This window comes from Caballeronia sp. LP006 (assembly GCF_031450995.1).
Classification (GTDB): domain Bacteria; phylum Pseudomonadota; class Gammaproteobacteria; order Burkholderiales; family Burkholderiaceae; genus Caballeronia.
On record NZ_JARTVW010000005.1, the window covers coordinates 2,515,701 to 2,571,138 of the forward strand.

56 protein-coding genes and 2 tRNA genes (1 of these 58 running past the window's edge) are annotated in these 55,438 nt (G+C 62.4%); 28 read left to right on the forward strand and 30 right to left on the reverse strand.

Features of this window, described 5'->3' with window-relative positions; all coding sequences use genetic code 11:
• Window positions 1–44 precede the first annotated feature (44 nt).
• Genes P9250_RS28330 through P9250_RS28340 form a run of 3 tightly spaced genes read right to left on the reverse strand, consistent with a single transcriptional unit; the run spans window position 45 to window position 2,108 of the window.
• A complete protein-coding gene (locus tag P9250_RS28330) occupies window positions 45–437 on the reverse strand; it encodes a Rieske 2Fe-2S domain-containing protein (protein WP_244825828.1) in 393 nt (130 codons plus the stop codon).
• On the reverse strand, window positions 434–1,093 hold the full coding sequence (locus P9250_RS28335; RefSeq protein ID WP_250465272.1) for an HAD-IA family hydrolase: 660 nt from the start codon (window positions 1,091–1,093) through the stop codon (window positions 434–436). Before P9250_RS28335 ends, P9250_RS28330 begins: the two co-directional genes overlap by 4 nt.
• Before the next feature lie 10 nt (window positions 1,094–1,103).
• Entirely contained in the window at window positions 1,104–2,108 is a 1,005-nt protein-coding gene (locus P9250_RS28340) for an RluA family pseudouridine synthase (RefSeq protein WP_310396388.1), read from the reverse strand.
• Window positions 2,109–3,012: 904 nt separating this feature from the next.
• Here P9250_RS28340 and P9250_RS28345 point away from each other — a divergent pair.
• The 6 genes from P9250_RS28345 (at window position 3,013) to P9250_RS28370 (ending at window position 10,543) form a co-directional block, all read left to right on the forward strand.
• Window positions 3,013–6,417, forward strand: a complete 3,405-nt coding sequence (locus P9250_RS28345) for an Rne/Rng family ribonuclease (protein WP_310396391.1) — start codon at window positions 3,013–3,015, stop codon at window positions 6,415–6,417.
• A 205-nt stretch (window positions 6,418–6,622) separates the two neighbouring features.
• Entirely contained in the window at window positions 6,623–7,729 is a 1,107-nt protein-coding gene (moaA, locus tag P9250_RS28350; RefSeq protein WP_250465275.1) for a GTP 3',8-cyclase MoaA, read from the forward strand.
• Window positions 7,729–8,346: a molybdenum cofactor guanylyltransferase MobA gene (gene mobA, locus P9250_RS28355; protein ID WP_310396394.1), complete on the forward strand. Its 618-nt coding sequence runs from the start codon at window positions 7,729–7,731 to the stop codon at window positions 8,344–8,346. Before moaA ends, mobA begins: the two co-directional genes overlap by 1 nt.
• A gap of 76 nt (window positions 8,347–8,422) precedes the next feature.
• On the forward strand, window positions 8,423–9,727 hold the full coding sequence (gene glp / locus P9250_RS28360) for a gephyrin-like molybdotransferase Glp (protein WP_310396396.1): 1,305 nt from the start codon (window positions 8,423–8,425) through the stop codon (window positions 9,725–9,727).
• A 64-nt stretch (window positions 9,728–9,791) separates the two neighbouring features.
• Complete coding sequence (locus P9250_RS28365) at window positions 9,792–10,067, forward strand: hypothetical protein (protein WP_049655276.1); 276 nt, start codon at window positions 9,792–9,794, stop codon at window positions 10,065–10,067.
• The gene (locus P9250_RS28370) at window positions 10,064–10,543 is read left to right on the forward strand and encodes a GNAT family N-acetyltransferase (RefSeq protein ID WP_305038162.1); all 480 of its coding nucleotides are present in this window, start codon (window positions 10,064–10,066) and stop codon (window positions 10,541–10,543) included. The genes P9250_RS28365 and P9250_RS28370 overlap by 4 nt, the downstream gene beginning before the upstream one ends.
• A gap of 47 nt (window positions 10,544–10,590) precedes the next feature.
• Here P9250_RS28370 and P9250_RS28375 read toward each other — a convergent pair whose 3' ends face one another.
• The 5 genes from P9250_RS28375 to pncB form a co-directional block, all read right to left on the reverse strand.
• A complete protein-coding gene (locus P9250_RS28375) occupies window positions 10,591–12,048 on the reverse strand; it encodes a DNA recombination protein RmuC (protein WP_310396401.1) in 1,458 nt (485 codons plus the stop codon).
• Window positions 12,049–12,050: 2 nt separating this feature from the next.
• Entirely contained in the window at window positions 12,051–13,025 is a 975-nt protein-coding gene (locus tag P9250_RS28380; RefSeq protein WP_310396404.1) for a D-glycerate dehydrogenase, read from the reverse strand.
• A gap of 10 nt (window positions 13,026–13,035) precedes the next feature.
• Window positions 13,036–14,406 (reverse strand): sodium:proton antiporter, encoded by a 1,371-nt coding sequence (locus P9250_RS28385; protein ID WP_310396913.1) that lies wholly within the window; start codon window positions 14,404–14,406, stop codon window positions 13,036–13,038.
• Window positions 14,407–14,435: 29 nt separating this feature from the next.
• Window positions 14,436–15,107 (reverse strand): lactate utilization protein C, encoded by a 672-nt coding sequence (locus tag P9250_RS28390; protein ID WP_250509315.1) that lies wholly within the window; start codon window positions 15,105–15,107, stop codon window positions 14,436–14,438.
• 149 nt (window positions 15,108–15,256) lie between these two features.
• Window positions 15,257–16,450, reverse strand: a complete 1,194-nt coding sequence (gene pncB / locus P9250_RS28395; RefSeq protein WP_250509316.1) for a nicotinate phosphoribosyltransferase — start codon at window positions 16,448–16,450, stop codon at window positions 15,257–15,259.
• Window positions 16,451–16,771: 321 nt separating this feature from the next.
• Here pncB and fdxA point away from each other — a divergent pair, with 321 nt between their 5' ends.
• The 3 genes from fdxA (at window position 16,772) to P9250_RS28410 (ending at window position 17,490) form a co-directional block, all read left to right on the forward strand.
• Entirely contained in the window at window positions 16,772–17,095 is a 324-nt protein-coding gene (gene fdxA, locus P9250_RS28400; protein ID WP_062633607.1) for a ferredoxin FdxA, read from the forward strand.
• Between the two features lie 140 nt (window positions 17,096–17,235).
• Window positions 17,236–17,311 (forward strand) — tRNA-Asn (locus P9250_RS28405).
• A gap of 103 nt (window positions 17,312–17,414) precedes the next feature.
• A tRNA-Asn gene (locus tag P9250_RS28410) sits at window positions 17,415–17,490 on the forward strand.
• 80 nt (window positions 17,491–17,570) lie between these two features.
• Here the strand turns inward: P9250_RS28410 and P9250_RS28415 are convergent.
• Genes P9250_RS28415 through P9250_RS28425 form a run of 3 tightly spaced genes read right to left on the reverse strand, consistent with a single transcriptional unit; the run spans window position 17,571 to window position 20,295 of the window.
• The gene (locus P9250_RS28415) at window positions 17,571–18,155 is read right to left on the reverse strand and encodes an LUD domain-containing protein (protein ID WP_309962730.1); all 585 of its coding nucleotides are present in this window, start codon (window positions 18,153–18,155) and stop codon (window positions 17,571–17,573) included.
• Window positions 18,152–19,555 carry a lactate utilization protein B gene (locus P9250_RS28420; protein ID WP_310396408.1) on the reverse strand — a complete coding sequence of 468 codons (1,404 nt, stop codon included), beginning with the start codon at window positions 19,553–19,555 and terminating at the stop codon, window positions 18,152–18,154. The genes P9250_RS28415 and P9250_RS28420 overlap by 4 nt, the downstream gene beginning before the upstream one ends.
• On the reverse strand, window positions 19,552–20,295 hold the full coding sequence (locus tag P9250_RS28425; protein ID WP_310396409.1) for a (Fe-S)-binding protein: 744 nt from the start codon (window positions 20,293–20,295) through the stop codon (window positions 19,552–19,554). The genes P9250_RS28420 and P9250_RS28425 overlap by 4 nt, the downstream gene beginning before the upstream one ends.
• Window positions 20,296–20,423: 128 nt before the next feature.
• Here P9250_RS28425 and P9250_RS28430 point away from each other — a divergent pair, with 128 nt between their 5' ends.
• From P9250_RS28430 to P9250_RS28450, 5 genes are all read left to right on the forward strand, one after another.
• Window positions 20,424–21,170, forward strand: a complete 747-nt coding sequence (locus tag P9250_RS28430; protein WP_244825847.1) for a FadR/GntR family transcriptional regulator — start codon at window positions 20,424–20,426, stop codon at window positions 21,168–21,170.
• Window positions 21,171–21,459: 289 nt separating this feature from the next.
• Window positions 21,460–21,939 carry a CreA family protein gene (locus tag P9250_RS28435; protein WP_250526078.1) on the forward strand — a complete coding sequence of 160 codons (480 nt, stop codon included), beginning with the start codon at window positions 21,460–21,462 and terminating at the stop codon, window positions 21,937–21,939.
• Between the two features lie 266 nt (window positions 21,940–22,205).
• Window positions 22,206–22,892, forward strand: a complete 687-nt coding sequence (locus P9250_RS28440) for an AzlC family ABC transporter permease (RefSeq protein WP_310396915.1) — start codon at window positions 22,206–22,208, stop codon at window positions 22,890–22,892.
• Window positions 22,889–23,221: an AzlD domain-containing protein gene (locus tag P9250_RS28445; protein ID WP_250465282.1), complete on the forward strand. Its 333-nt coding sequence runs from the start codon at window positions 22,889–22,891 to the stop codon at window positions 23,219–23,221. The genes P9250_RS28440 and P9250_RS28445 overlap by 4 nt, the downstream gene beginning before the upstream one ends.
• Window positions 23,222–23,367: 146 nt before the next feature.
• Window positions 23,368–24,132 (forward strand): DUF4088 family protein, encoded by a 765-nt coding sequence (locus P9250_RS28450; RefSeq protein WP_244825852.1) that lies wholly within the window; start codon window positions 23,368–23,370, stop codon window positions 24,130–24,132.
• Window positions 24,133–24,156: 24 nt separating this feature from the next.
• Here the strand turns inward: P9250_RS28450 and P9250_RS28455 are convergent, their stop codons facing one another.
• The 3 genes from P9250_RS28455 to P9250_RS28465 all read right to left on the reverse strand — a co-directional run bounded on the left by P9250_RS28455 (window position 24,157) and on the right by P9250_RS28465 (window position 27,139).
• Entirely contained in the window at window positions 24,157–26,322 is a 2,166-nt protein-coding gene (locus P9250_RS28455) for an ATP-dependent helicase (protein ID WP_409014954.1), read from the reverse strand.
• A gap of 108 nt (window positions 26,323–26,430) precedes the next feature.
• Window positions 26,431–26,691: a hypothetical protein gene (locus tag P9250_RS28460; RefSeq protein WP_244825855.1), complete on the reverse strand. Its 261-nt coding sequence runs from the start codon at window positions 26,689–26,691 to the stop codon at window positions 26,431–26,433.
• Window positions 26,692–26,764: 73 nt separating this feature from the next.
• Complete coding sequence (locus P9250_RS28465) at window positions 26,765–27,139, reverse strand: hypothetical protein (protein WP_244825857.1); 375 nt, start codon at window positions 27,137–27,139, stop codon at window positions 26,765–26,767.
• Window positions 27,140–27,482: 343 nt separating this feature from the next.
• Here P9250_RS28465 and P9250_RS28470 point away from each other — a divergent pair, with 343 nt between their 5' ends.
• The 4 genes from P9250_RS28470 to fumC all read left to right on the forward strand — a co-directional run bounded on the left by P9250_RS28470 (window position 27,483) and on the right by fumC (window position 32,661).
• Window positions 27,483–27,704, forward strand: coding sequence for an RNA-binding S4 domain-containing protein (locus P9250_RS28470; protein ID WP_244825859.1), 222 nt, complete (start codon window positions 27,483–27,485; stop codon window positions 27,702–27,704).
• Window positions 27,705–27,732: 28 nt separating this feature from the next.
• Entirely contained in the window at window positions 27,733–29,163 is a 1,431-nt protein-coding gene (locus tag P9250_RS28475) for an MATE family efflux transporter (protein ID WP_250509320.1), read from the forward strand.
• A gap of 361 nt (window positions 29,164–29,524) precedes the next feature.
• Entirely contained in the window at window positions 29,525–31,201 is a 1,677-nt protein-coding gene (locus tag P9250_RS28480) for a phospholipase D family protein (RefSeq protein ID WP_310396416.1), read from the forward strand.
• Window positions 31,202–31,254: 53 nt separating this feature from the next.
• A complete protein-coding gene (gene fumC / locus P9250_RS28485) occupies window positions 31,255–32,661 on the forward strand; it encodes a class II fumarate hydratase (protein ID WP_310396418.1) in 1,407 nt (468 codons plus the stop codon).
• Between the two features lie 59 nt (window positions 32,662–32,720).
• On the opposite strand, the gene P9250_RS28490 is transcribed toward fumC, so the two are convergent.
• Entirely contained in the window at window positions 32,721–33,254 is a 534-nt protein-coding gene (locus tag P9250_RS28490) for an acyl-CoA thioesterase (RefSeq protein ID WP_250465286.1), read from the reverse strand.
• Window positions 33,255–33,331: 77 nt separating this feature from the next.
• Window positions 33,332–33,478 (reverse strand): hypothetical protein, encoded by a 147-nt coding sequence (locus P9250_RS28495; RefSeq protein ID WP_244825866.1) that lies wholly within the window; start codon window positions 33,476–33,478, stop codon window positions 33,332–33,334.
• Window positions 33,479–33,617: 139 nt separating this feature from the next.
• Here P9250_RS28495 and P9250_RS28500 point away from each other — a divergent pair, with 139 nt between their 5' ends.
• Window positions 33,618–34,340 carry a helix-turn-helix transcriptional regulator gene (locus P9250_RS28500; protein ID WP_244825867.1) on the forward strand — a complete coding sequence of 241 codons (723 nt, stop codon included), beginning with the start codon at window positions 33,618–33,620 and terminating at the stop codon, window positions 34,338–34,340.
• Between the two features lie 62 nt (window positions 34,341–34,402).
• Here the strand turns inward: P9250_RS28500 and P9250_RS28505 are convergent, their stop codons facing one another.
• Window positions 34,403–35,374 (reverse strand): thymidylate synthase, encoded by a 972-nt coding sequence (locus P9250_RS28505; protein ID WP_244825868.1) that lies wholly within the window; start codon window positions 35,372–35,374, stop codon window positions 34,403–34,405.
• A gap of 146 nt (window positions 35,375–35,520) precedes the next feature.
• Complete coding sequence (locus P9250_RS28510) at window positions 35,521–36,900, reverse strand: sigma-54 dependent transcriptional regulator (protein WP_244825869.1); 1,380 nt, start codon at window positions 36,898–36,900, stop codon at window positions 35,521–35,523.
• Between the two features lie 710 nt (window positions 36,901–37,610).
• Here P9250_RS28510 and P9250_RS28515 point away from each other — a divergent pair.
• Window positions 37,611–37,754 carry a hypothetical protein gene (locus P9250_RS28515; RefSeq protein WP_250509324.1) on the forward strand — a complete coding sequence of 48 codons (144 nt, stop codon included), beginning with the start codon at window positions 37,611–37,613 and terminating at the stop codon, window positions 37,752–37,754.
• Between the two features lie 89 nt (window positions 37,755–37,843).
• Window positions 37,844–38,347, forward strand: a complete 504-nt coding sequence (locus P9250_RS28520) for a dihydrofolate reductase (protein WP_244825870.1) — start codon at window positions 37,844–37,846, stop codon at window positions 38,345–38,347.
• 59 nt (window positions 38,348–38,406) lie between these two features.
• Here P9250_RS28520 and pmbA read toward each other — a convergent pair whose 3' ends face one another.
• The gene (gene pmbA, locus P9250_RS28525; RefSeq protein WP_250465288.1) at window positions 38,407–39,777 is read right to left on the reverse strand and encodes a metalloprotease PmbA; all 1,371 of its coding nucleotides are present in this window, start codon (window positions 39,775–39,777) and stop codon (window positions 38,407–38,409) included.
• 222 nt (window positions 39,778–39,999) lie between these two features.
• Here pmbA and yjgA point away from each other — a divergent pair, with 222 nt between their 5' ends.
• Complete coding sequence (gene yjgA / locus P9250_RS28530) at window positions 40,000–40,599, forward strand: ribosome biogenesis factor YjgA (RefSeq protein ID WP_250509327.1); 600 nt, start codon at window positions 40,000–40,002, stop codon at window positions 40,597–40,599.
• Window positions 40,580–41,218 carry a molybdopterin adenylyltransferase gene (mog, locus tag P9250_RS28535; RefSeq protein ID WP_250526084.1) on the forward strand — a complete coding sequence of 213 codons (639 nt, stop codon included), beginning with the start codon at window positions 40,580–40,582 and terminating at the stop codon, window positions 41,216–41,218. Before yjgA ends, mog begins: the two co-directional genes overlap by 20 nt.
• Here mog and orn read toward each other — a convergent pair.
• Complete coding sequence (gene orn, locus P9250_RS28540) at window positions 41,209–41,814, reverse strand: oligoribonuclease (RefSeq protein ID WP_250465290.1); 606 nt, start codon at window positions 41,812–41,814, stop codon at window positions 41,209–41,211. The two genes, mog and orn, sit on opposite strands and share 10 nt — an antisense overlap.
• A gap of 157 nt (window positions 41,815–41,971) precedes the next feature.
• Here orn and P9250_RS28545 point away from each other — a divergent pair, with 157 nt between their 5' ends.
• Genes P9250_RS28545 through P9250_RS28555 form a run of 3 tightly spaced genes read left to right on the forward strand, consistent with a single transcriptional unit; the run spans window position 41,972 to window position 44,513 of the window.
• Window positions 41,972–43,240: a M48 family metallopeptidase gene (locus P9250_RS28545; protein WP_250526085.1), complete on the forward strand. Its 1,269-nt coding sequence runs from the start codon at window positions 41,972–41,974 to the stop codon at window positions 43,238–43,240.
• A complete protein-coding gene (rsgA, locus tag P9250_RS28550) occupies window positions 43,237–44,193 on the forward strand; it encodes a ribosome small subunit-dependent GTPase A (RefSeq protein WP_250465292.1) in 957 nt (318 codons plus the stop codon). Before P9250_RS28545 ends, rsgA begins: the two co-directional genes overlap by 4 nt.
• The gene (locus tag P9250_RS28555; protein WP_244825881.1) at window positions 44,190–44,513 is read left to right on the forward strand and encodes a DUF2007 domain-containing protein; all 324 of its coding nucleotides are present in this window, start codon (window positions 44,190–44,192) and stop codon (window positions 44,511–44,513) included. The genes rsgA and P9250_RS28555 overlap by 4 nt, the downstream gene beginning before the upstream one ends.
• A gap of 7 nt (window positions 44,514–44,520) precedes the next feature.
• Here the strand turns inward: P9250_RS28555 and P9250_RS28560 are convergent, their stop codons facing one another.
• From P9250_RS28560 to rpsP, 6 genes are all read right to left on the reverse strand, one after another.
• Window positions 44,521–45,459, reverse strand: coding sequence for a CobD/CbiB family protein (locus P9250_RS28560; RefSeq protein ID WP_244825882.1), 939 nt, complete (start codon window positions 45,457–45,459; stop codon window positions 44,521–44,523).
• Between the two features lie 115 nt (window positions 45,460–45,574).
• Window positions 45,575–46,228, reverse strand: a complete 654-nt coding sequence (locus P9250_RS28565) for a CoA pyrophosphatase (protein WP_244825884.1) — start codon at window positions 46,226–46,228, stop codon at window positions 45,575–45,577.
• Between the two features lie 147 nt (window positions 46,229–46,375).
• A complete protein-coding gene (rplS, locus tag P9250_RS28570; RefSeq protein ID WP_250465293.1) occupies window positions 46,376–46,768 on the reverse strand; it encodes a 50S ribosomal protein L19 in 393 nt (130 codons plus the stop codon).
• 149 nt (window positions 46,769–46,917) lie between these two features.
• Window positions 46,918–47,688, reverse strand: coding sequence for a tRNA (guanosine(37)-N1)-methyltransferase TrmD (trmD, locus tag P9250_RS28575; RefSeq protein ID WP_310396426.1), 771 nt, complete (start codon window positions 47,686–47,688; stop codon window positions 46,918–46,920).
• A 36-nt stretch (window positions 47,689–47,724) separates the two neighbouring features.
• Window positions 47,725–48,456, reverse strand: a complete 732-nt coding sequence (gene rimM / locus P9250_RS28580) for a ribosome maturation factor RimM (protein ID WP_310396428.1) — start codon at window positions 48,454–48,456, stop codon at window positions 47,725–47,727.
• A gap of 61 nt (window positions 48,457–48,517) precedes the next feature.
• Window positions 48,518–48,772, reverse strand: coding sequence for a 30S ribosomal protein S16 (gene rpsP / locus P9250_RS28585; RefSeq protein WP_008342343.1), 255 nt, complete (start codon window positions 48,770–48,772; stop codon window positions 48,518–48,520).
• Between the two features lie 295 nt (window positions 48,773–49,067).
• Between rpsP and P9250_RS28590 the strand changes: the two genes are divergently transcribed.
• The gene (locus P9250_RS28590; protein ID WP_310396431.1) at window positions 49,068–49,571 is read left to right on the forward strand and encodes an NINE protein; all 504 of its coding nucleotides are present in this window, start codon (window positions 49,068–49,070) and stop codon (window positions 49,569–49,571) included.
• Window positions 49,572–49,594: 23 nt separating this feature from the next.
• Here P9250_RS28590 and P9250_RS28595 read toward each other — a convergent pair whose 3' ends face one another.
• Together P9250_RS28595 and P9250_RS28600 are read right to left on the reverse strand one after the other, a co-directional pair.
• Window positions 49,595–50,722, reverse strand: a complete 1,128-nt coding sequence (locus P9250_RS28595) for a PA0069 family radical SAM protein (RefSeq protein ID WP_310396433.1) — start codon at window positions 50,720–50,722, stop codon at window positions 49,595–49,597.
• A gap of 68 nt (window positions 50,723–50,790) precedes the next feature.
• On the reverse strand, window positions 50,791–51,279 hold the full coding sequence (locus P9250_RS28600; protein ID WP_244825891.1) for an Lrp/AsnC ligand binding domain-containing protein: 489 nt from the start codon (window positions 51,277–51,279) through the stop codon (window positions 50,791–50,793).
• Window positions 51,280–51,430: 151 nt separating this feature from the next.
• Between P9250_RS28600 and P9250_RS28605 the strand changes: the two genes are divergently transcribed.
• Window positions 51,431–52,717, forward strand: a complete 1,287-nt coding sequence (locus P9250_RS28605; protein ID WP_310396435.1) for a D-amino acid dehydrogenase — start codon at window positions 51,431–51,433, stop codon at window positions 52,715–52,717.
• A 99-nt stretch (window positions 52,718–52,816) separates the two neighbouring features.
• Here P9250_RS28605 and P9250_RS28610 read toward each other — a convergent pair whose 3' ends face one another.
• Window positions 52,817–54,607 carry an acyl-CoA dehydrogenase gene (locus P9250_RS28610; protein WP_310396437.1) on the reverse strand — a complete coding sequence of 597 codons (1,791 nt, stop codon included), beginning with the start codon at window positions 54,605–54,607 and terminating at the stop codon, window positions 52,817–52,819.
• Window positions 54,608–54,693: 86 nt separating this feature from the next.
• Window positions 54,694–55,438, reverse strand: partial view of an FAD-binding protein gene (locus tag P9250_RS28615; protein WP_310396439.1) — the 3' portion only. The gene runs 191 nt beyond the window's last position; the window shows 745 of its 936 coding nt (coding positions 192–936); its start codon lies off the right edge, out of view; its stop codon occupies window positions 54,694–54,696.

A 55,438-nucleotide genomic window follows, 5' to 3' on the forward strand; every position in this document is an offset into this window, starting at 1 on the left:
GTTTGCCTTCTGGTCGTCAAACCAGCTCAAGGAAAAATGGGGATTCAGGCCGGGCGCAGCGTGTCGTCGGGCAGCCAGAAGACCGCGCGGCCTTCGGGCGTGTCGCGTTCCTCGACGGCGAGTGCGCGCAGACGCGCGCCGCGGCACGGACCGCCGACGCACTTGCCCGTGTCGGGCTCGTAGATCGCGCCGTGCGTCGCGCACATCAAGTATAGGCCCGAGCTTTCGAAGAACTGGCCTTCGACCCAGTCGAGTTCCATCGGGACATGCGCGCAGCGGTTGAGGTAGCCGAAAGGTTTGCCGTCGTAGCGCACGAAGAACACCACCGCTTCGCCGCTCGCGTCCGCCGCGTTCAGGCGCCGGCCCGCGCCGCCGTCGACGAGTTCATCGGCGGCGCACACGCGCACGGCGTTCGCGGCTTGCGTCGGCTCGCTCATGCGTGCTCCCGCAGCCAGCCCGCCAGAGACGCGATGCTATCCGCGCAGAACTTCGGTTCCAGCTTCGTCAGCGAATCTGCCGGATGCGCGCCGTAGCCCACGCCGATGCCCGCCGCGCCCGCGTTGATCGCCATCTGCAGGTCGTGCGTGGTGTCGCCGATCATCACCGTGCGCGACAAATCCTGGCCGAGTTCGCGCGTGAGTTCGTGGAGCATGGCCGGATGCGGCTTCGAGAAGGTTTCGTCGGCGCAGCGCGTGGCGTCGAAATGGCTCGTGAGGCGCGACTCGTCGAGCGCGCGGTTCAGTCCGACACGGCTCTTGCCCGTCGCCACCGCGAGAAAATAGCCCTCTTCGCGCAGTTCCCGAAGCAACTCGCGCACGCCAGTGAAAAGTTCGGTGGTCTGGCCGGTCGTCAAAAAGTGATAGCGATAACGCTCGGCCAGACGCGGATAGTCGGAAGGATCGAGCGTGGGCGCGCAAATCTGCAGCGCGTCCCTGAGGCCGAGGCCGATCACGTAGCTCGCGGATTCATCGGCCGGAACTGGCAGCCCCAGATCGCGGCATGCCGCCTGAATGCTGCGCGTAATGTGCGCGGTCGAATCCATCAAGGTGCCGTCCCAGTCGAAGACGATCAAATCGAATTGCTGCCGCGCCATGTAACGTGTCTCACTGTTGATCTTGGTTTAAGAGCTTGAGCTGGTCGATGCAGCGCCGGCATTCCGCCGGCAGCGGCGCTTCGAGCTGCAGCGGCTCGCCGGTCGCCGGATGCGTGATTTTCAGTCGATAAGCGTGCAAAAACATGCGTTTGAGCGACGGTTTCGCGTTCGGACGCGCGAGCTCCTTGTTGAGCGCGAAATCGCCGTATTTGGCATCGCCCGCAATAGGCAGGCCGAGACTCGCCAAATGCACGCGAATTTGGTGCGTGCGGCCGGTTTTAAGTTCGGCCTCGACCCAGGCGTAGTCGTCCCAGCGCTCGATCAGATTGAAAACCGTATGCGACGGCAGACCGTTCTCCTGAATCCGCACGCGCCGCTCGCCGTCCGCCGCCACGTACTTGTGCAGCGGCTCCTTGACGATACGCCGCCGTCCCCAGTCGCTTGGCCAGTCGCCATGTCCGAGCGCGTAGTAACGTTTGTCGACGCGATTCTCACGAATTTGCTCGTGCAGATTGACGAGCGCCGCGCGCTTTTTGGCAAGCATGAGCACGCCGGACGTCTCGCGATCCAGCCGATGCACGAGTTCGAGAAATTTCGCGTGCGGGCGCGCGTTGCGCAATTGTTCGATGACGCCGAACGCCACGCCGCTGCCGCCGTGTACCGCGACGCCCGACGGTTTGTCGATGACGATCAAATGGTCGTCCTCGAAAATGATGGGGAATTCTGCGGCCGGCGCGTTCGACGACAGCGGTTTTTCATCCGGCTGCGCGACACGAATGGGCGGCACGCGCACGAGATCGCCGATTTCGAGCCGGTACGCGGAATCGATTCGGCCTTTGTTCACGCGCACTTCGCCGCTGCGCAGAATTCGGTAAATATGGCTTTTGGGCACGCCCTTGCAGACGCGCAACAGAAAATTGTCGATGCGCTGACCGGCAGCGGTTTCGTCGATTTCGATCATCGACACCTGCTCGCTTGCGACCTGTTTATGGGATGTTTTGCCTAACTCATTCATTCTGAATATAATTTGCGAGCAGTCTGAAAAACAGCGTGACACGAAAACCGTGGCTGCGAACTATCAGACTGTACAGGTGCAAGCAATAAACCATCATTTTACTTGCGCCCAGGGCCGGTTGCTCGCCCGGAAAATCGAGCAACAAGTTGCACGCACGGCGATATCACCGGCAGGGACGGGGCCCACAGGCGCGTTCGGTCGAGTGATCGTCGATCGGTAACGGATTTTTGGTCAAAAAGAATTTTTATCGGCGAGAAGCGATGGCGCCCGGTCGTTGAAGTCGGTCGCCCGCCCAGATTTTCCCCTGCCATCGAGCAACGGGACGAACGGCAAATCGAAGCTCGCCGATTGCGAACAACTCGCGACGACATCGCGGCTGCGCTGATTCCGGCGAAGCGCGATAGCAGTTAAAAAACGTCGCAGTGAGGCGAGACATGCGGCACGCCAGCGGAGCTTTCGGGTCTGCGGCCGTGCCAGCGCGGTCAGGCAAGGGTCGAGGTCGGCGAAGAAGCATCGCGCGAAATTACGCGAGGCCGCCCTCCTGCATTGCCGCCGTCGGAGGAGAAGGCTCTGTTCGAAGAGCGCAGCGGGTTTGGCGCGTCTAATTTGAGACGCGAAACCCCCGGCGCCGCCGTTTTTCCTCGACGCGTTTTACCGCGCAGCGCACCGTATCGGCGCGCCTCCCAGTTGTCGCAAGGTGCCCCACGGCCCGGCCCGCTCATGCGCCCGTGCCCGCTTTCGGCAATTCTCCCGCCAGAAGTCCCGCTCCAGCGTGCTTTGTGACAACACACAAAAAGCGCGGCACGCTCGCCCTCCCGCTTCGCCCGCCGATGTTCGACCACGGGTTCGAACTCCGCGCCGATTCGCAAGATGAGGGACGGCAGAGCCGCTCTGGAGCCGTTCAATGAAACGCATGCTGTTTAATGCGACGCAGCAGGAAGAACTCCGCGTCGCCATCGTCGATGGGCAGAAGCTCATCGATATCGACATCGAAACCGCCGGGCGCGAACAGCGCAAAGGCAACATCTACAAGGGAGTCGTCACCCGCATCGAGCCGTCGCTCGAAGCCTGTTTCGTCAACTACGGCGAGGACCGCCACGGTTTTCTCCCGTTCAAGGAAGTCGCCCGCCAATATTTTCGCGACGGCATCGAGATGCGCTCCGCGCGCATTCAGGACGCGCTGCGCGAAGGCCAGGAACTGATCGTTCAGGTCGAAAAGGAAGAACGCGGCAACAAGGGCGCGGCGCTGACCACGTTCATTTCGCTCGCCGGACGCTATCTCGTCCTGATGCCGAACAACCCGCGCGGCGGCGGCGTGTCGCGCCGGATCGAAGGCGACGAGCGGCAGGAACTGCGCGAAACCATGGCGCAGCTCGAACTGCCGGAAGGCATGAGCATCATCGCGCGCACGGCGGGAATCGGACGCTCGGCCGAAGAACTCCAGTGGGACCTGAATTACCTGATGCAACTGTGGCGCGCGATCGAAGCCGCGTCGCAGAGCGGCGTCGCCGGCCAGCCCATGCTGATTTATCTCGAATCGAGCCTCGTCATTCGCGCGATTCGCGACTATTTCCAGCCGGATATCGGCGAAATTCTCATCGACACGACCGAAATCCATGATCAGGCGCGCGCCTTCATGGACATCGTGATGCCCGACAACCTGCAAAAGGTGAAGCGCTATCACGACGACGTGCCGCTGTTCTCGCGTTTCCAGATCGAGCATCAGATTGAAACCGCGTACTCGCGCACGGTGCCGCTGCCTTCGGGCGGCGCGATCGTGATCGATCACACCGAGGCGCTCGTCGCCATCGACGTGAACTCGGCGCGCGCGACCAAGGGCGCCGACATCGAGGAAACCGCCACGCGCACCAATCTGGAAGCCGCCGACGAAGTCGCGCGCCAGTTGCGTCTGCGCGATCTGGGCGGGCTGATCGTGATCGACTTCATCGACATGGAGTCGGCAAAGAGCCAGCGCGAGGTCGAACAGCGCCTGAAAGACGCGCTCAAGCACGACCGTGCGCGCGTACAAATGGGCAAGATTTCTCGCTTCGGGTTGATGGAACTGTCGCGTCAGCGGCTGCGTCCGGCACTCTCCGAAGGCAGCCACGTCACCTGCCCGCGTTGTAACGGCACGGGCCATATCCGCGATACCGAGTCGTCCGCGCTGCAAGTGCTGCGGATCATTCAGGAAGAAGCGATGAAGGAAAACACCGCAGCGATTCATTGCCAGGTGCCGGTCGAAGTGACCGCCTTCCTATTGAACGAAAAGCGCTCGGAAATCAACAAGATCGAGTCGCGCTTCAAGGTCAACGTCGTTCTGATTCCGAACAAGCATCTGGAGACGCCGCATTACAAGCTGGAGCGTCTGCGTCACGACGATGCCCGTCTCGACGAACCGCGCGCCTCGTGGAAGATGGCAGTGGAAGCGGCAACCGAGATGGAATCGGAAACCGGCTACAGCAAACGCACCGAGGAAGTAAAGCCGAAGCAGGAAGCGGCGGTCAAGGGCATCACGCCCGAGAAGCCCGCGCCGAGCGCGCCGGTCAAACCGGCGCCGGTCGAGGCCGCGCCCGTTGCAGCGACGCCGGAGCCGGCGAGCGGCGGGTTCATCGCGTGGATCAAGAACCTGTTCGGCATTCAGCCTGAAGTCAAACCGGCGCCCGCGCCGGTCGAAGCGCAACCCGCCACGCGCGCGCCACGCGAGCGCCCGGAGCGCGGCGAACGCACGGGCGGCGGCGATCGCAACCGTAATCGCCGTGGCGGTGCGAATCGCGATGGCGCGGCCGTGGGTGCCGCTGCCGGCGCAAACGGCGTGAATGGCGCGGTTGGCGGCGGCAATGGCACGGGCCGTCAAGGCGCGCGCCGTGAAGACCGCGAGGCGCGTCCGGGTCGCGAAGGCCGTGAATTGCGCGAAGTTCGTGAGCCGCGTGAAGCACGCGAAGGACGTGAAGGACGCGAACCCCGCGAGGCGCGCGAGCCGCGTGAGGCACGTGAGCCGCGCGAACGCAATCAGGACCGAAACGCCGAACGCGCACCGCGCGCCGAGGCTGCGGAGCGTCCGGAACGACGCGAGCGTGCGGATCGCGGCGAGCGTGGTGAACGTGGCGATCGTGCGGAACGCACCGAGCGTCCGGAACGTGGCGAGCGTCGCAAGCCGCAGGCCGAAACCGCCGTCGAAGCACTGACGCCAAGCGAAGCGGTGCCGTCGGAGATCGTCGAAACGGCGCAAACCGACGACGACTTCGCGCAGCAAAACGGTCTCGACGCGATGTCGGCGGAACAAGCCGCGCGTGATGGCGAAGAGCGTCGTCGCCGCCGTCGCGGTCGTCGTGGCGGTCGTCGCGAACGTGAAGATGACGGCACGACGGTGAATCACGCCGCCGATGTCGCCGAAGCGGAAGGCGCAGCCGAAAGCATGTCGGCGCAAGCTGGCGTGTTCGATGCCGAAGCCGCGCAAGAAGCCGCCGCGCGTCGCGAACCGCGTCCGGCCGTTGCCGCGCCGCAGCCTGTCGCCGAACGCAGCGTGGAGAAGGCGCCCGAGCAAGCCGTCGCTGCACCGGTGCAAGCGCCTGTGCGCGTCGAGCAGCCGTCGCAGACCGAGGCTATCGAAGCGAACGCGCAGTTGAAGGCGACGACGCCCGAACCGGCGCCGGAGTTTTTCGCGAAGCCGGATGCGTCGCTCGCGGTCGATAACCCGTTCGGCCCGACGCCGAAACTCGCGGAAACGAAGCCCGCCGATCCTTTCGCGCCTGCCACGTCTGCTGCTCCCGCAGCCGTGGAAGAAGCGAAGCCTGTCGTAGTGGCCGCGCCTGTCGAAACCGCGAAGCCAGTGGAAACGGCCAAGCCGTTCGAAGCTCCGGCTGAGGCAATCGCGGAAACGCCGTCCGCCGAAGCCGCGCCGGTACGGGCCGAACCCGCCGAACCCGTCAAGGTCGCCGCGGTTGCAGCGACGCCTGAGGCGACTTCGGTTCCGCCCGTGCAGGTCCAGGCCGTGGAAACGGTGACGACTGAAAGCGTGATCGAAACGGCAGTGGCTTCGCAGCCCGTCGCAGTGGAAGCGGAGCCGGTGAAAGCCGCCGCGCCCGCGGCTGCACCGGCCGCGACGCCGGTATCGACGGAAGCGTTGCAGCCGATGCTCGAATCCGCCGGCCTCGTCTGGGTCAACACGGACGCCAGCAAGCTGCGCGACGCCAACGCCGCAGCCGAGCGCGAAGCCGCGCCGGCACGCGTGCCGCGCGAGCGCAAGCCGCTGCCGCCTGTGAGCGCCGCGCCGATGCAGCAAGTGGAAACCGGCAAAGACGCGCAGTAAGCGTAGTGCCGCCGCCAGGCGTTCCATGGAACGCCCGGTTGCGCAGGAAAAACGCCATCGGCTAACGTCGATGGCGTTTTTTTTTGACGCCTAGGTATGGAAAGCCTGTACCAAAGGGTAAGACGACTGGTTCGCCGCGTTCCGCTAAAATGACTACGTGCTTCTACTATTCGAACAAGCTTCCGAGCCGAGCAAGACCGCCGCCATGTCCCGACGCATCATCCCCTTAGCCGATGTCAGCGCCATTCCGGATTTTTCCGGCGCGGTGGCATTGCCATCCGGGTTGCTGACGGACACGCTCGCGCGTCCGCTGCGCGATCTGCGCATCTCGGTCACGGATCGCTGCAACTTCCGCTGCGTCTACTGCATGCCGCGCGACGTGTTCGACAAGGACTACCCGTTTCTGCCGCATTCCGCCCTGCTCTCGTTCGAGGAAATCGAGCGGCTCGCGCGCGTCTTCGTGGCCCACGGCGTCGAAAAAATCCGTTTGACGGGCGGTGAGCCGCTACTGCGCAAGAACATCGAATTTCTGATCGAACGACTCGCGCTTCTGCGCACGCCCGAAGGCCGTCCGCTCGATCTCACGCTGACCACCAACGGATCGCTGCTCGCGCGCAAGGCACGTTCGCTCAAGGATGCGGGGCTGTCGCGCGTCACGGTCAGTCTGGATGCGCTCGACGACACGCTTTTTCGCCGCATGAACGACGCCGATTTCGCCGTGGCCGACGTGCTCGACGGCATCGAAGCCGCGCAGTCGGCGGGCCTTTTGCCGATCAAGGTCAACATGGTCGTCAAGCGCGGCACGAACGATCAGGAAGTCGTGCCGATGGCGCGTCACTTCAAGGGCAGCGGCGTGGTGCTGCGCTTCATCGAATACATGGATGTCGGTGCGTCGAACGGCTGGAACATGAGCGAGGTGTTGCCGTCCGCGCAAGTCGTCGAGCGGATCGCCGAACACTTCGCGCTCGCGCCGCTCGAAGCGCATACGGCCGCCGAAACCGCGCAACGCTGGGGCTATCTCGACGGCAGCGGAGAGATCGGCGTGATTTCGAGCGTCACGCGTGCGTTCTGCGGCACTTGCACGCGCGCGCGGCTCTCGACCGAAGGCAAGCTGTACCTCTGCCTTTTCGCCACGTCCGGCCACGATCTGCGCGCGCTCATTCGCGGCGGCGCGAGCGATGCCGACGTCGCCAACGCCGTTGCGCACATCTGGCACGCGCGCGGCGATCGCTACTCGCAATTGCGCGGCAGCGCGGCGGGAAACGCGCGCCGTGAAGCGCCGCGCGTCGAGATGTCGTACATCGGCGGTTGATGCTTGTGGCCCCGGAAAATCAGACTACCGGACTCGTGCTCGCGGGCGGACGCGGCTCGCGCATGGGCGGCGTCGACAAGGGACTACAGCTCCTGCGCGACGAACCGCTCGCGTTGCATGTGCTGCGCCGCCTCGCGCCGCAGACGGACGCCATGCTCATCAGCGCGAATCGTTCGGGCGACGACTACGCTCGGCTCGCTACGCGTTTCGATGCACGCGTCATCGCCGATTCGCTCGCCGATTATCCCGGCCCGCTTGCCGGCATCGCCACTGCATTGCGCGCGGCGCACACCGAGTTCGTGCTGACCGCGCCTTGCGACGCGCCTTTCGTCGATCCGCAACTCGGCACCACGTTGCGACGCGCGCTCGACGAACATGGCGCGGACATCGCTTATGCGGCGACCGTCGATACGGACGAAACGCGCATCGCACATCCGGTTTTCGCGCTGATTCGAACCTCGCTCGCCGACGATCTCGACGCCTGGCTCGCCGCTGGCGAACGCAAGGTCCGTGCGTGGTACGCGCGCCACAAGGCGGTGCAAGTGCCATTTCACGATGATCGCGCGTTTTACAATATCAATGATTTGCATCAGCTAGCTGAACTGGCGCGTCGTTAGCCACGCGCATTCGTTCAGGTTCAGCCGGTTCCAGCATCGCTGTCCTTCCCGACTTCGGTCGCGACCATTCCGATTCATGACCACGTCCAGGCCCTTCTCCGCTTGCGTCACTTACTACGATCCGAACGCGCTGCCGGTTGCGGCCGCGCAGGAAATCGTTCGTCAGTGGGCCATGCCGCGTGGAAATGCCGGGCGTGTCGAACGCGTAAGTCTTTATGAAGCGCTCGGCCGCGTGCTCGCCGAAGACGTGATCTCGCCCATCGATGTCCCGGCATTCGACAACTCCGCAATGGACGGCTACGCGTTCAAGAGCGCCGCGCTCAATGCCGCGCGCGATGCCGTCGAGCTGAACGTCGCGGGTATCGCGCTCGCCGGACGTCCTTTCAGCGCCGAACCCAACTCGGCTCAATGCGTGCGCATCATGACGGGCGCGCTGATTCCGCCGGGCTGCGACACCGTCGTGCCGCAAGAACTCGTCACGCGCGCTGACGACGTCATTCGCTTCCCATCAACCGTCGTAAGCGAAGGCCAGAACCGGCGGCTCGCCGGCGAAGACTTGGCTCGCGGCAAGGCCGCTTTGCAAGCAGGCCGTATCGTGCGGGCGTCCGACCTCGGCTTGCTTGCGTCGCTCGGAATCGCCGAAGTCGCGGTGCGGAAGCGTCTCGTCGTCGCGTTCTTTTCCACGGGCGACGAGTTGCGCTCCGTCGGCGAACCGCTTGCGCCCGGCAGCCTTTACGACAGCAACCGCTACACCCTTTTCGCGATGCTGCGCCGCCTCGATGTCGAGACGGTCGATCTGGGCATCGTGCGCGACGACCGGGCATCGTTGGAGAAGGCGTTGCGCGAAGCGGCGCAAGCAGCGGATGTCGTCATCAGCTCGGGGGGCGTCTCCGTTGGCGACGCCGATTTCACGCGCGAACTGATGAACTCGCTCGGCGACGTCGCGTTCTGGAAGATCGCCATGCGTCCCGGCCGCCCGCTCGCATTCGGCCGCTTGTGGTCGGGACCGCGCGCGGGCACGGGCGAATCGGCGCTCTTCTTCGGCTTGCCGGGGAACCCCGTTGCCGTGATGGCCACGTTCTACTTCATCGTCCGTGAAGCCTTGCTGGCCATGTCGGGCGCCGCACGCCAGCCGCTCATCGAGATTCGCGCGACCTGCGCCGAGCCGATCAAAAAGCGCGCGGGCCGCACGGAATTTCAGCGCGGCATTGCAAGCCGCCGCGCCGACGGTCAATGGAGCGTCGTGACCACCGGGCCGCAAGGTTCAGGCGTGCTGAGTTCCATGAGCCGGGCCAATTGCTTCATCGTGCTCGAACACGATCGCGGCAATCTCGAAACGGGCGATTCCGTGGATATCGTGCCGTTCGACGGCCTCGTTTGAGCGCGCCAAAAAGTACGGCGACGCGATCACCACCATTTTTTATCGATAGACGGGTTTTCAGTCCATGAAAAAGCAGATCTCATCCATTGCACCCGGACAGACGGCCAAGGCCCTGATCCTCGTGTATCTGACTTTCAGCGTGCCGATCGTGCTGCTCGGCGTGGTGGTCGCGTTCGTGCGATACGGCTCGGTGGAAGTGAGCACGGTCACGAGCGCGCTGCTGCTCAACGCAATCCTTGGCTTCGTGCTGTTGTGGATTGCGTGCCACGCTTATAACTGGGTGGCGTCGCGTTTCGGCGGCATAGAAATCGTGTTGTCCGACGCACCGGAGGAAGCGTGAGCGGCGCGTCGATTCGCCCCGCCACGCCCGCCGATATCGGCGCGATCTACGCGCTGATGTACGAACTCGCGGAATTCGAGAAGCTCACGCATCTGTTTATCGCGACCGAAGACGGCGTGCGTGATGCGCTCTTCGGCGCGCGTCCGTCAGCCGAAGCGCTGGTCGCGGAACAGGCGGGCGAAGTGGTCGGCTATGCGCTCTTCTTCCATAACTTCTCCACGTTTCTCGGCAAGCGCGGGCTGTATCTGGAAGATCTCTACGTACGCCCGACGTTGCGCGGCAGCGGCCTCGGTACGCAGATGCTCAAGCGGCTTGCGGCACTTGCGGTCGAGCGTCAGTGCGGCCGCTTCGAATGGTCGGTGCTGGACTGGAATCAGAACGCCATCGACTTCTATGAAAAGATGGGCGCAACCGTATTGCCGGACTGGCGCATCGTGCGTATCACCGGTGAGTCGCTGGAGCGGTTGGCTTCGTAGACGCGGTTGCATCGCTGACGCGCAGGCCGCTTATCATCTGAAGCTCGTCAAAGCTCGTCGTCCCCATCTCGCGGCAGCGCGGCCTCGTCATCCCCGAGCAGACCGCGCGCTTCCTCACCCGGAAGCGCTTCCACGTCGCGCAGGCGCTTGCCCATTTGACGCGTGCGCGTCTGCGCCGCTTCAATCGAGCGCGTGACGGTTTCGAGCTGCGACTTCGTCTTCGCGAGTACATCGCCGAACTTGTTGAACTCGGTTTTCACCGCGCCGAGCACCTGCCACACCTCGCTCGACCGCTTTTCGATGGCGAGCGTCCTGAAGCCCATTTGCAGACTGTTGAGCAGCGCCGTGAGTGTAGTCGGACCGGCCACGCTCACGCGATGCTCGCGCTGCAGATAGTCGGTCAGACCCGGACGCCGCAGCACTTCGGCATACAAACCCTCGGTCGGCAGAAACAGCAACGCGAAGTCGGTCGTATGCGGCGGCGACACGTACTTCTGCGCGATGGAACGCGCCTCCGCGCGCAAGCGTCCCTCGAGCGCACGCGCGGCCTCTTCCACACCGACGGGATCTGCGCGATCTTGCGCATCGACGAGACGCTCGTAGTCCTCGCGCGGAAACTTGGCGTCGATAGGCAGCCACACCGGCGTCGCGGCATCGCCCGGCGCGCCCGGCGTGTCGTGACGGCCCGGCAACTTGACTGCAAACTCCACGCGATCGTTGCTCTTGGGCACGGTCGCGACGTTCTTCGCGTATTGATCCGGCGTGAGCAACTGTTCAAGCAACGACTCCAATTGCACTTCGCCCCAAATGCCGCGCGTCTTGACGTTGGTCAGCACCTTCTTCAGATCGCCGACGCCCGCCGCGAGCGTCTGCATCTCGCCCAAGCCCCGATGCACTTGTTCGAGCCGGTCCGACACCAGCTTGAACGATTCGCCGAGCCGCTGCTCCAGCGTGGAATGCAGCTTTTCATCGACGGTGCGGCGCATTTCATCGAGCTTCGCCGAGTTGTTGGCCTCGATGTCCTTGAGGCGCGCTTCGAGCGTCGCGCGCACTTCGCCGAGCCGCCGTTCGTTCGCTTCCGATAGCTGGCCAAGATGCAAGGTCATGGAGTCGGCGAAGCGCTTGAGCGCGTTGCCCTGATCGTCGCGCGCCTGCTGACTCTGCTGCGCGAGTTGCTGCGCAAGCGCGTCGAACTGCGCGTTCTGCACGCTCGACGTGCTCGCCAACTGCGTCGCGAGCGTCTGATGAAACTGCGTGAAGCCGCTTTGCGATTCCATGCGCGAGACGCGCGCGCTCTCCGCGATATCGCCACGCAAGCCGCGTTCGAGCCGCTCCTGCGCGCGCGCCTGCGCCTCGCCCATGTCGTTCACGCGGTCGGTGAGCGCGACGAATTCCTCTTCGATATCGACGCGGGACGTGCGCCGCATCGTCGCAAACAGGACGACGAGCGCAACCAGAAGCGCAATCGCCAGGAGCGCGATCGCGCCGTACAACAGTTCGATCATTTTTACAGCACGTCCGGGTTGATCGGATTCGGCGGATTGCCGGCGCGCGGTCCTTCACCCAAACCGGCGATGAGATTGTCCGCGGCGAGATTCGCCATCGCGCGGCGCGTCGACTCGGTGGCGCTCGCGATATGCGGCGTCAACGCGACGTTGTCGAGCAACAGGAAATCGGGATTGAAGTCGGGTTCGCCTTCGAACACGTCGATCCCCGCCGCCGCGATACGCTTCTCGCGCAGCGCGGCGATCAACGCCGAATCGTCGACGATTCCGCCGCGCGCGATGTTGGTAAGCGTGGCCGTCGGCTTCATCAACGCGAGTTCGGCCGCGCCGATGGTGTGATGGTTCTCCTTGGTGTAGGGCAGCACGAGCACGACGTGATCCGCGCGCTTCAACAAGTCTTCCTTCGACGCGTACTCCGCGTTGAGTTGCGACTCGATCTCCGGCGCGACGCGCGAACGGTTGTGATAGATCACGCGCATGTCGAAGCCCACCGCTCGGCGCGCCAGCGCTTGCCCGATCCGGCCCATGCCGATCACGCCGAGCGTCGAGCCGTACACGTCGGTGCCGAGGAACGAATCGAAACTCCACTTCTGCCATTTGCCCGCGCGCAGAAAGTGCTCGGATTCGGTCACGCGCCGGGCCGCTGCCATCATGAGCGCCCAGCCGAAGTCGGCGGTGGTTTCGTTCAGCACGTTGGGCGTGTTGGTGCCGAGCACCTTGTGCGCGTCGAATGCGTGCATGTCGAAGTTGTTGTAGCCGACCGCCATGTTCGCGACGACTTTCAGGTTCGGCGAGCCCGCCAGTTCCGTTTCGCCGACCATCTCGCCGGCAGTGAACGCGCCGTCCTTGTCGGCCAGACGCGCGCGAAACTCCTCCTGGCCAAGCACGTCGCCCGGATTCAGATCGACTTCGAAATACTGTTTCAGACGTTCGACCACATCGGGAAAAGTGGGACGCGCAACAAGCACCTTCTTCATCGAATTGCTCCTAGAAAAATAGCCAGCCCAAGACGGCGAATAACGGCAACAGGACGATGCCAGACCATCCCATATAACCGAAGAAGCCCGGCATGCGAATGCCGCGCGATTCGGCGATTGCCTTCACCATGAAATTCGGCGCATTGCCGATATACGTGTTCGCGCCCATGAAGACCGCGCCCGCCGAGATTGCCGCGAGTGTGGACGCGCCCGTGGTCATGAGCGTGGGAGCGTCGCCGCCCGCGAGATTGAAGAACACAAGATACGTCGGCGCGTTATCGAGGAACGAAGACAGGATGCCCGTGGCCCATAAATAGGCAAGATCGTGCGGCTTGCCTTGGTCGGACACCGCGTGCACGATGCCCGCGAACGCGCCCGACTCGCCCGCGCGCAGAATCGTGATGACCGGCGCGATGGTGATGAAAATGGCCGCGAAAAGCTTCGCCACTTCTTCGATAGGCGCCCAGTCGAACGCGTTGCCCTCGCGCGCGCTATTCGGCGTGAGCACGAGCGATGCGAGCAGCACGATCACCAGAGCCGCGTCGCGCACGACGTTCTGCAAATGCAAATGCGTGCCGTACACATCGAACACGACGCCCGGCTTCCAGATGCCGCTCATCAGCACCAATGCGACGACCGCCGCAAGCAGCAAAAAGTTGATCCTGCCGTCGATGCGAATTGCAATCGTCCCGACCGAGCCGGGCTGCGTTTTTTCTTCCTTGCGCCAGAAATAAGTATCCAGCGCGTAGAAGAGCGCGAGGAGAACGACGGAGACGAGGAGCATCGGCAGAAAGAGATGCGTGGTCGTCCAAAAGAAACCGACGCCGTTCAGAAAGCCGAGGAACAAAGGTGGATCGCCGAGCGGCGACAACGAGCCGCCCACGTTCGCCACGAGAAAGATGAAGAACACGACCACATGCACGACATGCCTGCGGTTTTCGTTGGCGCGCAAGAGCGGGCGGATCAGCAGCATGGCCGCGCCGGTCGTGCCCATGAGGCTTGCCAGCACGGTTCCCAGCGCGAGCAACGAGGCATTCAGACGCGGCGAGCCGCGAAGATCGCCGTGCACGCAAATGCCGCCCGCGACCGTGTACAAGGAAGCCAGCAAAACGATGAACGGTATGTACTCTTCGAGCATCGCGTGAACGAATACGCCGAGCGCCGTGCCGCCGCCGAACGCAGCCGCGAAGGGTACGAGAAACGCGAGCGCCCAGAGCAACGCGATCTTGCCGAAGTGGTGATGCCAGAGCTTCGCCGCGACGAGCGGAAACACCGCGATGGAAAGCAGCATGCCGAAGAACGGAACGCCCCACGCCGCCGACAAGCTCGCGCCATCGACCGTGGCCGCCGACGCGTTCGACATCGCGCCGAGCAATGCCATGCAGCCGAGGAGAAGAGACCGCACTGCGCTCACGCTTCGGTCACGACGATTACATGCACGCGATACGGCCCATGCGCGCCCAGCACGATGGTCTGCTCGATATCGCCGGTGCGCGACGGCCCGGAAACGAAGTTCACCGCACGCGGCAGTTCGCCCCGTTCGGCGCGAATCAGAGCGAAGGCGTCTTCATGCGCCGCGACGATGCGCGAAGCCGGCACGACCGCGATATGCGTCTGCGGCAAGAGCGCGCCGGACGCGGGCGTATCCGGGCCGGACAGCAACACGAGCGACCCGGTTTCCGCCGTCGCGCAAAAGCAGCCCGTGATGCCGACGAGATCCGCGTCTTCCGGCTTGCGTAACGACGCCTGAATGCCCGCCTGGGCCCACGGCAACTCAGCCAACGCAGGCCATGCGACGGCATCGGTGGCAAGATTCAACGAGCGGAGGTAGCGCGCGGCTTCGGCGGGAGCATCGCCGAGCGCGGCGACTTCGGCGACGGTCGTCGAGAGCCGTTCGGCTTCGAGCCGGAACCGCGCGATGAGCGCGTCGCGGGTGTCGGGCAACGGCGGGCGCGGACCTTCGGGATGACGCGTCAGATAGTCGTTCGCGGTGGCACGCTCGGCTTCGGTCGGCTCACCGCGTCTGCCCTGCGCGCTGCGTATGCGCGCGAGAATATTGCGGCGCGCCGCCGATGTGTCCATGGTGCCGTCCTTACGAGTGCGAGAGTGTTCCGGATGCGTGCGCACCACGAGTCCTGGCGGCACGATCGAATTATATCGGGCGGTCTTGAGCGCGCGAACCTCGGCCGAAAGGCATAGGCCGCGCGCGGGAACAAAGCACGAACCAAGCGTCAGTCGGTCTCGCCCGCTTGCTTCTCGATGCCGAACACTTGCCTCAGATAAGCCAGATAGGCCTTGTCGTCGCACATGTTCTTGCCGGGGGAATCGGAGAGTTTCGCCACCGGCTGACCATTGCAGCGAACCATCTTGATGACGATCTGCAACGGCTGATAGCCCAGGTCATTCGTGAGATTCGTGCCGACGCCGAACGCGAGCTGACAGCGCCCGCGGAAACGCTCATACAGTTGCAGCACCTTCGGAATATCCAGCGCGTCCGAGAACACGAGCACCTTGGTGCGCGGATCGCAGCGGTTTTCCTCGTAATGCCGGATGAGGCGTTCGCCCCAGTCGAAGGGATCGCCGGAATCGTGACGCGCGCCGTCGAAGAGCTTGCAGAAGTACATGTCGAAGTCGCGCAGGAACGCCTTCATGCCGTAGACATCCGACAGCGCGATACCCAGGTCGCCGCGATATTCCTTCGCCCACATTTCGAAGCCGAAGATCTGCGAGTCGCGCAGACGCGGGCCGAGTGCCTGACACGCTTGCAGGTATTCATGCGCCATGGTGCCGAGCGGACGCAAACCATGCTTCATCGCGTAGAACACGTTGCTCGTGCCCGCGAACTGTTCGCCGAGCCGCTCCTTGAGCGTTAGCACGACTTCCTCGTGCCATTGGCCCGAAAAGCGGCGGCGCGTGCCGTAATCGGCAATCTTGCAGTCCGAATATTCGGGCGGTGTGGCGAGCAGTTTGATCTTGTCGCGCAGACGTTCGCGCCCGGTTTCGTACTCGGGCTTTTTCTGCGTATTGCGGAAATACACTTCGTTGACAATGGCCAGCACCGGAATCTCGAAGAGAATGGTGTGCAGCCAAGGCCCTTCTATTTCGATGTCGATCTCGCCGTTGCCCTTCTTCGACGGCGCGATGCGAATGGACTTCTCGTTCAGATGAAAGAGCGCGAGAAAGTCGATGAAGTCGCTCTTGATGAAGCGCATGCGCCGCAGATAGTCGAGCTCTTCTTCCTTGAAGCGCAGGTTGCAGAGTTGACGCACCTCGTCCCGAATCTCGTCGATGAACGGCACCAGATCCACTTCCGGCGTGCGGCAGCGAAACCGATACTCGACGTGCGCCGCCGGGAAATGATGCAGGACCACCTGCATCATGGTGAATTTGTAGAGATCGGTATCGAGCAGCGAATTGATGATCATGGTTCTGGCTTGTACATCGATGCAAGGATGCCCGCGCGCTGTATAGGCCGCTACCGACCGCTATTGACGAGACGCGCCGCGCGCTGTCCGTTCATGTTACCCGAATGCGTGCACGGCATCCTGCCGCCCCGGCCCTTTTAGGAAAGCCGCATACATTAATCACGAATCGATATAAGGCGCATGGCGCGGCGCTCGCGTCGCCTTTTACCGTTACGCTACAATATGCGTTTTGGCGAGCGAGCCGCGCACGGCCCTGTGCCGCTGCCCATATGGTCATCTAAAAACGCCGCCCTCCCCCGAATTGCGCATGCAGGAGCCTGAATGACTCACGTTGTGACCGAAAGCTGCATCAAGTGCCGCTACACCGATTGTGTGGACGTGTGCCCGGTGGATTGCTTCCGCGAAGGTCCCAACTTTCTCGCGATCGATCCGGACGAATGCATCGACTGCGCCGTGTGCGTGGCCGAATGCCCGGTGAATGCAATCTATGCCGAAGAAGACGTTCCCGGCGACCAGCAGCACTTCACCGAACTGAACGCGGAACTCGCGCGCAACTGGCCGAGCATCACGAAGACCAAGGCGCCGCTGCCGGAAGCCGACGAATTCAAGGACGTGAAGGAAAAGCTGGATCTGCTGGAGCGCTAAGCGGCTGTATTTGCCGCCGTGTCATTTGTCGGACGCGCAGAATCAATCAATTTCGATGCAAAAAACCGTTATTGAATGAAGATTGAGCGTTGACAGCGCAGAAAGCGCTCCCTATAATTTCGTTTCTCTGCAGTAGATGTTCCCCGATAGCTCAGTTGGTAGAGCGCCGGACTGTTAATCCGTAGGTCCCTGGTTCGAGCCCAGGTCGGGGAGCCACTCAGTATCGAGCAGGTTCCAGACAGAATCAAAGGAAAACCCAGCCGAGTTGTGAGCTGGGTTTTTTGTCTCATCAGAGACTCGTTTCAAGCGTAGTAGCTGTTCCCCGATAGCTCAGTCGGTAGAGCGCCGGACTGTTAATCCGTAGGTCCCTGGTTCGAGCCCAGGTCGGGGAGCCACCCAGTTTCGTACAAAAAGCCCAGTCATTCGACTGGGCTTTTTTGCTTGCGCAAATAGCAGTAACGCTCTTCTAAAGCATCTAAGCAGCAAGCCAGACAACCGTCAGCGATCGCACGCCCTGTGCGCCGCGAATCAGCACGCCCTCGATATCCGCCGTGGCCGAAGGCCCCGTTACCAGCACCGCATAACGGGCCGACTGAAAATCGGGTCGTCGATAAACCTGCTGCAAGCCTTCGAGGAGTTGCGAAGGATCGAGCAGCACGACGAGATGCTGCACGATATAGCCGATTGAATTGACGACGTACTCCTTTTCGCTGAACCACACGGAGCCAGTCTCCGCCACGCCGAAGCGCCCTCTCACGACGCCCACATCGACATCCTGAAGCGACGACGGAACGGTATCGACCGTGATCGGCCGCGTGCCTTCGATTCCCGCCACCGCCGACGCCACCGCTGCGCCATCGCCGAAACGTTGCGCGATCATCGCGCCGACTTCGTCCAGGCTCTGCGCTTCCACGCATGTTCCACCCATGGCGATGAGCGCGGTTTCGAAGCGCGTGCGCAGATCGCCCTCGGGCGTCGCGAAAACGGGCACATCGGGAAGCGGGCGCGAAGCGGGCTGCGCCGCGCGGATCTTCGACAGAAAAGCTTCGCGAGTCGTCATTTGGCGATCTTCCGGTTTTTCTTGTACCACTCGTGGAAGGTCTCGGCGGGCGCTTCGGGCAAGTCACGCTGCCGGCCCCAGATGTTGAGCGGGTTGTACAGCACGAAGTTCGGCAGCCGCTTGAGCGCGCCGCCAAGCGATGCCACCGTCGCGCGATAAAGCGTCGGACTCGCGAGCAGCCGTCCCGCCATCTTCAACACTTCCTGTTTCACGAACGGCACTTCGTGGCGTTCGGCGATCACCTCGCGCCACTTGTAGATCTGTTCGTGAATATTCACCTTCACCGGGCAGACGTTGGTGCAACTGCCGTTCATCGTCGAGGCAAACGGCAAGCTGCTATAGCGCTTGAGATCGTGCGTCGGATTGATGATCGCGCCGATCGGCCCCGAGTACGTGCCGCCGTACGATAGCCCGCCGCTTCGCCGATACACCGGACACGTATTCATGCACGCGCCGCAGCGAATGCACTTGAGCGAGAACCAGAAATCGTCGAGCGCGAGGCGTTCGGAACGGCCGTTATCGACGAGGATGTAATGCATCTCCGTGCCCGGCCGAGGCGCGCGAAAGTGCGACGTGTACTGCGTGATCGGCGAGCCGAGCGCGCTGCGCGAAAGCATGCGCACGAACACGCCGAGATCGGCAACACGCGGAATGATCTTCTCGATGCCGATGGACGCGATATGCAGCGGCGGCACGTTCGCCGAGAGATCCGCGTTGCCTTCGTTCGTGCAGACGACGACCGTGCCCGTTTCCGCCACCGCGAAATTGCAGCCCGTCATGCCGGCCGTCTTCTCGCGCACGAAGTACGGCCGCGTGTCCATGCGCTGGCTTTCGGCGAGATAGTGGATGTCGCTGTTGTCAGGATCGGTGCCGATCGTGCGTCCAAAAAGCTCCGCCACATCCGCGCGCAGCTTGTGCACGGCTGGTACGACCATATGGCTCGGGTCCTGGTGATCCAGCTGCTGAATGCGTTCGCCAAGATCGGTTTCCATCACCGTGATGCCGCGCGGTTCGAGATAGTCGCGCATGTAGCATTCGTCGGTGAGCATGGATTTGCTCTTGACGAGCGTGGTCATGCCGCGTTCGCTCATCAGCTTGTGGACGAGCGCGTTGTGCTCTTCCGCGTTGGCCGCGAAGTGCACCACGACGCCGTTCTTCTCCGCCTGATCCGCGAACTGCGCGAGGTATTCGGAGAGATTGGACAGCGTATGTTCCTTGATGCCCGACGCGAGATTGCGCATCTCCTCCCATTCGGGAATACCGTGCGCCTGCGCGTCGCGCTTGCTGCGCAAGTCCCACAGCCGCTTGTCGTGGAACGCGACGTGATCCGACTTCTGCAGAAACGCGCCCGCCGCCTTCGCGTGATCGATTCTCACCGACTTGCCCGAGGTCTTGCTCATGCGCGCGCTCCGTTAAGAACCTGCGCGATATGGATGAAACGCGCATCGAGTTTGAGACGCTCGGCGCATCCCTGCTGGTGCATGAGACACGACATGTCGCCCGACACGATGTACTGCGCGCCCGCGCCGACGTGATCGCGCACTTTGTCCCGACCCATGCGCACGGACACGGCTTCCTCGGTCACGGAGAACGTGCCGCCGAAGCCGCAGCATTCGTCGGGTCGCGCGGGCGTGACGAATTCGATGCCCTTCACGCCTTCGAGCAGCGCGCGCGGCTTGGAAAACGGCGCCGCCGCCACTTCCGAATTCGACGTTTCGCGCAAGTGCCGCACCGCGCTGCAACTGTTGTGCAGCCCGACGCGATGCGGGAATTCGGCCCACGGAAATTCGCGCACCTGCAAGACGTCGTGCAGGAATTCGACGAGCTCGTAGGTGTTTTTTCTGACCTTCGATACCGCGCTCGTCTGTTCGATGGCCGTGAAGTGCTCGCGCACGTGATGCACGCAACTCGCCGACGGTCCGACGACGTAGTCGTAATCCGCGAAGTTGCGCGTAAACACGCGCTCGGCGCCTGCGGCTTCCTTGTGAGCGCCGCTATTGGCCATCGGCTGGCCGCAGCAGGTTTGATCCTGCGGGTAATCGACATCGAGTCCGAGGCGTTCGAGCAGTTCCAGCGTGGCGACGCCGATCTGCGGGTAGAAGGCGTCGATGAAACAGGGCACAAACAGGGCGACTTTCATGGGATCCGAAACGGCGACTTGAGGATTGGGGGCCGGATTTTGGTAAGCTTGGTCTGACCAAGACTTTAAAGAGATGGCCCTTTCGTGTCAAACTCCGAAAGTCCCGATTTACCTCCACTGCTCGAACGATGCCTTTTCAGCCCGTCCACTCGCATTCCTACGCCCGCGTGCGCTTGTCGGACGTGGTGTCGGGGCAGATACGCGAGTTGATCTCGAACGGCACGCTCCTGCCTGGCCAGCGCCTCCCCGCCGAGCGCGATCTGGCGGAACAACTCAACGTTTCGCGGCCGTCGCTGCGCGAGGCGCTTATTCGGCTGGAGTCGGACGGCTTCATCCGCGCGGTGGCGCGCGGCGGCTTCGTCGTGTCGGATGTGACGGCGCCGCTCGTGTCGCATCCACTCGCCGCACTCCTCGAACAGCAACCCAACGCCAGCGCCGATGTCCTCGAATTGCGTCATGGCCTTGAAACGCTGTCCGCTGCCTACGCCGCCGAGCGCGCCTCCGAGGCGGATCTGACGCGCATCGCCGATGCATTCCAGGCGCTCGAAGCCGCGGTGGCCGACAAGAGCACGCGCATCGCCGAAAAAGACGCCGCGTTTCATCTGGCTATCGCCGACGCCACGCACAACGTCGCGCTGGCGCACGTCATGCACGGTCTCAACGAATTGGTGCGCGAGTCCATGCTGACATCGCACCGTCTGGTCGATTACGACGATGAAGTCGAAGCGAACTTGCTCGCCCAGCATCGCGCCATGTTCGATGCCATCGCCGCCCGCGACCCCGCCCGCGCCCGCGAATGCGCCGGAGCGCATCTCGATTACGTGCGCACGCTGTATCGGGATCAGCCGGCGCGCAGGATTCGCGTGATGGAATGACCAATCGTAACGTGCCGGTAAGAGAGCATAGGACTGCGCCTACACGTATTTAGGACACACACGGCTAACGCCCCGCGCGCTTCCTCGCGATACTGGAATCGTCAAAAACAACACGCGAAGGAGGACGACATGCCTTACCTACTCGGATGGCTGCTCGGTGTGCCGGTCGTGGTTCTGGTGATCCTGTATTTGATCTTCCATTGAATCGCCGATTGGCCGAATGCTTGCGGGAAAACAGCAAGGGCGTCGATACAATACGACGCCCTTTCTCTTTTTCCGAAGGATCACGATGAACCGCACTCTCCTCACCGCTACCGCTGCGGCGCTCGTTACCTTGTTCGGCGCGGCAATAGCGCAGGCCGAGGAAATCGCGAGCGTCAACACCAATTTCCGTTTCACCGGTTCCGACCGCGTGACCGTCGAAGCCTATGACGATCCGCTCGTCGCGGGCGTCACCTGCTACGTGTCGCGGGCGCGCACGGGCGGCGTGAAAGGCACGCTCGGCATCGCGGAAGATCCGACGGAATCGTCTATCGCCTGCCGTCAGGTCGGGCCGATCAAATTCACTCAGCCGCTCAAGCAGAAGACCGATGTCTTCTCCGACCGCATGTCGTTCATCTTCAAGACGTTGCACGTGGTGCGCGTGGTCGACGCCAAACGCAATACGCTCGTCTACTTGACCTACAGCGACCGCATTGCGACCGGTAGTCCGAAGAACAGCGTGACGGCGGTGCCGGTTCCCGAAGGCACGACCATTCCCGTGAAGTGAAGGAAGTGAAGCGATGCGCGCGCCCCGCCGCGCTCACAATGAAGTTGTAAACTGTACGACTTGCCGGCAGGCTGGTTGAAACCGTCACGCGAGCCACGAGCGCCGCACGATCGTACAAGCCCGATGCTTACTGCATGCCTTATCCTCCCGGCGACCGATATGAATGCCCAAGCGCTCATATTGGCTTATAACGGAGGCACGATTTGAAAGCAGTATCCAGCCCCGCGCTGCGGGAATTCGCCGCCGGCGCGCGCGACACCATTCCAATGATGGTCGGCGCCGCGCCCTTCGGCGTCATCTTCGGCACGCTCGTCACGGCGAGCCCGCTCACGCTCTGGCACGGCCAGCTGATGTCGCTCGCGGTGTTCGCGGGCTCGGCGCAGTTCATCGCCATCGGCATGATCGCGGGACACGCGAGCTTCATCGTGATCTGGGCGACGACCTTCGTCATCAACTTGCGGCACGTCCTTTATTCGGCGACGCTCGCGCCTTATGTCGCGCATCTGCCCGCGCGCTGGCGCTGGGCGCTGTCGGGTCTGCTCACCGACGAAGTGTTCGCCGTCGCTTACGCGCATTACCAGAAGCGCGCGCCGGGCGAAATCGGCCCGCACTACTTCTTCGGCTCTGGCCTCTCGATGTATCTGAACTGGCAACTGTGGACGCTCGTCGGCTTGCTCTTCGGCGCCGCATTCCCAGGGCTCAAGTCGCTCGGGCTGGACTTCGCGATGGTCGCGACGTTCATCGCCATCATCGTGCCGCAACTGGTGGCCGTGCGCTTCGTCGCGGCGGCGATGGCATCGGGCGTGCTGTCGTTCGCGTGGCAGGACTGGCCATACAAGCTCGGCCTGCTTGCGGCGGTGCTGGTGGGAATCGGAGTCGGCATGGCGATCACGCTGATGGAACGACGCGAGCGCGAATCGAACGGCGATAACCGCAAGGAGCGCGCACGATGACCACATCGAACTATGTGCTGCTGATTCTCGGCATGGCGCTCGTCACGTATCTGATCCGCGCGGCCGTCTTCGTGCTGGGCGAGCGGCTGCCGTTTCCGCCCATCGTGCGCACGGCGCTCGGCTTCGTGCCGGTGACGGTGCTGACCGCGATCATCGTGCCGATGACCGTCTCGCCGCATGGCAACGGCGCGGAAATCACATGGCGCAACCCGCAACTCGTGGCCGCCGTGGTTGCGGTGGCCGTGTGCGCGTGGACCAGGCGGCCCTTGCTTACCATCGGGGTGTCGCTCGCGGTTTTCTTCGTTTGGCAGTTCGTCGTCTTGCGTTAAAGGCTTCTTCGCGCAACGGCTTTCAGAACACCCTCAAGTTCCCGGCTGTAACGCCGTTATCAGAAACGAATGGACTCCGCCGTCGAAGCGGACGCCAAAGGCATTTCCCGCCATCGGGCCATCCGAGCGCGGAACCGGGAACCAACATGCGTCAAATAACCCTATCGTTTCGCGACGAGACCATCGCTTCATTGCATCGCGACTATGAGGCGTTCATGCGCCTGTCGCTCAAGCTCGACCCGCAGTTCGTCACGCCGACGTTCGAGGACTTTCTGCGCGCCAAGCTGCTCGACAATCCGACGCCGCTGACCGAGCAGGCGGTGCAGCGCATGCTGTCGCAAGGCCAGTACGCGTGGGCCAAACGCGCGCTCGACAAGGAATTTCCGGATGTCGTCGAGATTTTGATCCGACAGGCGGCCGAACACGGTTTCGCGTTCGCGATCCGCTCGGACTGGAACGCCGAGGATCTCGTGAAGGCATCGCGCGAATGGGCGACGGCCATCGTCACCGAGGCGAAGGGCGATGCTTCGCAAGTCGATGTGCTCGCCTCGCAGATCAAGTCGGCCGCGATGGATATCCGCGAAGTCGAGGAGAAGATGCAGACGCCCGCGTGGCGCCTCGCCGATTCGCTGCGTCAGCGCACCTATGAGACGAAGATCGCGGTGGAAAACAGCGTTGGCTCGAATGCGCGCGAGAAGCTCGGTGAATTGCGCTGTCTGCTGCGGCTCGGCATTTTTTATGGGTCGATTCAGAAGCAGGAAGCGCAGCAGGTGCTCGAATACATTCGCTCGCTGCGGCCGGAGTTGTTTGTCGATGAACCTTATGATGGGTTCACGCGATTTGCCGCATGGCTACGGAGCATCTTTGCGCCGGCGCCGCGCGTGCCGAAGACTTCGCGGGCGCAGCGTTAGGCATGGACCGGGCGCCGCTTACCGCTAATCCCACATCCCCTTTAAGCGCGCCGCGATATCGATCTTCGCCTTAGCCGCGGCCGCGAGTCCCGCCGCCGTCGGCGCGGCGGCGACCGGAACCGGCGGCCACGCGGTGGCTTCGAAGTTCTGCATCAGATGCTGCGGAATGAAGCGCGTGCGTTGCGCCCACACGTGCCGGTCGCCCAGATGCGTCTGGTTGTGCACGTAAAAGCGCTGCGGCGTGACGATATGCAGATCTTCCTTCGCGCGCGTCATCGCCACATAAAGCAGCCGCCGCTCTTCGTCGATTTCCTCGTCGCTACCCGTGCCCAGATCGGATGGAATGCAGCCGTCCACGCCGTTCAGCACGAAAACATTGCGCCATTCCTGCCCCTTCGCCGAATGGATTGTCGAGAGAATCAAATAATCTTCGTCGATAAGAGGCACGCCGGACTCGTCGCTGGTCGCATCGGGCGGATCGAGCGTGAGTTCGGTGAGAAAGCGCTCGCGCGTGGGATAGGTCGACGCGATGCTCTCCATTTGCAATACGTCGCCAAGACGAATGGCCGCGTCTTCGTGATTGCGTTCGAGATGCGGCTCGTACCATCGGCGGATCATTTCGAACTCCGCCGGCCAGCCGCTCTCGCGGCCGCAGAGCTTCGCCATCAGGCCGACGAAACGCGGCCAGTCTTCGCTGGCGCGGGCGGGCGCATGGAAGGCGGCAATCGCATTCGATGAACGTTCGGCTTGCGCCACGCTGTCCAGCAGCCGCCCGGCGATGGCCGGCCCGACGCCCGGCAGCAATTGCGCCACGCGAAAGCCGGCGACACGATCGCGCGGATTTTCCGCCCAGCGCAATACGGCGAGTACGTCCTTGACATGCACGGAGTCGAGAAACTTGAGCCCGCCGAACTTCACGAACGGAATGTTCTTGCGCGTGAGTTCGATTTCGAGCGTCGCGCTGTGATGCGCCGCGCGAAACAGCACGGCCTGCGACTTGAGCTTCATGCCGCCCTCGCGCGCCTCCAGCACTTGTTCGACGATATAGCGCGCCTGATCGGCTTCATCGGCGACACTCACCACGCGCGGTTTTTGCGCCGATGCCTTGTCGGTCCAGAGGTTCTTCGTATAGCGCTCGGTGGCCATGCCGATCACCGCGTTGGACGCTTCGAGAATGGGCTGCGTCGAACGATAGTTGCGATCGAGCGTGACGGTTGCGGCGGGCGGGTCGAAGTGCCGCGGAAAATCGAGGATATTGCGCACCGTCGCGCCGCGAAACGAGTAGATGGACTGCGCATCGTCGCCGACGACGGTGAGGCCGCGGCCGTCCGGTTTCATCGCCAGAAGAATGGTGGCCTGAAGGCGGTTGGTGTCCTGATATTCGTCGACGAGCACGTGATCGAAGCGGCTCGACAGATCGGCGGCGATAGTCGGCTCGGCCGCGAGATGCGACCAGTAAAGCAAGAGGTCGTCGTAATCGAGCACGCTTTGCGTCTGTTTGGCCGCGACGTAGGCGGCGAAGAGACGCTTCAAGTCCGCCTCCCACTCGCGGCACCACGGATACGACTGATCCAGCACGGCGGCAAGCGAGGCGCCCGTGTTGACCACCCGCGAATAAATGCTGAAGCACGTGGACTTGGCGGGAAAGCGCTTCTCTTTCGACGATAACCCGAGTTCGTGGCGCACGAGGTTCATGAGATCGGCGGAGTCTTCGCGGTCGTTGATGGTGAACGACGGCGCGAGCCCGACGAGATCGGCGTAATCGCGCAGCAAACGCGCGCCAACGCTATGGAACGTGCCTGACCACGTGAGACCTTGCGCGATGGCGGCCTTGGTGCCCAGCGCGTTCATGGCGATGCGCGTGACGCGACGCGTCATCTCGACGGCGGCGCGGCGCGAGAAAGTAAGCAAAAGGATGCGATGCGGGTCGGCGCCTTTCACCAGCAGATGCGCGACGCGGTGCGCCAGCGTGTTGGTCTTGCCAGACCCCGCGCCCGCGATGACGAGAAGCGGTCCGCCGCAGCGGTTGGGTTCATCGACGCCGAACTCGACGGCGTGGCGCTGCGCCTCGTTGAGCTTGGCGAGATAGGTGGCGACCTGGGCTTCGGCTGCGTCGGCGGTGGCGGTTTCTTCAGGGAGCGTCAGCACGGGAAGAGGCGCAAAAAAGTGTGACGTGTACTGTATATCCATACAGACTGGAGACGCAAGGGTTTGCGCTCACCGGTTGGTCGGGCAAAAAAAAAGGCCCAGCGGGTTGCACCCGACTGGACCATTCGCACTACCCGAACAACCGTCCTGCTAATCCGCCTTCTTCGCGTTCTTGAGCTTCGCATCCGCAGCCGCTTCGTTCGCTTCCGACTGCGCTTCGGTTTTCTTCTTGTCGGCCTTGGCCTGAGCGACGGCCGCGTCCTTGTTGGCCTCGGCCTGCTTTTTCGATGCCTTCTTGTCCGCGCTGCTCGGCTGCTGATCGCTCGTCGTCTGCGCGAACGAAACCACTGAGACGCTCGCAAGCGTCCCGGCAATCACGGCGGCCAACACTGCATTCTTCGATCGAGTCATGGTGTGTCCTCCCTTTCTCAAGCCTCATGAAGCGCGCGCCACGGCACTGCGGCGCGCGTCCAACGCATCGAAATCAATGCTGCAAGCCCGTGTCCTTCGGCGTGTTGGATTCCGTCGCGTTCAACTCATCCTTGGCGGCGTCCTTATCCGCCTTGCGATTGATCTTCGCGTTACGCACCTGCTCCTTGTACTGCGCCTTCGCCTGCTTGTTCGCGGCCTTCAGGTCGGCCTGCGAAGCCTTCTTCGATGCCTTGTACTCCGCGTTCGCCTCGGCGTTCGCGTTGCGGCGCTGGACCAGCGGATCGGTCGGCGCGGGCGCGACGAGATTTTGCGGCGCAGGTGTCGCCGGTTGTGCCGGCACGGCGTCCGTAGTTTGGGCGAAAGCGCCCGAAGCGGCGGTCAGGGCGGCGAATGCGGTGCCGATCATCAGATTTCGAGTCTTAATCATGAGCGAGGTCCTCTCTTGGTTTAAGCGTCGGCGGCCATGAACTGCGATGACGCACGACTTTTGTCGATTGGAAAGATGACCGAAGCTGTTTCGATCAAACTATCGGACTCAGCGATGCGCTCCAAGTTCGACGAACCGAGTCGTTGTTACCGACCGTTTCATCTGGCTACAATTGCCATCGCACCTGCTTTCAATACGATGACAGCGCGCGCCGAAGTCCGTCATGCACCAGCACGGCGCGTGCCCAGCTATTTGAGGGCGGCCACTGGTTTATCATTGACGCCTTCGCCCCGAATCATCTCGAATCCACCTCGAATCAACCCGAGTAACCTCCGCGCCCGCCATGCCACCGCTTCAATTCACCCTTACGGGCGACTACGTCGAACTTCATAACTTGCTCAAGCTGATGGGGCTCGCAGACAGCGGCGGCTCCGCGAAAGCGCGCGTTGCCATGGGCGATGTCCGCGTCGACGGCAAAGTCGAGATGCGCAAGACCTGCAAGATTCGCGCGGGTCAGGTCGTCGCGCTCGATGGTCAGAAAATCCAAGTCCGCGCGCCGGAATAAACCGTCGCCACGAATGGCCGCTCAAGACATGCAATCCCATTTCACGCGCGCGGCGGCGCATCCGCCGAGTTTTTCGCGCCATGCCGTCGATACGGCGCGGCTCGCGGCGCCGCTCGCCATCGCGCAACTCTCGCAAATGGCGATGGGCGTCACCGACACCATCCTGCTCGGCTCGTTAGGCCCCGATGCGCTCGCCGCCGGCGGCCTGGGCGCGAACGTGTTCTTCGTGATCGTGACGCTGCTGCAGGGCGTGCTTACGTCCGTCAGCGTATCGGTGGCGCATGCGCGTGGCGCGAACGCCGAACATCAGGTGCCGGGCATCTACTGGACGGGGCTCGTGTTGTCGGTGCTGCTTGCGGTGCCCGCGTTCGTGCTCCTGAGCTACGCCGAGGCGATTCTCCTCGCGTTCCATGAACCGGCTACGCTCGCCCGGAATGTCGGTGAGTATTGCGCCGTGCTGCGCTGGGGCACGCCGGGCAGCCTCATCGGCATTGGATTGATGCGCGCGTTTCTGCCGGCTATCGGCGCGGCGCGCAGGCTTTTGTGGGTGTCGATCGGCGGTGTGTTCGTCAACGGTTTCCTCAACTACGGGCTGATTCACGGCGCCTGGGGCCTGCCGCGCGAAGGGTTTCTCGGTTCGGCTGCGGCGACCACGATCACCATTTGGGGCATTGCGCTCGCGCTCGTCGCGCTGTTGCATCTGCGGCCGCGCTATCGGCATTTCGTCGTCGCGGCGCGTCCGCGCATGCCGCTCATGGGCGAACTCTTCGGCATCGGCTGGCCGGTCGCCATCACGTATGGCGTCGAATCCACGCTGTTTCTCGCCACCGGCCTCATGGTCGGCTTGCTTGGCGAAGCGCCGCTCGCCGCGCACCAAATCGCGATTAACGTGGCGTCAGTGGCCTTCATGGTGCCGCTTGCCATCGGACAGGCGGCGAATGTGCGCGTGAGCTATTGGGTCGGCGCGGGCGTGCCGCTCGCGGCGCGTCATGCGGGCTTCGTCGCGCTCGCGCTCGGCGTCGGCTTCATGGTGCTGTCGGGACTCGTGCTGATTACCGTGCCGCGCGCGATCGTCGGGCTGTATCTGCATCTCGGCAATCCGAAAAACGCGCAGACGGTTGCGCTCGCGGCCTCGCTGCTGGGTGTCGCCGCCGTGTTCCAGATCGTCGATGGCATGCAGACGGTCGGTTCCGGCTGCCTGCGCGGCCTCAAGGACACTCGCGTGCCGATGCTCGCCGCCGCGTTCGGTTACTGGGGCGTCGGTTTTCCGACGGGTTATGTGCTCGCGTTCCACTTCGAACTGGGCGCGAAGGGCTTGTGGTGGGGCCTCGCGGCGGGGCTTGCGAGCGTCGCCATGCTGATGACGCTGCGTTTTCATCGAATCAGCCGGCGGATGGTCGAGACGGGAAGCGTGAAGGTTGCGGATGGCGCGACCGCGCCGGTTCACGGCCCGACGTGAGCGCGTAGTTCGAGCAAATAAGCATCACAACCGCTTTCCCACATACAAAGCACGAATCCTTGGTTGGAGAGACCAGCAGGCATTGTTAGGATGAACCCGTCTCCTCCTTGAGACTCCAGTGACAGGGGTTCAAGCCCGCTCCACCCGAGCGGGCTTTTTTTCGTCCGCGCTCCGGCGCCGATACGCGGGTCGCGTACTGCCTTTCCGGGCGAATCGTCCAATTTCCCATAGAATATTTCGAGACCAGCACCGGCGAGAACGGTAATTGCTACGTCGCGAAACCGAGCATCGGCATCGTCATGAATGCCGGGCCGTATCGAGACCACGAAAAAGAGGAATGACAGTGTCGCGAAACCGGGGAATGGATGAAGCTGCCATCGGTGCAAGTGCAAGTGCAAGTGCAAGAACGAGCAGCACGAGGAAGATTTCGAGTCGCACCGCGCGCCTCTTCGCAACGCTCGCGCTGACGGCACTTTGCGCCGCTTGCGCGACGCGCCCGCCCGCCACGGCGTTCGATCGCCCGGTGAGCCAGGCATTGCCGGCCAGCGAAAGCACGCCGCTCGGCGACGCGCTCGCGCCGCTCGAACGCAAGCACCCGGACCAGTCCGCCGTGCGTCTCCTGCCAAGCGGCACGGAAGCGCTGCAGGCGCGCATTGCGCTCGCGCGCGCGGCGACGAAAACGCTCGACATGCAGTACTACATCGCCGAGGAAGACAACACCGGCAAGCTGCTGCTCGCCGCCGCGCTCTACGTGGCGGACCACGGCGTGCGCGTGCGCATGCTCGTCGACGACCTGAACTTCAAGGACATCGACCGCATCATGGCGGCGCTGAACACGCATCAGAACATCGAGATTCGCGTGTTCAACCCATACGGCAGCGCGCGCGAGAGCTTCACCGAACGCACGCAGAACTTCTTCTCCAATGTCGATGGCTTCACGCGCCGCATGCATAACAAGGCGATGATCGCGGATAACCAGATCGCCATCGTCGGCGGCCGTAATCTCGGCGACGAATACTTCAGCGCGAGTCCGACGCTGCAGTTCCGCGATCTCGATGTCTTCACCGCCGGACCCATCGCGCAAAAAGTCTCCGCGAGTTTCGACGACTACTGGAACAGCGCGCTGTCGTATCCGCTGCGCGTGTTGAACAAGCAGAAATTCGACGCGTCCGAGCTAGACAAGACGCGCGACGATCTGCGCGCACACTGGCGCGCGCAAGCCGAACCGCTCAATGCCAAGCCGCTGAACGCGACGCCGCTCGCGCAGCAGATCGCGCAGGAAGATCTGGAACTCGTGTGGGCAGAGACCGAGTTCTGGGCCGATTCGCCGTCGAAGATCGAGAACCCGAGCGAGGACTACAAGAGTCCGCCGATGGCGCGTCTCGCCGACCTGCTGAAGAGCGCGCAAAGCGAATTCCTGATTCTGTCGCCCTACTTCGTGCCGCACGATGCAGGCGTGAAGGCGCTCGCCGATGTCACGCGGCGCCACGTGCGCGTCGCCGTGCTGACCAACTCCCTCGCCGCCACCGATGCCGTCGCGGTCCAGGCGGGCTACGCGCCGTATCGCATTCCTCTGCTGCAAAACGGCGTGGAACTGTACGAATTCAAGCCGATTCAGATTCAGGGCGAAGGCCGTCCGCGCGCCGGGCTGTTCGGCTCGCAATCGCGCGCGAGTCTGCATGCAAAGGCGTATGTCATCGATCGGAGTATCCTCGTGATCGGCTCGATGAATCTCGATCCGCGCTCGGCGCTGCTCAACACCGAACTCGCGCTCGTGATCCATAGCCAGCCTATCGCCGATCAGACCGCGAAGCTGTTCGATCGAGGCATCACGCCCGAGGTGAGCTATCGCGTGGAACTGGCGAGCGCGGCGGTCATTGCGAGTCTGCAGCGCACCGGTTCGCCGCAATCCGGCCTCGTCTGGACGACGAAGGGCAAGGACGGCATGGTCACCTATAACTTCGATCCCGAAGCGGGCTTGTATCGAAACGTGATGACGGGCCTCTTCATGCTGCTGCCAGTCGACAAGCAGTTATGAGGCGAGCGGCTCGCATCGGCACCGAATCTGACTCTCGTAAGGAGCTTCAAGCAATGACACAGAACGCAAAGGGCGATGTACGCATGGAGAAGGACACGTTCGGCGAGATTGCCGTGCCGAACGACAAGCTTTGGGGCGCGCAAACGCAGCGCTCCTTGCAGAACTTCAAGATATCGACTGAAAAGCAGTCGCCCGAGCTGATCACGGCGCTCGCTATCGTCAAGCACGCAGCCGCCGACGTGAACGAAGAGCTGAAGGTGCTCGACGCCAAGAAAGCCAAGGCGATCAAGGAAGCCGCGCAGGAGATCATCGACGGCAAGCATCCGGACGAGTTTCCGCTCGCCGTGTGGCAGACGGGCTCCGGCACGCAGACCAACATGAATCTCAACGAGGTAATCGCGAATCGCGCAAGCGAGCTGCTCGACGGTGAGCGCGGCGAAGAGCGTCTCGTGCATCCGAACGACGACGTGAATCGCGGACAGTCGTCCAACGACGTATTTCCGACGGCCATGCATGTCGCCGCCGCATTTGCCATCGTCAAGCATCTCGTGCCGGCGCTCAAGACGCTGCGGGACACGCTCGACAAAAAATCGAAGGCCTTCGCGGATATCGTGAAAATTGGCCGCACGCACTTGCAGGACGCAACGCCGCTCACGCTCGGCCAGGAATTCTCAGGCTATGTCGCGCAACTCGATCAGGGCATTCGTCACGTCGAGGCAACCCTGCCGCATCTGTATCAGCTCGCGCAAGGCGGCACGGCCGTCGGCACGGGGCTCAATGCGCATCCGCAGTTCGCGGTGAAAGTCGCGGCGGCCATCGGCAAGCTGACCGGCCTGCCGTTCGAAACCGCGCCCAACAAATTCGAAGTGATGGCCGCCGCCGACGCGCTCGTCGCCGCGCACGGCGCGTTGAAGACGGTCGCCGCCGGGCTCATGAAGATTGCCAACGACATCCGCTGGCTCGCGAGCGGTCCGCGCTGCGGCCTGGGCGAACTTTCGATTCCGGAAAACGAGCCGGGCAGTTCGATCATGCCGGGCAAGGTCAATCCCACGCAGTCCGAAGCCGTGACCATGCTCTGTTGTCAGGTTTTCGGCAACGACGTGGCGGTGAACTTCGGCGGCGCGAGCGGCAACTTCGAACTGAACGTGTTCCGGCCGATGATCGCGCATAACGTGCTGCAGTCCGTGCGTCTGCTCGCGGATGGCGCGCTCAGTTTCAACGACAACTGCGCGGTCGGTATCGAGCCGAACGAGAAGCGTATCGAGAGTCTCCTGAACGAATCGCTGATGCTCGTGACGGCGCTCAATCCGCATATCGGCTACGACAAAGCCGCGCAGATCGCAAAGAAGGCGCACAAGGAAGGCACGACGCTGAAGGAATCGGCGTTGGCGCTCGGACACGTGACCGAGCAGCAGTTCGATGAATGGGTCAAGCCGCAGGACATGGTCGGCAACAAGTAGCTTGTCGATCGATCACGAAGCCCGCGTGCGCATGCGCGGGCTTCACCGGTCAATGCGCTTCAAACCTTCCCCGCCGCGACCTCTTCCGGCTTCAGTTCGACGATAGCGTCGAGCGCATCTTTCACGTCCATCGCGTAGCGCGCGAGACGCTTCTCTTCGTCCGATTCCGGCACGAACGCGGGCACGGGCGTTGGTTGACCTTTTTCATCGACGGCGACGAAGACCATCAGGCAATCGGTGGTCTGTTCGAGCTCGCCGACTTTCGGATCGCCCGCGTGCACGGAGATGTGGATATGCATGCTGGTGCGCCCGGTCGCCACCACGCGCGCGCGTAGTTCCACGAGATTGCCGACGAGAATCGGCCTGCGAAAGCGGATATTGCCGACGCTCACCGTCACGGCATACCGCCCGGACCACATCGCCGCGCATGCGTACGCGGTTTCGTCGATCCACTTCATCAACGCGCCGCCGTGCACCTTGCCGCCGAAGTTCACCGAAGTCGGTTCGGCGAGAAAACGAAACGTGGTTTCGGCGCGGCCCGCGCGAAGGGCGCCGGGTTCGGCGGGAGCGAAAGTGGAAATGGGCGTATTCATGGGCGTTCCGTTTTATCGAAGTTGCACGCGCTCTTCAAGGCGCATACGCCCGATTATAGGGTCGGCAAAAAGCTCGGCTAATTGTGCACGGTCACGCCTTCGTCGATGGTGCCGTACATCGTGATGCTGCCGCCGCCCGCGCCCGCCGAAGAAGGCCCGCCCGCGCATCCGGCGACAAGCGCGATCAATCCGGCGACGACGGTGACTGTGATGAATCTGATCATGCGAACTCCTTGCTGCCGCGATTACCGATACGAAGGGCCATTCTAGCGCCGGCTGCGGATGCATCGACGTTTCACCGGGCAGTGAAACATCGCGTGCGATTGCGCGCTAGAGTATCTGAAACGGTTCCGGAGAAGCGCCATGAACTCAAGCCCCGAAGACTCTCGTTCCCGCCACTTTCCCGGCCTTTCGCGCATTGGGGCGTTGCTCGCCGATCCGGGCCGCGCGGCCATGCTCTGGTCGCTGATGGACGGCACCGCGCGCCCCGCCGGCGAACTCACGATGATCGCGGGACTCTCGCCTTCGGCGGCGAGCGGACATCTCGCGCGTCTCACCGAAGGCGGATTGCTGGCGCTGGAAGTGAGCGGGCGGCATCGCTATTACCGGATCGCGACCGCCGATATCGCCGCCGCGATCGAAGCGCTCGCCAATCTCGCGCGCGCGAGCGCGCCGGAGCGCGAGCCGCAGCGGCCGCCGAGCGCGGTGCCACTCGACATGCGCTACGCGCGCACGTGCTACGACCACCTGGCGGGCGAACTAGCGGTGCGTGTCTTCGATACGATGATCGCTCGCGACTGGCTCGCCGCAGACGGCGCCACCGAACTCGAAGCCACGAAAGACGGCGCGCAGGCCTTCGCGCAACTGGGTATCGACCTGACGGCACAGCGGGCGCGCCGCAGACGTTTTGCGTGTACGTGCATCGACTGGAGCGAGCGGCGGCCGCACTTAGGCGGCGCGCTTGGCGCGGCGTTTCTCGACGCTTGCGAAGCGCATGGCTGGATCGAACCGACATCGAAACGCCGTGTGCTGCGCGTAACGCCCTCAGGACAGCAACACTTCCAACAATTTCTGTCGATGCGCTGAGCCAAACAAAAACGCACGGTTTTGAGCCGTGCGTCTTTGCGTCCTGCATGAGAAAGCGATAATCAAACCGCCATCGGCGCCTTCAAAGCTTCATGGTGTTTATAACCTTCGAGCGCAAAGTCTTTCGGCTCGATTTGTTCCAGCCATTCCGGTTCATAGCGTTTCGTGACAGCGTAATCCGGCACGCGATCCGAAATGATGAGCTGGGGACTCGGAAAAGGCTCGCGCTTCAATTGCTCGTTCAGCATATCGAGTTGATTCTCGTAAATATGCGCGTCACCGATGAAATACGTGAACCAGCGCGGCTTGAAACCGGTCAGCCGTCCGACGAGATGCAGCAGCGCCGCGCCTTCGGTCAGATTGAACGGCGTGCCGAGCCCGACATCGTTACTGCGGATATAAAGACACAGCGAAATCTCGCGCGTCGTTACGTTCGGGATGAATTGATACAGAAGATGACACGCGGGCAAAGCAATCTCGTCGAGCTTGGCCGGATTCCACGCATGAAAAAGAATGCGCCGGTCGGTGGGACGCTCGATGATCGTATCGAGACATTGCCTCAACTGGTCGATCGCCTTATACAGCAGCACCTGCTCGCGGCCGTTTTCGACGAAGCTCGTCACCAATTGATAGCCGCGATTGGTGGCGTCGGCGATCTGGTCGCCCGCGCAGGCATCCACGAGCTTGTAGGCCGGCCATTTGCGCCATTGCACGCCATACACGTCGCCGAGATCGTCCTCGCCCTGGCGATACGGATTCTCGAGCCACTGCGGATTTTCATTGGCGTTCGCGTCCCAGACCTTGCAACCGAGCGCGCGGAAATCAGCGGCGCTCTTCGAGGCGCGCAGAAAGCCGACCATTTCGCCGATCGCCGACTTGAACGCGAGCTTCTTCGTCGTAACGGCAGGAAAGCCTTGTTGCAAGTCGAAGCGCAACATCGCGCCCGGAATGCCGATGGTGCGGATGCCCGTGCGGTTTTCCTGCCACGTGCCGGTATCGAGAATCGTCTGGACGAGCTCGAGATACTGTTTCATTCGATGATCCTTGGAGGCGCGACGCGCCTGAGCGAATGCCGGCGCAAAGAAGCAATTTTACCAAGCGCAGCGCGCGGACGCTCTTCGTGACGCAAAAGAAACGGGCGCTTGAAGCGCCCGTTCGAATGTCCTGCCAAGCCTGAGCCTTAGCCGCGCGTGGCGTGCTCCGGCGGCGCATCCACCTCGATATGGCGCATGCCATGCGCACTCAGCAACCGATACAGCGTCACGCGCGAGATGCCGAGTTCGTGCGCGGCATCGCCAAGACGCCCGCGATGACGCAGCAATGCGAGTTCGATGGCCTGACGCTCCGCCGCCTCGCGCGCTTGCGCAAGCGACACCGGCGCCACTTCGACGTATTCGCCCAATTCGAGATCGCGCGCGGTGATCTGCCGCCCTTCCGACATGACGATGGCACGCCGCACGCGGTTGATGAGTTCGCGCACGTTGCCCGGCCAGCCGTAGTTGTGAATCGCGGCGATGGCGCACGGCGAAAAGCCGCGCAGACGCCGGCTTGCGTCCTTCTTGAAGCGATCGAGCATGTGCTTCGCGAGCAATTCGATGTCTTTACCGCGCGCGCGCAGCGGCGGCTCGTCGATCTGCAACACGCACAGGCGGTGATACAAGTCGGCGCGAAAACGCCCTTCGATCATCGCGGTTTGCATATCGACGTGAGTCGCCGAGATGATGCGGACATCGACGGGCGTCGAACCGTGACCGCCCAGACGCTCCACCTTGCGCTCCTGCAGGAAGCGCAATAGGCTGGCCTGGCTTTCGAGCGGCAGATCGCCGATTTCATCGAGGAACAGCGTGCCGCCGTTGGCCGCTTCCACGCGCCCGATCTTGCGCTGATTTGCGCCCGTGAATGCACCGCGCTCGTAGCCGAACAGCTCCGATTGCAGGAGATGCGCCGGAATCGCGCCGCAGTTGATGGCCACAAACGGCTGATCGCGACGCGCGGAGCGCTCGTGAATGGCAACCGCCGTCAGTTCCTTGCCCGTGCCCGATTCGCCCGAGATGAACACGGGCGCGTCCGTCATGGCGACTTTGCGAATGGAGCGAAACAGCGCCAGCATGGCGTCGCACGATCCGACCATTTCGCCTTCGGCGCGGCCTTCGCTGCGCGAATCGTTCGATGCCGCGTCATGCAGCGCGACCATGCCGTAGGCGTGTCCCACGGAATCGACGATGCGATCGTTCGAAGTCGGCATCGTGACGTAGTCGAAACAATAGTCGCGAATCAGCCGGCGCACGGCGGCGTCTTCCAGTTGTCCGGAAACGGTGGCGGCGACCCAGCCGACGTTCGTCATGGTCAACGACGACTCGAACGCCGCCAATTCGTGAGACTCGAAGTGACTCGACAAGTCCAGCAGACCACCGATTGCCATATCGCTACGCAGGGCTTTCTTCGTGTCGCGCGCGCTCGCCACGATTTCGATCTGCCAGCCGCGTTCTTCGAAGCGCGCGCATAGCATCTCGCTGGGATCGCGAGTCACATAGATAAGTTGCCGCCGAGCGACGTCCATTATTCAGATCCTTTCTTCAACATTCGTTGAAAAGGTCGCGTAGTTCAGGCTCTCGCTGCATGCAGAAATCAATGTCCTCGCGCTGTGTGGCGAGCGGACTCGCGTTTCGATTCGTTGCCTCCGGGAACGACGCATCTGGCGCCGTGAACCCTTCCACGAATCCCTATTGACCGATTCTGCGCCATTTTCGAGAGACTACTATAACCCATAAACCCCGCAAACAAATATCGTCAAGGCCCATTGGACTGGTCACAAAACCCTGACAGGACGGGGCTGGCAAGAATTTCTCAATGAATTATTAAAAGCAAATGAGACGTTTTAATAAGACAAAATCTTATACCTGATTCACAGGAAATTCATGTTTTTCTCCCTTCGCGTTTCACGTGTGAAACGTTTTCGTCCATTCGGCCACGATGATTTTCTGCCGTTTTCATCATGATCTTTGCACGGTAACGGATTGCGACTGTTGGCATGTATCTGGCTATATTCGACGCATGCGGACAGGTAAGAAATGCAAGCCGCATTTCGTTTCGTCAGCAGATTTTTAGCCTGGTCGCATCTCAACTCGATATACCAGCCGCCTGACTGTTTTATTCCCGAAACACTTCCGGGAATACTTACTCGGATATGTCGCCACGATGGCTTTCGATCATTCTTTACCGGATTGCGCGCCGACTTCCCGTTCGTCGGACGTCGAGGAGCGACGCGCCTTGTCGTGGACAAATGCGCGGGATGCAGCGAACACGAGCGACGCCGAATCGCACCAAGGGCAGTCTTCGAACTACGGCGTGAGCGTCACGCTATGGGACGAGTTCACGCCCGAGCGGCCGGGCTTCGATCGGACCAAAGGCTGAGTAGAGGCAAGACAGCGGCGGGCGTCGGTTAAAATCGCGGCACGGTCGCGCCTCCTGCGCGCCTCACTCCTGCACGACTTTTCGACTACATGACGACGCTGACCCTGATCGTCGCCCGCGCGCGCAATGGCGTGATCGGACGAGACAACGACCTGCCCTGGCGCCTCCCCGAGGATCTCGCTTTCTTCAAGCGCACGACGATGGGCGCGCCGATCATCATGGGACGCAAGACGCATGAATCGATTGGCCGGCCGCTGCCCGGGCGGCGGAATATCGTCGTGTCGCGCGACGCCACGCGTCGCTATACCGGCTGCGATACCGTCACGAGCTTGGCCGATGCCCTCTCGCTCGCCATCGCCGACCACGCAAGCGAGGCCTTCGTGATCGGCGGCGCGCAGTTGTACGGCGACGCCATCGCGCAGGCGGACAAGCTGATCGTCACCGAGATCGATGCCGATTTCGAAGGCAACACGCATTTTCCGGCGCCGGACGCCGCGCACTGGCAGGAAGTCGCGCGCGATCCGCGGCGCGCCGCGCCGCCGAACGCGTTCGACTTCGCGTTCGTCACGTATCGACGCCGGGCGGACGCATGAACGAAGGCCCCGGATAGCTCGCGCCATCCGGGGCCTTTTTCTTGAACCACCTCTAAGTTTTACTGCCCCGCGATGGTCATCCGTTCGATCAGCACCGAGCCGATTTCCTTCGTGCCGCGCACGACCGTATCCGCGCCGATCGCCTCGATGTGGCGGAACATTTCCTGAAGCGTGCTCGCGACCGTGATTTCCTCGACCGCGTGCTGAATCTTGCCGTTCTCCACCCAAAAGCCCGACGCACCGCGCGAATAGTCGCCCGTCACGTAGTTCACGCCCTGCCCCATCAGTTCGGTAAGCAAAAGGCCGGTGTCGAGCTTCTTCAGCATGGCCTCGAAGTCGTCTTCCGGCTTCGTATTCGAGCTTGTCATCGTCAAATTATGCGAGCCGCCCGCGTTGCCGGTGGTCTTCATGCCGAGCTTGCGCGCCGAATACGTGGACAGGAAATAGCCCTGCACGACGCCGTCATCCACCACATTACGACGCTCGGTACGCACGCCTTCCTCGTCGAACGGCGCGCTGCCCATGCCGCCCTTCACGTGCGGATCTTCGACGATCTGAACGTGCGGCGCGAACACCGGCTTGCCGAGGCTGTCGACGAGAAACGTCGTCTTGCGATACAACGCCCCGCCGCTCACCGCTTGCACGAACGAGCCGAGGATGCCCGCAGCCAGCGGCGCTTCGAACAACACGCGGCACTTGCGCGTGTCAAGGCTCTTCGCGTTCAGACGCGCGAGCGCGCGTTCGGCGGCGTAGCGTCCGACGGCTTCCGGCGCGGCGAGTTCGGTGGCATTGCGGCGCGACGTGTACCAGTCGTCGCGCTGCATGTCGCGTCCGCTCGCGGCAATGGGCGCGCACGCGATGTAATGCCGCGAGTACGGATAGCCCGCGAGGAAGCCGCGCGAGGTCGCGAGCACGAACTGCGAATGCTGCGCCGATACGCTCGCGCCTTCCGAATTGGTCACGCGCTTATCCACCGCGAACGCGGCGGCTTCGGCGCGGCGTGCGAGCTCGGCGGCCTCTTCGGCGTCGATGACCCACGGATGATAAAGATCGAGGTCCTGAGGCGACTTCTCCAGCAAGTCTTCTTCCGCGAGCCCGGCGGCGCTGTCTTCCGCCGTGAAACGCGCGATGTTGTAGGCGGCCGCAACCGTATCGCGCAGTGCTTCGCGCGTGAAGTCCGCGGTGCTCGCATTGCCGCGCTTCTTGCCGATGAAGACGGTCACGCCCACCATCTTGTCCCGGTTGTGCTCGATGGTCTCCACTTCGCCGCGCCGCACGCTTACCGAAAGGCCATCGCCTTCGGAGATTTCGGTGGCGGCATCGGTCGCGCCGAGTTCCTTCGCGTGACGCAGGATGTCGGAGGCAATCTCCTTGAGTTCGTCTTGCGTATGCGGGAAAAAGCGTTGCTTGACGTCCATGTCTGCTGCCATTTTGTGTGTGCCTTAGGAGGTCGGGGGCGCCGCGCGCCCGCGCGTGTCGTTGCAAGAGGATTCCCGCTTTCGTCCGGCCTTTCGATGAAGCAGACGGCGGGGTCGATTCGATCGACGCATGCTGCGATCATAGCAAGGACCGCGCACCCGCACCGCATGCACGATGCATCGCGCTTGGCGTGCGCGAGCCGAGCGCTGCGACGCGCAAGCTACAATATCGCCATGAACCGTAAAACCCGCATTCAACCGATCGAAGCCGAGCCGGAAGTCGACGAAAACGGCTACGATCGCCCGAGCAAATCCCAGCTCAAGCGCGACATGCACGCGCTGCAGGAACTGGGCGAGGCGCTGATCGCGCTGCCGAAAGACGCGCTCAAGCGCATGCCCATGCCTGAGAAGCTGAACGACGCCGTGCGCGAAGCGCGTCGTATCACCGATCACGAAGGCAAGCGCCGTCAGGTGCAATACGTCGGGCGCGTCATGCGCACGCTGCTCGAAGACGAAGTCGCCGCGCTGCGCACCGCACTCGACACGCATCGCGGCGTGAACAAGGCGGAGACCGCGCGCCTGCATTGGATCGAACGCTCGCGCGACAAGCTGCTCGCAAACGACGCCGCGCTGACCGATTTCATCCGCGAGCATCCGGGCGTGGACGCGCAGGAAGGCCGCACGCTGATCCGCAATACGCGCAAGGAGCGCGAGCTGCAAAAGCCGCCGCGCTATTACCGCGAATTGTTCCAGTGGATCAAGAACGCAGCGGGCGTGGAGCAGGAAGACGAGAGCGACAGCGACGAGGAAAACCGTGACGACGACGAAGCGTAATCATCCGGACGAGTTGCTCGTCGGACTCGTTTCGATCAGCGATCGCGCCTCGCAAGGCGTGTACGAGGACAAAGGCGTGCCGTCGCTCGAAGCATGGCTCGGAGAAGCGCTGAGCTCACCCTGGCGCGCGCAAACGCGGCTGATTCACGACGATGCCGCCACCATCTCGGCCACGCTCATCGATCTGGTCGACACACACGGTTGCGATCTCGTGCTGACCACGGGCGGCACCGGTCCCTCGCGCCGCGACGTGACGCCGGAAGCGACGCTCGCCGTCGCCACCAAGCCGATGCCAGGCTTTGGCGAACAGATGCGTCAAATTAGCCTGAACTTCGTGCCGACCGCCATTCTCTCGCGTCAGGTTGCCGTGATTCGTGAGACGGAGGATCACGCCGCGCTCATCATCAATTTGCCGGGACAGCCGAAGTCGATCAGGGAAACGCTCGAAGGCCTGAAGGACGCCGACGGCAAGACGCGCGTGCCGGGCATCTTCGCGGCAGTGCCGTATTGCATCGATCTGATCGGCGGGCCTTACATCGAAACTAAACCGGAAGCGGTTGCCGCGTTCCGGCCTAAGAGCGCCATTCGAAAGTCAGGCGCTTCCAAACCTCAAGCCTGAGCCGACGATGCCGACGCCGCGGGAATCAGGAAGTGCTCGCGGTAGTACTTGAGTTCGTCGATGGACTCGTGGATATCGGCGAGCGCCGTGTGCATCGCGCGCTTCTGAAAGCCCTTGTAGATGGCCGGCTGCCAGCGGCGGCACAGTTCCTTGAGCGTGCTCACGTCCAGATTGCGATAGTGAAAGAACGTCTCCAGTTCCGGCATCCAGCGCGCCATGAAGCGGCGGTCCTGGCAAATGGAATTGCCGCACATCGGCGACTTGCCGGGCGGCACGTACTGACCGAGGAATTCACGAATCTGACGGGTGGCTTCCGCTTCGTCCACCGTCGATGCCTTCACGCGTTCCGTCAGCCCCGAGCGGCCATGCGTATTGCGATTCCACTCGTCCATGCGGCCAAGTGCTTCTTCCGACTGATGGATCGCAAACACCGGCCCTTCCACCAGCTTGTCGAGCGTCGAATTCGTCACGACCACCGCGATCTCGATGATGCGATCATTGTCGGGATCGAGCCCGGTCATCTCCATGTCGAGCCACACGAGATTCATGTCGCTGCGCGCGAGGACGGGTTCGGGTTGGTCGAGAGAATCGGTCATGGAAAGTACCTGGAAGAGGTTCGAGTAACGCTGATGTTAGTGTCTTGAGGCGCATGAAGCCCAGTCGCCGCGCGGGCTTTTCGGCAACCACGCGTTGTGGCAACGCGAGCACGGCCTAGAACCTATAATTCTCGCATAGTTCAATCGGAAGCCCTGCATGGCCAACCTCACACTCGCTTTTTCGACGATCTTCGTCGTCGCCCTCGTTGCGATGGTTTCAACGAAGCTCTGGCTGGCCTCGCGCCAGATTCGCTACGTCGCGGCGCATCGCAACGGCGTGCCGCCGCAGTTCACCGGCACGATCCCGTTGACGGCGCACCAGCGCGCGGCGGACTACACCGTTGAGCGCACGCGCCTCACGATGATCGAAGTCGTCACCAGCGCCATCGTGCTGGTCGCGCTGACCTTGCTCGGTGGCTTGCAGGCACTCGATATCGCCATTACGGAGTCGCTCGGGCGCGGCTATCTCGGACAGATCGCGCTGGTCGCGGCGGTCATCGCAATCACGAGTCTCATCGACCTGCCGTTCGACTATATCCGCCATTTCGTGATCGAGGAAAAGTTCGGCTTCAATCGTATGTCGAAGAAGCTGTTTTTTCTCGATCTCGTGAAGGGCACGGTGCTGGGCGCGATCATCGGTGCGCCGCTTCTGCTGCTCGTGCTCTGGATGATGGATCGCGCCGGCACCTATTGGTGGCTCTACACGTGGATCGTCTGGGTTGCGTTCCAGTTGCTCGCGATGATCATCTATCCCACTTTCATCGCGCCGCTTTTCAACAAGTTCGAGCCGCTCAAGGATGAGGCGCTGCGGGCTCGTATCGAAAATCTGATGTCGCGCACCGGCTTTGCGGCAAAGGGCTTGTTCGTCATGGACGGCAGCCGCCGTTCCGCGCACGGCAACGCGTATTTCACGGGCTTCGGCGCGGCGAAGCGCATCGTCTTCTTCGATACCCTGCTTGCGCGCCTTTCCGGCAGCGAGATCGAAGCCGTGCTCGCGCACGAACTCGGCCACTTCAAGCGCCGTCACGTGCTCAAGCTGTTGGTCGTGATGTTCGCCATCAGCCTCGCCATGCTCGCGCTCCTCGGCTGGCTCGTGCAGACCGTGTGGTTCTACGAAGGCCTCGGCGTGCATCCGTCGCTCGTCGGCGGCAACAACGGACTTGCGCTCGTCCTGTTCATGCTCGTGCTGCCGGTGTTCATGTTCTTCATCACGCCGCTCGGCAGCCTGAGCTCGCGCAAACACGAATTCGAGGCCGATGCCTTCGCGGCCAGCCAGACCGATCCGAAGGATCTCGTCAACGCGCTCGTCAAACTGTACGAAGACAACGCGTCCACGCTCACGCCCGATCCGCTCTACACCGCGTTTTATTACTCGCATCCGCCCGCTTCGCAGCGCATCGACCGCTTGATGCAACACGCCGCATGACGGCGCGTGGCGTGTCATCGGGCCGCGGCGCGCGTCAAGGCGGCGCGGCTTCCGCAGAGGCCCGACTGGAAGGCACCGTGATCGCCGCGCACGGCCGGCACTATCTCGTCGCGCCGCACGACGGCGGCGCGAAGCTGCAATGCTTCCCGCGCGGCAAAAAGAGCGAAGTCGCCGTCGGCGATCGCGTGATCTACGAGCAGTCTTCGGCGGATCAGGGCGTGATCGTCGAAATCGGCGAGCGGCGCAACCTGCTTTACCGGTCCGATCAGTTCAAGTCGAAGCTCTTCGCGGCGAACCTCGATCAACTGCTGATCGTGCTCGCCACCGAGCCGCATTTCAGCGAAGACCTGCTCGGGCGCGCGCTGATCGCCGCCGAGGCGCACGGGCTCGAAGCGCTCATCGTGCTCAACAAGATCGACGTGGAAAGCGCGTTGCCCCTGGCGCGCGAGCGACTTGCGCCCTATCGCGCGCTGGGCTACACGGTGATCGAACTGTCCGCGAAGATGGCGCCCGGCGAAGTGCATCCGCAACTGGATGAGCGCCTGAAAGATCGCTCGACGATCTTGCTCGGCCAGTCGGGCATGGGCAAATCGACGCTCGTGAATCTGCTCATCCCCGACGCCGACGCCGCCACGCGCGAGATTTCGTCGGCGCTCAACAGCGGCCGGCATACCACCACCTTCACGCGTCTGTACGAATTGCCAGGCGGCGGCTCGCTCATCGATTCGCCTGGCTTTCAGGAGTTCGGCCTGCATCACTTGTCCGAAGGTCAACTGGAACGCGCCTTCGCTGACTTCCGGCCGTATCTAGGGCATTGCCGCTTCTACAACTGCCATCATCTGCAGGAGCCGGGCTGCGCTGTACTCGAAGCGGTCGAAGCCGGCAAAATTCGGCCGGCGCGGCATGCGCTTTATGCGCAGCTCGTCCACGAAGCAAGCCAGATCGTTCGATGAAACGGCTCACGCGCGCACCGAACCTCATCACGGCGCAACACTGGATGAACGTGCTCGCGACCGCAGGTGTGCCTTGCGAGTTACACAATCGGTATTTGAACGGCGCGCTGGGTGACATTCCGGCGGATCAATGCGCGCCGGAAATCTGGATCGTCGACGAACGCGACGAAGCGCTGGCCACTCGCCTTCTGGAGCGTGCAAAGCGCGGACCGGAAGCGAATGCCCGGCCCTGGCGATGCCGTCAGTGCGGCGAATGGCTCGAAGCGCAGTTCACCGTGTGCTGGCAGTGCCAGACGGACCGCGACCCGCTGGACGATTGATGCCTTGCTATGCCAGCCAGACGGCAATGGTCAGCATGAGCAGGATCAACATCCACAAGATCACCGCGCGCCACACCAAGCCAACCGCCGATTGGAGCGTGCGTGGCGTGCAGTCGTCACCGACGGGCAGCGGGCTTGCATCGCCCACGGCGAGCGCCTCGACGCTCAGCGGTTCGGCGAGCGGTCCTGCGAGACGCGCGCCCAACGCGCCGCTGCCGGCCGCGAGCAACACGCCTTCGTTCGGGTCCGGCCACTGACGCGCGTGATTGCGCCACGCGTAGATCGCATCCTCGAAATTGCCGACGATTGCGAAGCCGAGCGCGGTAAGCCGCGTAGGAATCCAGTCGATCACGAAAAACGCACGCTGCGCGAACGATGAGAACGCTGCGGTCCGCTCGGGATTCGGCTCCGTCCACGCACGCGCCAGATACTCGGCGATCCGATAAAACACCGCGCCAGCCGGCCCGATGGGAATCAGAAACCAGAAGAACACGCCGAACACATGCCGATGCGACGCGATTACCGCGTGCACGAGCGTGTGGCGCACGATCTCGCTTACCGGCATGTCGACGGTATCGAGACCGGTCCACTCCGTGAGCACCTCGCGAGCGCGCGGCACGTCGTCGTTATTGAGCGCGAGATGGATATCGGTGAAATAGTGGCTGAACTGACGAAAGCCGAGCGTGAAGTACACGATCACCACGTTCCAGAAAAACGCCAGAACGAAGTTGATCCGATACAGCACGTAATAGATGAGCCCGACCACGAGCGTCCACGGCAACACCACCACCAGCCACGCGACGATGCCGTGCTTTTCCTTGCCCGCGTCGAAGCCATGGGCGGTGCTTTCCGCATGATACTGAAGCAACGCCGAGATCGGATTGTGCGGCGATAACGCACGCACCTGCTCGAGGATAAGAGCCAGCAATACAGAGAAAAAAGTCATGCGGTGCGCCGAAACGGTCGGAGTAGTTCGAGTTTCGCGTAACGATAGCACAGCGTTCGATGCGTTCAGACGCGCTGACCAATCGCAAGGTCGCGTAACGTCGCACGTCGACGCGTCAGGCGGCGAGGAAGCGGTAGAAATTGCGCAACATGCCAGCCGTTGCACCCCAGATGAAATACGGAGCCGTCTTTTCATCGGGTTTGTAAGGCATGGCAAAAAAACGACGCTCGCCACCTTCCCATTGGAAAACGCGCACTTCGTGGTTTGCCGAGTCCATCAGAAACGCGAGCGGCACTTCGAAGATATCGGCAACTTCGCTCGTATCGGCTTTGAGCGCGAACGGCGGATAGACCAAGGCAACGACAGGCGTCACGCGAAATCCGGTGCCTGTCAGATAGTCCGGCAGCGCGCCGACCACTTCGCAATGCTCCGCGCCCAAGCCGACTTCCTCGCGTGCTTCGCGTAGCGCGGTGGCGGCGGCATCGGCGTCCTCGGGTTCCTGACGGCCGCCGGGAAAGCTGATTTGTCCCGCGTGGTCGGAAAGATGGTCGGCCCGCTGAGTCAGGAGCACGGTCAGACCGCCTTCACGCACGACGAGCGGCACGAGAACAGAAGCCACCCGCGGATCGCCGCCGATGGCCTTGATGCGCTGTTCGGGCGCTTCCTGCGTCCATTCGAGCGTCTGTGCGAAACGCGCTCGCAGTCCTTCGGGCGTAAGGCGCGCGGGTGGTATGGCGGGAAGCGCGGCGCCCGTCGAGAGGACGGGCATTCGTTCAGGTTCGAGAATGCGGGGAGTCGAAGTCTTGCCGGTGGACACGGGTCGAAAGCCAGGATGTCGAAGATTCAATTTGAACACACCAAAGAAAAAAGCACCCGCGAGGGTGCTTTTTCAGTACGGCGCCTGGACGCTGAGTCTTTACTCTGCAGCGGCTGCGGCGGTACGGTCCTTCGTGAACAGCTTTTCCTTGATACGTGCCGACTTGCCCGAGCGCTCGCGCAGGTAGTACAGCTTCGCACGACGGACGTCGCCGCGACGCTTCACGACGATGCTCGCCAGCAGCGGCGAGTAGGTCTGGAACGTACGCTCAACGCCTTCGCCCGAGGAAATCTTGCGGACGATGAAGTTCGAGTTCAGGCCACGATTACGCTTGGCGATCACGACGCCTTCGTAAGCCTGCACGCGCTTGCGCGTACCTTCGACGACGTTCACGTTGACGATGACCGTGTCGCCCGGACCGAAGTCGGGGATCGATTTCTCGCCCAAAACGCGCGCGATCTCTTCCTTCTCGAGTTGCTCAATCAGATTCATTACTGACTCCTTGTGCCATCTTGCCGGAGTTGTGTGCCTAGATTTCGCTTGCGCGATTTCGTTGATCAGGCCCCGGTAGAGGATGGGTTCACTTCTGGCGCCGAGGTTGAATTCAGCGCCCCCATTTGCCCCGCTCGTCGGCTCGAAGTCTATTCGGACTTCGACGCCGTCTTCGCGAGATCTGCGAGCCATGCCTCGTCGGCACGGCTCAACATCTTGCTTTTGCGCGCCCGGTGAATCAGATCGGGCCGCTTCGTGAATGTGTTGCGTAATGCTTCGCGCCTGCGCCAGGCGTCGATTTCCTTGTGATGGCCGCCGAGCAGCACATCGGGAACGCGCGCGCCTTCGTATTCTTCCGGACGCGTGTAATGCGGACAATCCAGAAGTGCGTCGACGAAACTGTCCTGCACCGCCGATTGCGCGTCATTCAGCACGCCGGGCAACTGGCGCACGACGGCGTCCATCAACGCCATGGCGGGCAATTCGCCGCCTGACAGCACGAAGTCGCCGAGGCTTATTTCTTCGTCTACTTCACGATCGATCAGACGCTGGTCGATTGCTTCGTAACGACCGCACAACAGCACGAGGCCCGGCTCGGCGGCCATGCGCATCACGCGTTCGTGATCGAGCTTGGCGCCTTGCGGCGACATCATCACGACGCGCGTCGTCGCGATGCCTTGCTCGCGCTGCGCGGCTTTCGCGGCCGCGATCGCGTCTTCTAGCGGACGTGCCAGCATGACCATGCCGGGGCCGCCGCCGTACGGGCGATCGTCGACGGTGCGGTAATTGTCCGTGGTGAAGTCGCGCGGATTCCACGTACGCAAACCGAACCGCTCCTGCTTCACTGCCCGGCTGGTAATGCCCCAGTCGGTCAGCGCGCGGAACATTTCGGGAAAGAGCGTCACGACATCGAACTGCATCGCTCTCTCCGTAACTTGCCGATGACGAGCACCGGGTTAATAGTCGGCGTCCCAGTCGACGATGATGCGTTTCGCCGCCCGATCCACCGTCTTCACATACACACCGACGAACGGAATGAGCCGCTCTTCGGTGACGGGCTTGCCATCCTTGTCGGTACTCGGATACTCGATCCGCAGAATGGAATGCGCGCCGTTGTCGATCATGTCGACGACACGGCCAAGCGCCACGCCCGCTTCGTTTTCGACATCGAGGCCAATCAGATCGACCCAGTAGAACTCGTCTTCGTCGTCGAGCTTCGGGAAGTCGCTGCGAGCGATGTAGACCGCGTGACCCTTCAGCAACAATGCGGCGTCGCGATCGTCACAGCCCGACAAGCGCGCGACGATGGTATCCGCGTGCACTTTCGACTGAACACAACGCGCGGACTTGAACTCGCGGCCTTTGACGAGCCACCAGTTCTTCGCACCGAGGAGCGCGTCGCCGCCCAGCTTGCCGTTGGCGTGCGGAACGATCTTGATCCAGCCCTTCAGACCGTAGGCATCGGCGATAAAACCGATTTCCACCGCGTCTTCCGGAAGACCATCTACCGACTCGCCCCCCGCCGATGCTTCCTGCGCTTTGCCTTCGCCCGAAGCGTCCGCCGTCACGCGACGCGCGCCGGGTTTCCGGACGAACGCGCCAAACGTGCTGGCTTTTTCTTCTTGCTTCGGCTTCGGCCGACTGACATTGCCAGCGACGTTGCCGGATTCGGAATCACGCGCGGGCATCAGCAGACCTTGAAGCGGTGACCTTGAACGACTGAACTTCAGTCGACAAACTAACCAGCACTTAAGCAGCCGGTTGAGCTTGCTGAGCTTGCTTGACCAGACGCTCGACGGTCGGCGACAGTTGCGCGCCAACGCCTTGCCAGTAGGTCAGACGATCTTGAGCGATACGCAGCGATTCGCCCTTGGTCGCGACCGGGTTGTAGAAACCAACGCGCTCGATAAAGCGGCCGTCACGGCGGCTACGCGAATCGGTTGCGACGATGTTGTAAAACGGGCGCTTCTTCGAGCCGCCACGAGCCAAGCGGATGATGACCATGCTGAAATCCTTGAAAACCGGGGTTCGGAACTACCAGAACACGCGATTATAGCGGAAACCGACGCTCCAACAAACACTTAACGTGATTATTGCGCGCAGTTCGGGTTTGCAACGCTTCAAACGGCGCGCCGCAAGGACAAAAGCCCCGCAGCGGCCAGTGCGGCATTGTGCCAGTGTGTGACCGCGGAAGCGAGCAGCGTAAGATGTCGGATTCTCGCCTGGCGCAATCAGAGCAATCCGCGATAAGACGGCGCGCGCGCCACTATTTTCACCACCGATACCACCGCTTTCGCTGATGACTTCTTCGTCCCTCGCTACCGAGACCGGCCCGAAACCGGCCGGCAACCAGAACTGCCCGTACTTCCGCTCGAAGACGCTCACGGCGGCGCTCGCGTTTTTTTTCGGCAGTATCGGACTGCACCGTTTCTATCTGTATGGATTGCGCGACAAATGGGGCTGGGCGCATATCGTCGGCATCGTGTTGGGCGTGGTGGGTTATCTGTTGCTCGCGGCGACGGAGCGGACTTCGATTCCGGGCTGGGTGCTGGCGTTTCCCGGCGCGGTATCGCTGCTGGCGGCGTTTCTTTCCGCGATCGTCTACGGTCTTCGACCCGACGCCAAGTGGGACGCGCAATTCAACGCGCATACCAACCGGCAAAGCGATTCGGGCTGGACGGTCATCTTCATCGTTATTTTTTCATTGCTGTTCGGCGCGTTCTTGCTGATGACCGGCCTCGCGCTGACGTTCCAGACTTATTTCGAAAGCCAGGTGGAAGCTGCGAAGACACTGTCGCAGTAGGCGATAGACGACGATCGCAGGCGTTAGAACAAGTTGAGCTGGCCTTTGTCTGGCACCGGTTTGACGAACGCCGGCGGCTTGAAGTCCGACATGTCGAGAATGCCGCGCTGCCGGGCGTTCAATCCCAGACGCTTGGTTGCTTGTTGAAAGCGCTGCTTCAGCATGTCCGCCCATAATCCTTCGCTCTTCATGCGTTTGGCAAAGTCCGCGTCGTAGTCCTTGCCGCCGCGCATGTCGCGTACGCGGCTCATCACGCGGTCGGCGCGATCGGGAAAATGCGCCGCGAGCCAATCCTTGAAAAGCGGCGCCACTTCCCATGGCAGGCGCAACACGATGTAGCTGGCGGTCTTCGCGCCCGCTTCCGCACACGCTTCGAGCACCCGCTCCAGATCCGGCTCCGTGACGAACGGAATAACCGGCGCGATACTCACACCCACCGGAATGCCCGCCTCGGCGAGCGTGCGGATCGTGCGCAGACGCCGCGCGGGGGTGGCCGCGCGCGGTTCGAGCGTGCGGGCGATGTCTGCATCGAGCGTAGTCACGGTGATGGCCGCCATGACCTGCCCGCGCTCCGCCATGGGCGCCAGCAAATCGATATCGCGTTCGATCAGCGACGACTTCGTGATCGCCGCGAACGGATGACCGCAATCGTGCAGCACCTGGATGACGCTGCGCGTGATCTTGAGATCGCGCTCGACGGGCTGATAGGCGTCCGTATTCACGCCGAGCGCAATGGATTCCGGCTCGTACTTCGGCTTGCCGATCTCGCGCCTGAGAAGTTCGGCGGCGTTGACCTTGGCGTAAATGCGGCTTTCGAAATCGAGTCCCGGCGACAGGCCAAGATAACTATGCGTCGGACGCGCGAAGCAATAGATACAGCCGTGCTCGCACCCGCGATACGGATTGAGCGACACGCTAAACGGTATGTCGGGCGAATTGTTGTGCGTCAGAATGCTCTTTGCGCGTTCTTCGAACACTTGTGTGCGAAGCGGCGGCGCGCCCTCGTCGTCACCGTCCGTTTCGTGTAGCCAGCCGTCGTCCACGCGTTCGCGCGCGTCTTTCTCGTAGCGTCCCTGCATGTTCGTCACCGCGCCACGCCCTTTCAGCGGCGCGGGCGGCGCGACAGGAAATTCACGGTCGGGTGTCGGCATGACGATGAGCGCAGCAGAAAATGTACTGTACAAATATACAGTATCGACACGTCATCGCAAGCAAAAAATCACACGTCCACCGGGATCATCAGCGTTTCCTTGATCTCCTCCATTACCACATAACTTTTCGACTGCACCGCGCCCGGCAGTTGTAGAAGGATGTCGCCAAGAAGCTTGCGGTAGTCGGCCATTTCGCCGATCCGCGCCTTGATCAGATAGTCGAAATCGCCGGAAACGAGGTGGCATTCGAGCACTTCCGGAATGCGCTGCACCTCGCGGCGAAACTGCTCGAACATATTGCCGCTCTTGTGATCCAGCGTGATCTCGACGAATACCAGCAGCGCCGCGCCGAGTTGAGCCGGATTAACACGCGCGTAATAGCCCGTGATCACGGCGTCCCGTTCCATGCGCTTCACCCTTTCGATACAAGGCGTGACGGACAGCCCGACGCGCTCCGCAAGGTCCTTCATCGCGATGCGGCCATCCGCTTGAAGAATGTTCAGGATCTTGTGATCGAGCTTATCGAGCGCGCGCACCGGATTTCGCTGTGTTCTCATGCGTTTTTCCTGAAAATCCGCCAAATACATTAACTAAAACTATATCGACATCAATAGTATAGGCGATAACACTACACAAACTTCCGTCCGCGGCTCAGTTCCACTTCTTGCGCGCAAACGGGCAGTTTCATCGAATCCTGATGGAGAACTCATGCGTATCGTTATTCTCGGAAGCGGCGTCGTCGGCGTGACCAGTGCTTACTATCTGGCGCGGGCGGGTCACGAAGTCACGGTCATCGACCGCGAAGCCGGCCCCGCGCTCGAAACGAGTTTCGCCAACGCCGGGCAAATTTCGCCGGGCTACGCGTCGCCGTGGGCCGCGCCGGGCGTGCCGCTCAAGGCCGTCAAATGGATGTTCGAAAGACACGCGCCGCTTGCCATCCGTCTCGATGGCACGATGACTCAGCTTCAATGGATGTGGCAAATGCTGCGTAACTGCACGCAAGATCGCTACATGGTTAACAAGGGCCGCATGGTGCGCCTCGCCGAATACAGCCGCGATTGCCTGCAAGCCTTGCGCGCGGATACAGGCATTCACTACGAAGGCCGCACCGGCGGCACGCTGCAACTCTTCCGCACGCAGGCGCAACTGGACGGCGCGGCGAAAGACATCGCGGTGTTGAAAGACGCGAACGTTCCGTTCGAATTGCTCTCGTCGGCCGAACTCGCGAAGGCAGAACCGGCGCTCGCAGCGGTATCGCACAAACTGACGGGCGGCTTGCGCCTGCCGAACGACGAAACCGGCGATTGCCAGATGTTCACCACGCGCCTTGCCGCCATGGCCGAAGCGTTGGGCGTCAAGTTCCGCTACAACACGCCAATCGACGCACTTGCCATGAGCCAGGGCCGGATTGCCGGCGTGCAATGCGGCAAGGAACTGGTGACAGGTGACTCCTACGTCGTCGCGCTCGGTTCATATTCGCCTAAGTTGCTCGGCGATCTCGTCAAGATTCCGGTTTATCCGCTCAAGGGTTATTCGCTCACCGCGCCCATTGTCGATGCGGCCCGCGCGCCTGTTTCGACCGTGCTCGACGAGACGTACAAGATCGCGATCACGCGTTTCGACGACCGCATTCGCGTGGGCGGCATGGCGGAGATCGTCGGCTACGACAAGTCGTTGAAGCAGGCGCGCCGCGAGACGCTGGAAATGTGCGTGAACGACCTGTTCCCCGGCGGTGGCGATACGGCCAGCGCCAAGTTCTGGACTGGCCTGCGCCCAATGACGCCGGACGGCACGCCGATCGTTGGCCGCACGCCGGTGCCGAATCTGTATCTGAATACCGGACACGGCACGCTCGGCTGGACGATGTCGTGCGGCTCCGGCCAATTGCTCGCCGACGTGATGTCCGGCAAGCAACCCGCGATTCGGGCGGACGATTTGTCGGTGCATCGTTATATGGGCGAAGTCGGTGTGAAGACGCGTCCCGCTTATGCTTGAGAAGGCAATCACGCACGAAGAAAACCCCACGTTGCGAACGACGTGGGGTTTTTTCATGCGCGGGCGTCGGCTCGCGTTCGATGAGCTTCGGCGCTCACATCAAAACTGATCCTCGCTCAACGCGAGCACGCCTTCGCTCCCATTCGCGCTGACAATCGATGCCTCGATGCCCGGCGCCTGCGACAGAATGTGTTCCGCGTAAAACTGAGCCGTAGCGATTTTCGCCGAATAAAAGCGCTTGTCCTCGCCGCGCTTTTTTTCCGCGGTGAGCATTGCGCGCGCCATCTGCCAGCCGCACAGCACGATTCCCGCGAGCCGCAAATACGGCACGCTGCCCGCAAACACCGCGTTCGGATCGCTCCTGAATTTTGCGACGATAAACTCGACCGAGCGCGCGAGCGACAAGCTCCCCGCGCTCAAGTGCCGATGCATCGACATGAACGCCTGGCCCTCCGTATCCGCAAGAGCAGCGATGGTCTGATCGATCTGCGCGAGCAACGCCTGCGCCGTCGCGCCGCCGTCGCGCACTGTCTTGCGGCCGATCAGGTCGTTGGCCTGAATGGCGGTCGTGCCTTCGTAAATCGGCAGAATGCGTGCATCGCGATAATGCTGCGCGGCACCCGTTTCCTCGATGAATCCCATGCCGCCATGCACCTGCACGCCGAGGCTCGCCACGTCCACCGACATCTCCGTGCTGAATCCCTTGATGATCGGCACGAGATATTCGTAGATCGACTGATGGCTCTTGCGCGTTTTTTCATCGGGATGACCATGCGCGAGATCGCTGTGCGACGCGGCGACATACGCCAGCGCGCGGGCGCCTTCGGTATAAGCGCGCATGGTGAAGAGCATGCGGCGCACGTCGGGATGATGAATGATGGTCACTGGCTCTTTCGATGAGCCATCGACCGGACGGCTTTGCACGCGGTCCTTCGCATACGCGACCGCCTGCTGATACGCCCGCTCCGCAACCGCGATGCCCTGCATGCCAACGGCAAAACGCGCGGCGTTCATCATGATGAACATGTATTCGAGCCCGCGATTCTCTTCGCCGATCAGATGCCCGACCGCGCCGCCGTGATCGCCGAATTGCAGCACGGCCGTGGGACTCGCCTTGATGCCGAGCTTGTGCTCGATCGACACGCAATGCACGTCGTTGCGCGCGCCGGTCGAGCCGTCCTCGTTGACGAGGAACTTCGGCACGATGAATAGCGAGATGCCCTTCACGCCTTCGGGCGCGTCAGGCGTGCGCGCCAATACGAGATGGACGATGTTCTTCGCCATGTCGTGCTCGCCGTAGGTGATGAAAATCTTCGTGCCGAACAGCTTGAAGGAACCGTCGCCCTGCGGCTCGGCGCGCGTGCGTACCAGCGCGAGATCGGAGCCGGCTTGCGGCTCGGTGAGGTTCATCGTGCCTGTCCATTCTCCGGAAATGAACTTCGGCAGATAGCGGGCCTTTTGCACGTCGTCGCCTGCGGTGAGCAGCGCTTCGATTGCGCCATCGGTCAGCAAGGGACACAGCGCGAACGAAAGGCTCGCGGAGTTGAGCATCTCGATGCACGGCGTGGCGATGAGCTTCGGCAGGTTCTGTCCGCCGAACTCCTCGGGATGCACGACGCCTTGCCAGCCGCCCTCGCCGAATTGACGGAACGCTTCCTTGAAACCGGGCGTGGTCGTGACTTCGCCATTCGCCCACGCGCTCGGATTGCGGTCGCCTTCGACGTTGAGCGGCGCGACGACCTCGCCGCAAAAGCGCGCGGCTTCATCGACGACGGCTTGCGCGGTATCGAAGCTGCCGTCTTCGTGACCTGGCAACGCGGCGATGCCGTCGATACCGGCCAGTTCCTTGATGACGAACAGCATGTCCTTGACGGGGGCGTGATAGCTCATCGTTCTTGTCTCCTCATTCATCCGATACAAAAAGGGCGCAACAATTGTCGCGCCCTTTCGGTTCTAAGTCGGCGAGCGACGCGTGCTCAGCCGATTTCCTTCACCAGTTCCGGCACGAGCGAAAACAGGTCGCCGACGACGCCGTAATCCGCGACGCTGAAAATAGGCGCTTCCGGATCTTTGTTGATGGCGACGATGACCTTGCTGTCCTTCATCCCGGCCAGATGCTGAATGGCACCCGAAATACCAACGGCCACGTACAACTGCGGCGCGACGATCTTGCCCGTCTGCCCCACTTGATAGTCGTTCGGCACGTAGCCGGCATCCACCGCCGCGCGCGATGCGCCCATTGCGGCGCCAAGCTTGTCGGCCAACGGTTCGAGCACCTTCGTGTAGTTCTCGCCGCTGCCAAGACCACGTCCACCCGACACGATGATCGAAGCCGAAGTCAGTTCCGGCCGATCCAGCTTCGTCACTTCGCGGCTGACGAATGACGAGATGCCAGCGTCGGCTGCCGCTTCGATCTTCTCGATCGATGCACTGCCGCCTTCTGCTGCCACCGGATCGAAGCCCGTTGCACGGACCGTGATGACCTTGATCGGATCGCTCGATTGCACCGTCGCGATAGCGTTGCCCGCGTAGATCGGACGCTCGAAGGTATCGGCGCTGTCGACGGCGGTGATGTCGCTGATCTGTGCGACATCCAGATGCGCCGCGATACGCGGGGCGATGTTCTTGCCATAGGCCGTCGCGGGCGCAAGGATGTGCGAATAGTCCTTTGCGATATTCAGCACCGTGCCCTCGACGTTCTCGGCCAGACCTTCGGCGAGT

Bases quoted from the DNA above. Each gene is read 5' to 3' on its own strand.
- P9250_RS28450 (WP_244825852.1), top strand. From the start codon at position 23,368: ATGCGTCAAATAACCCTATCGTTTCGCGACGAGACCATCGCTTCATTG.
- P9250_RS28380 (WP_310396404.1), bottom strand. From the start codon at position 13,025: ATGAAGAAGGTGCTTGTTGCGCGTCCCACTTTTCCCGATGTGGTCGAA.
- P9250_RS28390 (WP_250509315.1), bottom strand. From the start codon at position 15,107: ATGGACACATCGGCGGCGCGCCGCAATATTCTCGCGCGCATACGCAGC.
- P9250_RS28545 (WP_250526085.1), top strand. From the start codon at position 41,972: ATGGCCAACCTCACACTCGCTTTTTCGACGATCTTCGTCGTCGCCCTC.
- P9250_RS28375 (WP_310396401.1), bottom strand. From the start codon at position 12,048: ATGATCGAACTGTTGTACGGCGCGATCGCGCTCCTGGCGATTGCGCTT.
- P9250_RS28335 (WP_250465272.1), bottom strand. From the start codon at position 1,093: ATGGCGCGGCAGCAATTCGATTTGATCGTCTTCGACTGGGACGGCACC.
- P9250_RS28520 (WP_244825870.1), top strand. From the start codon at position 37,844: ATGACGACGCTGACCCTGATCGTCGCCCGCGCGCGCAATGGCGTGATC.
- P9250_RS28470 (WP_244825859.1), top strand. From the start codon at position 27,483: ATGCCACCGCTTCAATTCACCCTTACGGGCGACTACGTCGAACTTCAT.
- trmD (WP_310396426.1), bottom strand. From the start codon at position 47,688: ATGCAGTTCGATGTCGTGACGCTCTTTCCCGAAATGTTCCGCGCGCTG.
- pncB (WP_250509316.1), bottom strand. From the start codon at position 16,450: ATGATCATCAATTCGCTGCTCGATACCGATCTCTACAAATTCACCATG.
- mobA (WP_310396394.1), top strand. From the start codon at position 7,729: ATGCTTGTGGCCCCGGAAAATCAGACTACCGGACTCGTGCTCGCGGGC.
- P9250_RS28610 (WP_310396437.1), bottom strand. From the start codon at position 54,607: ATGAGCTATCACGCCCCCGTCAAGGACATGCTGTTCGTCATCAAGGAA.
- P9250_RS28420 (WP_310396408.1), bottom strand. From the start codon at position 19,555: ATGAGCAAGACCTCGGGCAAGTCGGTGAGAATCGATCACGCGAAGGCG.
- pmbA (WP_250465288.1), bottom strand. From the start codon at position 39,777: ATGGCAGCAGACATGGACGTCAAGCAACGCTTTTTCCCGCATACGCAA.
- P9250_RS28590 (WP_310396431.1), top strand. From the start codon at position 49,068: ATGACTTCTTCGTCCCTCGCTACCGAGACCGGCCCGAAACCGGCCGGC.
- P9250_RS28555 (WP_244825881.1), top strand. From the start codon at position 44,190: ATGAAACGGCTCACGCGCGCACCGAACCTCATCACGGCGCAACACTGG.
- rpsP (WP_008342343.1), bottom strand. From the start codon at position 48,772: ATGGTCATCATCCGCTTGGCTCGTGGCGGCTCGAAGAAGCGCCCGTTT.
- P9250_RS28430 (WP_244825847.1), top strand. From the start codon at position 20,424: ATGCCTTTTCAGCCCGTCCACTCGCATTCCTACGCCCGCGTGCGCTTG.
- P9250_RS28605 (WP_310396435.1), top strand. From the start codon at position 51,431: ATGCGTATCGTTATTCTCGGAAGCGGCGTCGTCGGCGTGACCAGTGCT.
- rimM (WP_310396428.1), bottom strand. From the start codon at position 48,456: ATGCCCGCGCGTGATTCCGAATCCGGCAACGTCGCTGGCAATGTCAGT.
- P9250_RS28440 (WP_310396915.1), top strand. From the start codon at position 22,206: ATGATGGTCGGCGCCGCGCCCTTCGGCGTCATCTTCGGCACGCTCGTC.
- P9250_RS28435 (WP_250526078.1), top strand. From the start codon at position 21,460: ATGAACCGCACTCTCCTCACCGCTACCGCTGCGGCGCTCGTTACCTTG.
- P9250_RS28505 (WP_244825868.1), bottom strand. From the start codon at position 35,374: ATGAAACAGTATCTCGAGCTCGTCCAGACGATTCTCGATACCGGCACG.
- P9250_RS28465 (WP_244825857.1), bottom strand. From the start codon at position 27,139: ATGATTAAGACTCGAAATCTGATGATCGGCACCGCATTCGCCGCCCTG.
- P9250_RS28495 (WP_244825866.1), bottom strand. From the start codon at position 33,478: ATGATCAGATTCATCACAGTCACCGTCGTCGCCGGATTGATCGCGCTT.
- P9250_RS28510 (WP_244825869.1), bottom strand. From the start codon at position 36,900: ATGGACGTCGCTCGGCGGCAACTTATCTATGTGACTCGCGATCCCAGC.
- P9250_RS28330 (WP_244825828.1), bottom strand. From the start codon at position 437: ATGAGCGAGCCGACGCAAGCCGCGAACGCCGTGCGCGTGTGCGCCGCC.
- P9250_RS28345 (WP_310396391.1), top strand. From the start codon at position 3,013: ATGAAACGCATGCTGTTTAATGCGACGCAGCAGGAAGAACTCCGCGTC.
- yjgA (WP_250509327.1), top strand. From the start codon at position 40,000: ATGAACCGTAAAACCCGCATTCAACCGATCGAAGCCGAGCCGGAAGTC.
- rplS (WP_250465293.1), bottom strand. From the start codon at position 46,768: ATGAATCTGATTGAGCAACTCGAGAAGGAAGAGATCGCGCGCGTTTTG.
- P9250_RS28600 (WP_244825891.1), bottom strand. From the start codon at position 51,279: ATGAGAACACAGCGAAATCCGGTGCGCGCGCTCGATAAGCTCGATCAC.
- P9250_RS28365 (WP_049655276.1), top strand. From the start codon at position 9,792: ATGAAAAAGCAGATCTCATCCATTGCACCCGGACAGACGGCCAAGGCC.
- orn (WP_250465290.1), bottom strand. From the start codon at position 41,814: ATGACCGATTCTCTCGACCAACCCGAACCCGTCCTCGCGCGCAGCGAC.
- P9250_RS28500 (WP_244825867.1), top strand. From the start codon at position 33,618: ATGAACTCAAGCCCCGAAGACTCTCGTTCCCGCCACTTTCCCGGCCTT.
- P9250_RS28425 (WP_310396409.1), bottom strand. From the start codon at position 20,295: ATGAAAGTCGCCCTGTTTGTGCCCTGTTTCATCGACGCCTTCTACCCG.
- P9250_RS28340 (WP_310396388.1), bottom strand. From the start codon at position 2,108: ATGAATGAGTTAGGCAAAACATCCCATAAACAGGTCGCAAGCGAGCAG.
- P9250_RS28455 (WP_409014954.1), bottom strand. From the start codon at position 26,322: ATGGATATACAGTACACGTCACACTTTTTTGCGCCTCTTCCCGTGCTG.
- P9250_RS28560 (WP_244825882.1), bottom strand. From the start codon at position 45,459: ATGACTTTTTTCTCTGTATTGCTGGCTCTTATCCTCGAGCAGGTGCGT.
- P9250_RS28475 (WP_250509320.1), top strand. From the start codon at position 27,733: ATGCAATCCCATTTCACGCGCGCGGCGGCGCATCCGCCGAGTTTTTCG.
- fumC (WP_310396418.1), top strand. From the start codon at position 31,255: ATGACACAGAACGCAAAGGGCGATGTACGCATGGAGAAGGACACGTTC.
- rsgA (WP_250465292.1), top strand. From the start codon at position 43,237: ATGACGGCGCGTGGCGTGTCATCGGGCCGCGGCGCGCGTCAAGGCGGC.
- P9250_RS28490 (WP_250465286.1), bottom strand. From the start codon at position 33,254: ATGAATACGCCCATTTCCACTTTCGCTCCCGCCGAACCCGGCGCCCTT.
- P9250_RS28415 (WP_309962730.1), bottom strand. From the start codon at position 18,155: ATGACGACTCGCGAAGCTTTTCTGTCGAAGATCCGCGCGGCGCAGCCC.
- P9250_RS28460 (WP_244825855.1), bottom strand. From the start codon at position 26,691: ATGACTCGATCGAAGAATGCAGTGTTGGCCGCCGTGATTGCCGGGACG.
- glp (WP_310396396.1), top strand. From the start codon at position 8,423: ATGACCACGTCCAGGCCCTTCTCCGCTTGCGTCACTTACTACGATCCG.
- P9250_RS28480 (WP_310396416.1), top strand. From the start codon at position 29,525: ATGGATGAAGCTGCCATCGGTGCAAGTGCAAGTGCAAGTGCAAGAACG.
- P9250_RS28385 (WP_310396913.1), bottom strand. From the start codon at position 14,406: ATGGCATTGCTCGGCGCGATGTCGAACGCGTCGGCGGCCACGGTCGAT.
- P9250_RS28565 (WP_244825884.1), bottom strand. From the start codon at position 46,228: ATGCCCGTCCTCTCGACGGGCGCCGCGCTTCCCGCCATACCACCCGCG.
- fdxA (WP_062633607.1), top strand. From the start codon at position 16,772: ATGACTCACGTTGTGACCGAAAGCTGCATCAAGTGCCGCTACACCGAT.
- P9250_RS28445 (WP_250465282.1), top strand. From the start codon at position 22,889: ATGACCACATCGAACTATGTGCTGCTGATTCTCGGCATGGCGCTCGTC.
- moaA (WP_250465275.1), top strand. From the start codon at position 6,623: ATGTCCCGACGCATCATCCCCTTAGCCGATGTCAGCGCCATTCCGGAT.
- P9250_RS28595 (WP_310396433.1), bottom strand. From the start codon at position 50,722: ATGCCGACACCCGACCGTGAATTTCCTGTCGCGCCGCCCGCGCCGCTG.